General features: G+C 57.2%; 59 protein-coding genes (2 of these 59 running past the window's edge). 27 read left to right on the top strand and 32 right to left on the bottom strand.

The genetic code is table 11. The annotated features are described in order from the left end of the window. Nucleotides 1-556, top strand: partial view of an SOS response-associated peptidase gene (locus DHN10_RS16800; RefSeq protein WP_234417166.1) — the 3' portion only. It extends 8 nt beyond the left edge of the window; the window shows 556 of its 564 coding nt (coding positions 9-564); its start codon lies off the left edge, out of view; it ends in the stop codon at nucleotides 554-556. 44 nt (nucleotides 557-600) lie between these two features. Continuing rightward, entirely contained in the window at nucleotides 601-804 is a 204-nt protein-coding gene (locus DHN10_RS16795; RefSeq protein ID WP_108816499.1) for a dodecin family protein, read from the top strand. 75 nt (nucleotides 805-879) lie between these two features. Here DHN10_RS16795 and DHN10_RS16790 read toward each other — a convergent pair whose 3' ends face one another. From DHN10_RS16790 to DHN10_RS16715, 16 genes are all read right to left on the bottom strand, one after another. Next, nucleotides 880-1089, bottom strand: coding sequence for a cold-shock protein (locus DHN10_RS16790; RefSeq protein WP_108816498.1), 210 nt, complete (start codon nucleotides 1087-1089; stop codon nucleotides 880-882). A gap of 235 nt (nucleotides 1090-1324) precedes the next feature. Beyond that, nucleotides 1325-1531, bottom strand: a complete 207-nt coding sequence (locus DHN10_RS16785; protein ID WP_108816497.1) for a cold-shock protein — start codon at nucleotides 1529-1531, stop codon at nucleotides 1325-1327. Between the two features lie 212 nt (nucleotides 1532-1743). Then, the gene (locus tag DHN10_RS16780; protein WP_108816496.1) at nucleotides 1744-2112 is read right to left on the bottom strand and encodes a hypothetical protein; all 369 of its coding nucleotides are present in this window, start codon (nucleotides 2110-2112) and stop codon (nucleotides 1744-1746) included. Then, nucleotides 2109-3764 (bottom strand): energy-dependent translational throttle protein EttA, encoded by a 1656-nt coding sequence (gene ettA / locus DHN10_RS16775; RefSeq protein WP_108816495.1) that lies wholly within the window; start codon nucleotides 3762-3764, stop codon nucleotides 2109-2111. The genes DHN10_RS16780 and ettA overlap by 4 nt, the downstream gene beginning before the upstream one ends. Nucleotides 3765-3827: 63 nt before the next feature. Further along, on the bottom strand, nucleotides 3828-4199 hold the full coding sequence (locus tag DHN10_RS16770) for a VOC family protein (RefSeq protein ID WP_108816494.1): 372 nt from the start codon (nucleotides 4197-4199) through the stop codon (nucleotides 3828-3830). Nucleotides 4200-4211: 12 nt separating this feature from the next. Then, entirely contained in the window at nucleotides 4212-5060 is an 849-nt protein-coding gene (locus tag DHN10_RS16765; protein ID WP_108816493.1) for an MBL fold metallo-hydrolase, read from the bottom strand. Nucleotides 5061-5306: 246 nt separating this feature from the next. Then, nucleotides 5307-6386, bottom strand: a complete 1080-nt coding sequence (locus DHN10_RS16760; RefSeq protein ID WP_108816548.1) for a BMP family ABC transporter substrate-binding protein — start codon at nucleotides 6384-6386, stop codon at nucleotides 5307-5309. Between the two features lie 30 nt (nucleotides 6387-6416). Then, nucleotides 6417-7331 carry an ABC transporter permease gene (locus DHN10_RS16755; protein ID WP_108816492.1) on the bottom strand — a complete coding sequence of 305 codons (915 nt, stop codon included), beginning with the start codon at nucleotides 7329-7331 and terminating at the stop codon, nucleotides 6417-6419. Between the two features lie 25 nt (nucleotides 7332-7356). Next, nucleotides 7357-7551, bottom strand: coding sequence for a hypothetical protein (locus DHN10_RS16750; protein ID WP_108816491.1), 195 nt, complete (start codon nucleotides 7549-7551; stop codon nucleotides 7357-7359). Continuing rightward, the gene (locus DHN10_RS16745) at nucleotides 7548-8627 is read right to left on the bottom strand and encodes an ABC transporter permease (protein ID WP_108816490.1); all 1080 of its coding nucleotides are present in this window, start codon (nucleotides 8625-8627) and stop codon (nucleotides 7548-7550) included. The genes DHN10_RS16750 and DHN10_RS16745 overlap by 4 nt, the downstream gene beginning before the upstream one ends. Before the next feature lie 48 nt (nucleotides 8628-8675). Further along, a complete protein-coding gene (locus DHN10_RS16740; RefSeq protein ID WP_108816489.1) occupies nucleotides 8676-10199 on the bottom strand; it encodes an ABC transporter ATP-binding protein in 1524 nt (507 codons plus the stop codon). Then, on the bottom strand, nucleotides 10196-10936 hold the full coding sequence (gene xdhC / locus DHN10_RS16735; RefSeq protein WP_108816488.1) for a xanthine dehydrogenase accessory protein XdhC: 741 nt from the start codon (nucleotides 10934-10936) through the stop codon (nucleotides 10196-10198). Before xdhC ends, DHN10_RS16740 begins: the two co-directional genes overlap by 4 nt. Next, nucleotides 10933-13320, bottom strand: coding sequence for a xanthine dehydrogenase molybdopterin binding subunit (gene xdhB, locus DHN10_RS16730; RefSeq protein ID WP_108816487.1), 2388 nt, complete (start codon nucleotides 13318-13320; stop codon nucleotides 10933-10935). Before xdhB ends, xdhC begins: the two co-directional genes overlap by 4 nt. Beyond that, nucleotides 13317-14672, bottom strand: a complete 1356-nt coding sequence (gene xdhA, locus DHN10_RS16725) for a xanthine dehydrogenase small subunit (RefSeq protein ID WP_108816486.1) — start codon at nucleotides 14670-14672, stop codon at nucleotides 13317-13319. The genes xdhB and xdhA overlap by 4 nt, the downstream gene beginning before the upstream one ends. 195 nt (nucleotides 14673-14867) lie before the next feature. Continuing rightward, nucleotides 14868-15332, bottom strand: a complete 465-nt coding sequence (locus DHN10_RS16720; protein WP_108816485.1) for an SRPBCC domain-containing protein — start codon at nucleotides 15330-15332, stop codon at nucleotides 14868-14870. Between the two features lie 3 nt (nucleotides 15333-15335). Next, nucleotides 15336-15668 carry an ArsR/SmtB family transcription factor gene (locus DHN10_RS16715; RefSeq protein ID WP_108816484.1) on the bottom strand — a complete coding sequence of 111 codons (333 nt, stop codon included), beginning with the start codon at nucleotides 15666-15668 and terminating at the stop codon, nucleotides 15336-15338. A 104-nt stretch (nucleotides 15669-15772) separates the two neighbouring features. Between DHN10_RS16715 and dnaE the strand changes: the two genes are divergently transcribed. Beyond that, a complete protein-coding gene (gene dnaE / locus DHN10_RS16710) occupies nucleotides 15773-19270 on the top strand; it encodes a DNA polymerase III subunit alpha (RefSeq protein ID WP_108816547.1) in 3498 nt (1165 codons plus the stop codon). Nucleotides 19271-19465: 195 nt separating this feature from the next. On the opposite strand, the gene DHN10_RS16705 is transcribed toward dnaE, so the two are convergent. Both DHN10_RS16705 and DHN10_RS16700 read right to left on the bottom strand, forming a co-directional pair. Beyond that, nucleotides 19466-19669, bottom strand: a complete 204-nt coding sequence (locus DHN10_RS16705) for a SlyX family protein (protein WP_108816483.1) — start codon at nucleotides 19667-19669, stop codon at nucleotides 19466-19468. An 8-nt stretch (nucleotides 19670-19677) separates the two neighbouring features. Continuing rightward, on the bottom strand, nucleotides 19678-20469 hold the full coding sequence (locus DHN10_RS16700; RefSeq protein ID WP_108816482.1) for a phenylalanine 4-monooxygenase: 792 nt from the start codon (nucleotides 20467-20469) through the stop codon (nucleotides 19678-19680). Between the two features lie 109 nt (nucleotides 20470-20578). On the opposite strand from DHN10_RS16700, the gene DHN10_RS16695 reads away from it, so the two are divergent. Genes DHN10_RS16695 through hisG form a run of 4 tightly spaced genes read left to right on the top strand, consistent with a single transcriptional unit; the run spans nucleotide 20579 to nucleotide 24384 of the window. After that, complete coding sequence (locus DHN10_RS16695) at nucleotides 20579-21037, top strand: Lrp/AsnC family transcriptional regulator (protein ID WP_108816481.1); 459 nt, start codon at nucleotides 20579-20581, stop codon at nucleotides 21035-21037. Between the two features lie 52 nt (nucleotides 21038-21089). Beyond that, entirely contained in the window at nucleotides 21090-22622 is a 1533-nt protein-coding gene (gene hisS / locus DHN10_RS16690; protein WP_108816480.1) for a histidine--tRNA ligase, read from the top strand. Beyond that, nucleotides 22622-23695: an ATP phosphoribosyltransferase regulatory subunit gene (locus tag DHN10_RS16685; protein ID WP_108816479.1), complete on the top strand. Its 1074-nt coding sequence runs from the start codon at nucleotides 22622-22624 to the stop codon at nucleotides 23693-23695. Before hisS ends, DHN10_RS16685 begins: the two co-directional genes overlap by 1 nt. Then, the gene (hisG, locus tag DHN10_RS16680) at nucleotides 23695-24384 is read left to right on the top strand and encodes an ATP phosphoribosyltransferase (RefSeq protein ID WP_108816478.1); all 690 of its coding nucleotides are present in this window, start codon (nucleotides 23695-23697) and stop codon (nucleotides 24382-24384) included. The genes DHN10_RS16685 and hisG overlap by 1 nt, the downstream gene beginning before the upstream one ends. On the opposite strand, the gene DHN10_RS16675 is transcribed toward hisG, so the two are convergent. Genes DHN10_RS16675 through DHN10_RS16665 form a run of 3 tightly spaced genes read right to left on the bottom strand, consistent with a single transcriptional unit; the run spans nucleotide 24381 to nucleotide 27169 of the window. Then, nucleotides 24381-25172: a YkgJ family cysteine cluster protein gene (locus DHN10_RS16675; protein ID WP_108816477.1), complete on the bottom strand. Its 792-nt coding sequence runs from the start codon at nucleotides 25170-25172 to the stop codon at nucleotides 24381-24383. The genes hisG and DHN10_RS16675 overlap by 4 nt on opposite strands. Beyond that, entirely contained in the window at nucleotides 25169-26704 is a 1536-nt protein-coding gene (locus DHN10_RS16670; RefSeq protein ID WP_108816476.1) for an AMP-binding protein, read from the bottom strand. The genes DHN10_RS16675 and DHN10_RS16670 overlap by 4 nt, the downstream gene beginning before the upstream one ends. Before the next feature lie 33 nt (nucleotides 26705-26737). Next, on the bottom strand, nucleotides 26738-27169 hold the full coding sequence (locus tag DHN10_RS16665; RefSeq protein WP_108816475.1) for a DUF1489 family protein: 432 nt from the start codon (nucleotides 27167-27169) through the stop codon (nucleotides 26738-26740). A gap of 311 nt (nucleotides 27170-27480) precedes the next feature. Between DHN10_RS16665 and DHN10_RS16660 the strand changes: the two genes are divergently transcribed. Beyond that, nucleotides 27481-29763, top strand: a complete 2283-nt coding sequence (locus tag DHN10_RS16660) for an adenosylcobalamin-dependent ribonucleoside-diphosphate reductase (RefSeq protein ID WP_108816474.1) — start codon at nucleotides 27481-27483, stop codon at nucleotides 29761-29763. Here DHN10_RS16660 and DHN10_RS16655 read toward each other — a convergent pair. Beyond that, nucleotides 29760-31355 carry a GMC family oxidoreductase gene (locus DHN10_RS16655; protein ID WP_108816473.1) on the bottom strand — a complete coding sequence of 532 codons (1596 nt, stop codon included), beginning with the start codon at nucleotides 31353-31355 and terminating at the stop codon, nucleotides 29760-29762. The genes DHN10_RS16660 and DHN10_RS16655 overlap by 4 nt on opposite strands. 107 nt (nucleotides 31356-31462) lie before the next feature. Here DHN10_RS16655 and DHN10_RS16650 point away from each other — a divergent pair, with 107 nt between their 5' ends. From DHN10_RS16650 to DHN10_RS16635, 4 genes are all read left to right on the top strand, one after another. Beyond that, nucleotides 31463-32695, top strand: coding sequence for a TRAP transporter substrate-binding protein (locus DHN10_RS16650; RefSeq protein ID WP_108816472.1), 1233 nt, complete (start codon nucleotides 31463-31465; stop codon nucleotides 32693-32695). Between the two features lie 120 nt (nucleotides 32696-32815). After that, nucleotides 32816-33484 carry a TRAP transporter small permease gene (locus DHN10_RS16645; protein ID WP_108816471.1) on the top strand — a complete coding sequence of 223 codons (669 nt, stop codon included), beginning with the start codon at nucleotides 32816-32818 and terminating at the stop codon, nucleotides 33482-33484. After that, nucleotides 33484-34842 (top strand): TRAP transporter large permease, encoded by a 1359-nt coding sequence (locus DHN10_RS16640; RefSeq protein WP_108816470.1) that lies wholly within the window; start codon nucleotides 33484-33486, stop codon nucleotides 34840-34842. Before DHN10_RS16645 ends, DHN10_RS16640 begins: the two co-directional genes overlap by 1 nt. Before the next feature lie 7 nt (nucleotides 34843-34849). Continuing rightward, nucleotides 34850-35626: an IclR family transcriptional regulator gene (locus tag DHN10_RS16635; protein WP_108816469.1), complete on the top strand. Its 777-nt coding sequence runs from the start codon at nucleotides 34850-34852 to the stop codon at nucleotides 35624-35626. Here DHN10_RS16635 and DHN10_RS16630 read toward each other — a convergent pair. Then, the gene (locus DHN10_RS16630; RefSeq protein WP_108816546.1) at nucleotides 35623-36123 is read right to left on the bottom strand and encodes an Lrp/AsnC family transcriptional regulator; all 501 of its coding nucleotides are present in this window, start codon (nucleotides 36121-36123) and stop codon (nucleotides 35623-35625) included. The genes DHN10_RS16635 and DHN10_RS16630 overlap by 4 nt on opposite strands. 169 nt (nucleotides 36124-36292) lie before the next feature. Between DHN10_RS16630 and trxB the strand changes: the two genes are divergently transcribed. From trxB to DHN10_RS16620, 3 genes are all read left to right on the top strand, one after another. Continuing rightward, nucleotides 36293-37261 carry a thioredoxin-disulfide reductase gene (gene trxB, locus DHN10_RS16625; RefSeq protein WP_108816468.1) on the top strand — a complete coding sequence of 323 codons (969 nt, stop codon included), beginning with the start codon at nucleotides 36293-36295 and terminating at the stop codon, nucleotides 37259-37261. 10 nt (nucleotides 37262-37271) lie between these two features. Continuing rightward, nucleotides 37272-37421, top strand: a complete 150-nt coding sequence (locus tag DHN10_RS19770) for a hypothetical protein (protein WP_159087029.1) — start codon at nucleotides 37272-37274, stop codon at nucleotides 37419-37421. Between the two features lie 222 nt (nucleotides 37422-37643). Next, nucleotides 37644-39371, top strand: a complete 1728-nt coding sequence (locus tag DHN10_RS16620) for a bifunctional sulfate adenylyltransferase/adenylylsulfate kinase (RefSeq protein WP_234417165.1) — start codon at nucleotides 37644-37646, stop codon at nucleotides 39369-39371. Nucleotides 39372-39404: 33 nt separating this feature from the next. Here DHN10_RS16620 and DHN10_RS16615 read toward each other — a convergent pair whose 3' ends face one another. Both DHN10_RS16615 and DHN10_RS16610 read right to left on the bottom strand, forming a co-directional pair. Then, entirely contained in the window at nucleotides 39405-39629 is a 225-nt protein-coding gene (locus DHN10_RS16615) for a DUF1150 family protein (protein ID WP_108816467.1), read from the bottom strand. Nucleotides 39630-39632: 3 nt separating this feature from the next. Continuing rightward, the gene (locus DHN10_RS16610; RefSeq protein WP_108816466.1) at nucleotides 39633-40046 is read right to left on the bottom strand and encodes an Hsp20 family protein; all 414 of its coding nucleotides are present in this window, start codon (nucleotides 40044-40046) and stop codon (nucleotides 39633-39635) included. 165 nt (nucleotides 40047-40211) lie between these two features. On the opposite strand from DHN10_RS16610, the gene DHN10_RS16605 reads away from it, so the two are divergent. The 3 genes from DHN10_RS16605 (at nucleotide 40212) to DHN10_RS16595 (ending at nucleotide 42043) form a co-directional block, all read left to right on the top strand. Further along, complete coding sequence (locus DHN10_RS16605; protein WP_108816465.1) at nucleotides 40212-40430, top strand: YdcH family protein; 219 nt, start codon at nucleotides 40212-40214, stop codon at nucleotides 40428-40430. Nucleotides 40431-40494: 64 nt separating this feature from the next. Then, nucleotides 40495-40983 (top strand): 5-(carboxyamino)imidazole ribonucleotide mutase, encoded by a 489-nt coding sequence (gene purE / locus DHN10_RS16600; RefSeq protein ID WP_108816464.1) that lies wholly within the window; start codon nucleotides 40495-40497, stop codon nucleotides 40981-40983. After that, nucleotides 40976-42043, top strand: a complete 1068-nt coding sequence (locus tag DHN10_RS16595) for a 5-(carboxyamino)imidazole ribonucleotide synthase (RefSeq protein WP_108816544.1) — start codon at nucleotides 40976-40978, stop codon at nucleotides 42041-42043. Before purE ends, DHN10_RS16595 begins: the two co-directional genes overlap by 8 nt. Here DHN10_RS16595 and DHN10_RS16590 read toward each other — a convergent pair. From DHN10_RS16590 to DHN10_RS16580, 3 genes are read right to left on the bottom strand one after another with little or no spacing between them, the layout of a single operon-like run. Then, the gene (locus tag DHN10_RS16590; RefSeq protein WP_108816463.1) at nucleotides 42040-42765 is read right to left on the bottom strand and encodes an esterase/lipase family protein; all 726 of its coding nucleotides are present in this window, start codon (nucleotides 42763-42765) and stop codon (nucleotides 42040-42042) included. The two genes, DHN10_RS16595 and DHN10_RS16590, sit on opposite strands and share 4 nt — an antisense overlap. Nucleotides 42766-42817: 52 nt before the next feature. After that, nucleotides 42818-43654 carry a DMT family transporter gene (locus DHN10_RS16585; RefSeq protein WP_108816543.1) on the bottom strand — a complete coding sequence of 279 codons (837 nt, stop codon included), beginning with the start codon at nucleotides 43652-43654 and terminating at the stop codon, nucleotides 42818-42820. A 21-nt stretch (nucleotides 43655-43675) separates the two neighbouring features. Continuing rightward, nucleotides 43676-44521 carry an NAD(P)-dependent oxidoreductase gene (locus tag DHN10_RS16580; protein WP_159087028.1) on the bottom strand — a complete coding sequence of 282 codons (846 nt, stop codon included), beginning with the start codon at nucleotides 44519-44521 and terminating at the stop codon, nucleotides 43676-43678. A 114-nt stretch (nucleotides 44522-44635) separates the two neighbouring features. On the opposite strand from DHN10_RS16580, the gene DHN10_RS16575 reads away from it, so the two are divergent. Beyond that, complete coding sequence (locus DHN10_RS16575) at nucleotides 44636-45157, top strand: GNAT family N-acetyltransferase (protein WP_108816542.1); 522 nt, start codon at nucleotides 44636-44638, stop codon at nucleotides 45155-45157. Between the two features lie 190 nt (nucleotides 45158-45347). Here DHN10_RS16575 and groL read toward each other — a convergent pair whose 3' ends face one another. The 3 genes from groL to DHN10_RS16560 form a co-directional block, all read right to left on the bottom strand. After that, nucleotides 45348-46994, bottom strand: a complete 1647-nt coding sequence (groL, locus tag DHN10_RS16570) for a chaperonin GroEL (protein WP_108816541.1) — start codon at nucleotides 46992-46994, stop codon at nucleotides 45348-45350. 49 nt (nucleotides 46995-47043) lie between these two features. Next, the gene (locus tag DHN10_RS16565; protein ID WP_108816461.1) at nucleotides 47044-47328 is read right to left on the bottom strand and encodes a co-chaperone GroES; all 285 of its coding nucleotides are present in this window, start codon (nucleotides 47326-47328) and stop codon (nucleotides 47044-47046) included. A gap of 111 nt (nucleotides 47329-47439) precedes the next feature. Then, nucleotides 47440-47895 (bottom strand): MarR family winged helix-turn-helix transcriptional regulator, encoded by a 456-nt coding sequence (locus DHN10_RS16560; protein ID WP_108816460.1) that lies wholly within the window; start codon nucleotides 47893-47895, stop codon nucleotides 47440-47442. 65 nt (nucleotides 47896-47960) lie between these two features. Between DHN10_RS16560 and hmgA the strand changes: the two genes are divergently transcribed. The 8 genes from hmgA (at nucleotide 47961) to DHN10_RS16520 (ending at nucleotide 55025) form a co-directional block, all read left to right on the top strand. Next, nucleotides 47961-49316 (top strand): homogentisate 1,2-dioxygenase, encoded by a 1356-nt coding sequence (gene hmgA, locus DHN10_RS16555; protein WP_108816540.1) that lies wholly within the window; start codon nucleotides 47961-47963, stop codon nucleotides 49314-49316. Between the two features lie 93 nt (nucleotides 49317-49409). Next, nucleotides 49410-50381 carry a fumarylacetoacetate hydrolase family protein gene (locus DHN10_RS16550; RefSeq protein ID WP_199910704.1) on the top strand — a complete coding sequence of 324 codons (972 nt, stop codon included), beginning with the start codon at nucleotides 49410-49412 and terminating at the stop codon, nucleotides 50379-50381. Nucleotides 50382-50482: 101 nt separating this feature from the next. Then, nucleotides 50483-50938, top strand: coding sequence for a hypothetical protein (locus tag DHN10_RS16545; RefSeq protein ID WP_108816459.1), 456 nt, complete (start codon nucleotides 50483-50485; stop codon nucleotides 50936-50938). Nucleotides 50939-50987: 49 nt separating this feature from the next. Then, entirely contained in the window at nucleotides 50988-52217 is a 1230-nt protein-coding gene (locus DHN10_RS16540; RefSeq protein WP_108816458.1) for an MFS transporter, read from the top strand. Between the two features lie 53 nt (nucleotides 52218-52270). Further along, entirely contained in the window at nucleotides 52271-52921 is a 651-nt protein-coding gene (gene msrA, locus DHN10_RS16535) for a peptide-methionine (S)-S-oxide reductase MsrA (RefSeq protein WP_108816457.1), read from the top strand. Between the two features lie 41 nt (nucleotides 52922-52962). Continuing rightward, nucleotides 52963-53664 (top strand): SGNH/GDSL hydrolase family protein, encoded by a 702-nt coding sequence (locus DHN10_RS16530; protein ID WP_159087027.1) that lies wholly within the window; start codon nucleotides 52963-52965, stop codon nucleotides 53662-53664. Between the two features lie 30 nt (nucleotides 53665-53694). Continuing rightward, nucleotides 53695-54579, top strand: a complete 885-nt coding sequence (locus tag DHN10_RS16525; RefSeq protein ID WP_108816455.1) for a 50S ribosomal protein L11 methyltransferase — start codon at nucleotides 53695-53697, stop codon at nucleotides 54577-54579. Between the two features lie 101 nt (nucleotides 54580-54680). After that, complete coding sequence (locus tag DHN10_RS16520; RefSeq protein ID WP_234417164.1) at nucleotides 54681-55025, top strand: hypothetical protein; 345 nt, start codon at nucleotides 54681-54683, stop codon at nucleotides 55023-55025. A 74-nt stretch (nucleotides 55026-55099) separates the two neighbouring features. On the opposite strand, the gene DHN10_RS16515 is transcribed toward DHN10_RS16520, so the two are convergent. Continuing rightward, nucleotides 55100-55182, bottom strand: partial view of a DUF1127 domain-containing protein gene (locus DHN10_RS16515; RefSeq protein ID WP_199910703.1) — the final stretch only. It continues 127 nt past the right edge of the window; only the last 83 of its 210 coding nucleotides appear in the window; the start codon falls outside the window, past its right edge; its stop codon occupies nucleotides 55100-55102.

Below are 55182 nucleotides of genomic sequence, written 5' to 3'. Positions count from 1 at the left end.
GCAAACGGGCGGGATCGCAGATCCACCAAGGTTGAATATCGCGCCGGGCCAAGAGGTGATCACGCTCACTGCCGAAGGCGCGCGGCATATGCGCTGGGGTCTAATCCCGGTGGGGCGGGTCAATGCGCGTGGACGGCCTGTGATGGAAACCATTGTGAATGCGCGGTCCGAGACTGTCTTTGACAAATCCGCCTTTGCAGATGTGAAACGGGCGGTAGTGCCTGCCAGTGGCTGGTATGAATGGACGGGCGAAAAACGGCGCAAGCAGCCGTGGCGGATTACCAGAAAGGATGGCGCGCTGCTTAACTTTGCGGCGATCTATGACGTTTGGAATGGGCCGGGTGGGGTGCAGGTGCATCAGGTTGCAACTGTGACATGTGCCCCTTCGGCGGATGTCCGCGATATCCATCACCGTATGGGTGTGATCCTTGATCAAAGCGATGTGGATATATGGCTTGCCGGTGATGAAGAGGTCGCGAAAGCACTGATGAACCCCTTTCCCGATGGAACGCTACACGTTGAAAAGGCCGATGATGTGGACTGGACGGCAGGCTAGCAGTAGGCTGGACGCTGTAACCAACAACAATAAAGGGAGCTGACATGTCAGTCGCAAAAGTCACAGAGATCATTTCATCCTCGTCCAAGTCCTTTGATCATGCCGTTGAACAGGGGATCAAGCGGGCGTCAAAGACGCTCAAAGGGATCAGCGGCGCCTGGGTGGCAGATCAGAAAGTCACCGTGAAGGATGGCGAAGTTGATGAATACCGGGTTGTCCTGAAAGTCACATTCGTGCTGTCGGACTAATAAATTTGGGCGCCCGGCAAGGGCGCCCAATCAAAATAATCTAACGAATAGATCGCGGTGGTCAGGTGGCTTGCCTTAGTCGGCCAGCGTCAGATTGATTGCGCTCTCGCGTCCGTCACGGCCCGCTTCGATGTCGAAGTTGACCTTTTGGTCATCTTTAAGCCCGGTCAGACCGGAACGCTCAACAGCAGAGATATGGACGAAAACGTCCTTTGAACCACCATCTGGTGCGATAAAACCATACCCTTTGGTGGTGTTGAACCACTTGACAGTGCCTGAAGCCATGTCCTTGTCTTCCTTATGTTTTCCGCTCGCGGGAGTGCAGCGGCATGGCGCAGTCAAACGTGATCGAGAGACTGGGCCGTAAGAGGAGACAGTGGTCGATAGATTAACGCGCCCTCGTATTATCGCACATTTGGCAACAAATTCAAGTTAGCAGGAGGGTTAGCGCCCGGATCGTTAACAATCTGGAAAGAGTGGCGCGCGGGTTTCCGCGCGTCACTATCGTATCTCGGTTGGCTTATGCCAGTGCGAGGTTCACTGCGGATTCGCGACCATCACGGCCTGCTTCCACGTCGAAAGTTACTTTCTGGTCGTCCTGCAGACCGGTCAGGCCGGAACGCTCAACAGCGGAGATGTGAACGAAAACGTCCTTGGATCCACCATCAGGAGCGATAAAGCCGAAGCCTTTAGTTGCGTTGAACCATTTCACGGTGCCAGTAGCCATCGTGTTTTTCCTTTTAGTATCAATGCTGTCCGCGAAATTGCGACAGCTCGGCGTCGTCAGCGTCAAAATCGAGAGACTGTAGCCGAAAGGGAAAACAGTGGTCGAGTTGTGTAACGTTTGCACTCCGCACATGGGGTCTGGATCGCTGAATAGCAAGTGAATAGTTTGTGATAGCTGATCGTCGGCGGATGTCAGCACATTCCGCCGCCCCCTTACGCGGATCGCAATTGCTCGTAGAGGCTCGACATAACATGGGCGATGATCGTGATGCACAGAACATGCCACCCAAAGAACCACATCTGCCCCGCAACCACATCTTCAGCAAAGGACGCCGCAAACCGCGTTTTGCCGAAATCAGCGACAAGATAGGCTGCGATCACCGTCACGCTCAGCGCGATAGTGCGGGGGACAAAGGCGAACTGAATGGCAATCAGGGCAAGGACCGTTCCCAGCCCCGCACCGGAATAGAATAGTTGATCGGCCCAACGTGGGTGCGCCCCGGCCAGCGTGGTCACACCCGCAACATAAAGGACGAGAGCTGCAATCAGCCCGATCCCGACGGCGATGACGATCCGTTTCAACGGACGAATTTCTTGTGCTTCATCCGCTTTGGCTCCAGCGCATCAGCGCCAAGCCGCGCCTTCTTGTCCTCTTCGTAATCCGTGAACGCCCCTTGGAACCATTCCACATGTGCGTCCCCTTCGAAGGCCAGAATATGCGTACAGATCCGGTCAAGGAAGAAGCGATCGTGGCTGATCACAACTGCGCAACCGGCGAAATTGACCAGCGCGTCTTCCAACGCACGCAGTGTTTCGACATCCAGATCGTTGGTCGGTTCGTCAAGCAGCAGCACGTTGCCGCCGGATTTCAGCAGTTTCGCCATATGCACGCGGTTGCGTTCACCGCCGGACAGCAGTCCGACTTTCTTTTGCTGATCGCCGCCTTTGAAGTTGAAGGCAGAGCAGTACGCGCGCGAGTTCATCGACGCATCGCCAAGTTCGATAATCTCGGCCCCGCCGCTGATCTCTTCCCAGACGGTGGTGTCAGCGCTTAGCGCGTCGCGGGACTGGTCAACGTAGGACAGTTTCACCGTATCGCCGTACTCCACTGAGCCTTCGTCGGGTTCGGCTTGACCCGTGAGCATAGAAAACAGTGTGGATTTACCAGCACCGTTAGGGCCGATGACACCGACGATACCGCCAGGGGGCAGGCTGAACGACAGGTCTTCGATCAGCAGCTTGTCACCCATCGCTTTCTTGAGGCTCTCAACCTCGATCACCTTGGAGCCAAGCCGTGGCCCGTGAGGAATGATGATCTGGGCGCGTCCGATTTTGTCTTTCTCGGATTGGCCAGCGAGCTCATTATATGCCGCGATCCGGGCCTTGGATTTCGCCTGCCGCGCCTTGGCGCCCTGCTGCATCCATTCCAATTCACGCGCGAGCGTGCGCTGCTTGGATTTGTCGTCCTTCGCCTCGCGCTCCAGCCGCTTTGCCTTGGCCTCTAGCCAGCTAGAGTAATTACCTTCGTGCGGGATGCCAGAGCCGCGGTCGAGTTCAAGAATCCAGCCGGTGATCGCATCAAGGAAGTACCGGTCGTGGGTGACGATCAGAATTGTGCCTTTGTAGTCGATCAGGTGCTGTTGTAGCCACGCAATGGTTTCTGCGTCCAAGTGGTTGGTCGGTTCGTCGAGCAGCAGCATATCGGGCGCATCAAGCAACAACTGGCACAATGCCACGCGGCGTTTTTCGCCACCCGACAGCGTTGTTACGTCAGCATCATCCGGGGGGCAGCGCAGCGCCTCCATGCTGATGTCGATCTGCGCGTCGAGATCCCAGAGGTTCTGGCTGTCGATCTGGTCTTGCAACTGTGCCATCTCATCCGCAGTCTCCTCGGAGTAGTTCATGGCAACTTCGTTATAGCGATCAAGGATCGCCTTTTTGTCGGCCACGCCCAGCATGACGTTTTCGCGTACGCTTAGCGCGGGGTCGAGTTCGGGTTCCTGCGGCAGATATCCTACGCGCGCGCCTTCGGCGGCCCATGCTTCGCCTGCGAAATCCTTGTCTTGCCCCGCCATGATCCGCATCAGTGTGGATTTACCCGTGCCGTTCACGCCGACCACGCCGATTTTGACGCCGGGCAGGAAGTTCAGGCGGATGTTCTCGAACACCTTCTTGCCGCCGGGATAGGTTTTGGACACGCCGTCCATGAAGTAGACGAATTGATTGGCAGCCATGAGGGACGCTCCGTTAGAGACCTTGGTTTGACCCTCAATAGCGAGGCATGGGCGCAGGGGCAATCAGGGTGGCGGCATTTCCTGCCAAAGCTCGATAGGGTTGCCTTCGGGGTCTTTGAGCTGTGCAAAACGCCCATTGGGTTCGCGTTCGTCCGCGACCTCAACCGTGACCCGAGAGGCGCGGAGCGCTGTGACCGTCGCGTCCAGATCGGCCACACGGAAATTGATCATCCATTGTTGTTCAGGGCGGCCAAAATAGGTGGTGTCTTGTTTGAAAGGCGCAAAGACGGTTGTGCCCGCCTCTTGCGTCCAGGCCGGATCATCATAGCTGTCGGTGACTTTGTTGATGCCAAAGGTTTCTTCGTACCAAAGACCCAGCGCTTTTGGGTCTTTCGCCCGAAAGAAAATACCGCCGATGCCCAAAACCTTGATCATTCTCGCCTCCCGTCAGAGTGTGATTTTCATCCCATCCTTGCCCAGAAAGAACGGCCCGTCCCAATGCTGGCGCACGGCATCTTCCCAATGCTGATCGGTGAAATCAGGATCGCCGTCAGGCACCATATGGCTGAGAGCCAGTTGTCTAACCCCAGCGTCCCGTGCAATCCGTCCCACGTCTACGGCATCGGTGTGGCTGCGCAGGATATGGGTGCGCAGGCGTTCATCGCCGTTTGTCATGCGGGCGCACAGCGCCTCGACGCCGTCACGTAGCATCGCCTCATGCACCAGCAGGTCGGCCCCTTTCGCAAATGGCGCCATTTCGTCCATATAGGCGGTGTCACCAGAGAAGGCGACGGCTTTGTCGCCTGCCTCAAACCGCAGGGCGAAAGTATCGGTGATTGGGGGATGCACATTGCGCAAACTGCGCAGCGTGATGTCATCAAAGGTCATCACGTCATCGATGACTTGAATATCGGCAAGGCTGTCAAAATCGCAGCGTCCTTCGTCCCGGACGCGCAAATCGATATCAAAGCGCATGCTGTCCTGAAATCCCGCCCAATAGGCATCCAGTCCCTTTGGCCCAAACACCGGGATCGTGCGATTCAGCCCTGCCGTCCAGGCGGTATGAAAGAACGGCCCAAGTTCGAGGTAGTGATCCGAGTGCAGGTGGGTGATCACGATGAGGTCTATTTCAGTCAGGGTCACGCCTTGGTCACAAATGCCACGGGTGACGCCAAGCCCTGCATCAATCAGGATCGTCTTACCCGCCAGCCGCAACAGCATGGACGTAGGCATGTGAGAGCCGGGGCGGATAGCTGGCCCGCCTTTGACGCCAAGTAGGGCAAGACTGTCAGACATATGATTGGTCCTTTTGGTCGAATTCACGTGAACGGCGGGTTTTTAGCCACCTCGCCCCACTGCGCACGTCAGTCCAGCGCGGAGTCGTCATCCGGCCAACACTCGGTTTGACGCCAGATTAGACTGTCCTTGATGTGGTCAAACGACGTTAGTCAGTTGCGCAGTCCAAAGTCAATTTGGGCGCTGCGCAAAAACGAAAAAGGCCCCACCAAAGCGGGGCCTTCTCAATCAATCAGTCAGTCGAAGTTATTGCGGGATTTCCGCATCAATTCCTTCAACATAAAAGTTCAAGCCAGCCAATGTGCCGTCATCGGCAGTCTCGCCCGCTGCCAACCATGCAGAACCGTCCTGTTTGTTCAGCGGACCTGTGAAGGCGTGGTATTCGCCAGAGCGCAGGCTTTCGATCAGCGCCTCAGCAGAGGCCTTCACTTCTGCGGGAACCGCATCTGTGATCTCACCGATGCCAACCATACCTGGGGCAATACCGTCCCATGTGTCGGTGCTTTCCCAAGTGCCGTCGATCACGGCTTGGGTGCGTGCCACATAGTAAGGCGCCCAGTTGTCGATGATGGATGAGACGCGTGGGAACGGACCAAACTCTGCCATGTCGGAGGCCTGACCGAATGTCACAACATTGCCAGCCGCCTGTGCGGCGGCCTGCGGCGCAGTTGAATCGGTGTGCTGCAGGATCACGTCCGCACCTTGTTCAATCAAAACAGAGGCAGCCTCGGCTTCCTTTGCAGGGTCAAACCATGTGTAGGCCCAGATGATCTTGAACTCGACATCAGGGTTCACTTCTGCCGCGTGGATATATGCGGCATTGATGCCCCGGATGACCTCTGGAATGGGGAAGGATGCGATGTAGCCCACGACATTGCTGTCGGTCATGTGCCCGGCAATGTGGCCTTGAACGGCGCGGCCTTCATAGAAGCGCGCAGAGTATGTGGATACGTTGTCAGCGCGCTTGTAGCCGGTTGCGTGCTCAAAGCGGACATCAGGGAACTTTTCAGCCACGGCGATGGTCTGATCCATGTAGCCAAACGACGTGGTAAAGATCAGGTCCGCACCTTGCAGCGCCATCTGTGTCATGACGCGCTCTGCGTCGGGGCCCTCTGGCACGCTTTCCACGAACACGGTCTCGACCTTATCGCCAAAGGCTTCTTCGACGGCCAAACGGCCCTGATCATGCTCATACGTCCAGCCGCCGTCGCCCACTGGCCCGACGTAGACGAATCCTACTGTTACTGGTTCGTGCCCATCGGCGGCAGCCCCTGTTGCAAGGCCAAGCGCGAGTGTGGCGCCGGCCAGTATTGTTTTCATTGTCATTTTCATCCCCTTGGTGGTCTTGAATTGGCCTCAGCGTGAGGCATGGAAAGATTGTCCCAGTGATCCGGGCGCACGTCCGGCCCGCATAATAACCAGAACGGCGATAGTGGCCAGATAGGGGGCCATAGAAAGATACTCGACCGCGATAGCTGCCCCCGCCGCCTGCAGGTTGAGTTGCAGGACGGTCACCCCGCCAAACAAGTAAGCTCCCAGCAAAAGACGCCCCGGCCGCCAGCTGGCAAAGACAACGATGGCCAGCGCGATCCAGCCTGCACCTGCGGTCATCCCTTCGGTCCATTGTGGTACGCGCACAAGGCTCAGGTAGGCACCACCCAGCCCTGCACAGGCCCCGCCGAACATGATGGCAAGGATACGCACACGCACCACGTGATAGCCCAGCGCATGGGCCGCTTCATGGTTTTCGCCAACTGCACGCAGGATCAGCCCCGCGCGCGAATATCTCAGGAAGGCCCAGACCCCCGCGACAATGAAAAGCCCAACATAGACCATCGGGTCATGCTGAAAGACGATCGGCCCTATGACCGGAATATCACCCAGCAGGGGGATATGCCAATCGGGGAAACTCGGTGCTTTGATCCCGATGTATCCTTGCCCCATCAGTGCCGAAAGGCCGAGGCCAAAAAGCGTCAAAGCCAACCCGGTAGCCACTTGGTTGGACAGCAGAATTTGCGTCAGCACGCCAAAAATCACCGACAAAAGCGCCCCGCCAATCGCCGCCCCGAGAAAGCCTAGCCAGGGTGAACCGGTGTTCACCGCCACCACGAAACCGCAGATCGCGCCGGTGATCATCATCCCCTCGACACCAAGATTTAGAACGCCTGCGCGCTCCACGACCAATTCTCCTATGGCCGCGAGGATGATCGGAGTTGCCGCCACCATAAGGGACGCCAGCAGGAGGATGGGGTTGATTGATGACAGGTCCATCAGCGCATTTCCTCATTCGTGAATATCAAAACCATGCCAACATCTCCTCTGGCAGCACATAGACCGCCACCGCGCCAAGCAGGACAGTGGCGGCTACCGCCCAGTGCGACAGTGCCGCCAATTGTGCGCCGTAGCCCAGGAACATACCTCCGAAGAGTGTCATGATGGGGCGAAAAAACGCATCTATGAGGTCGTCAAAAATGGTGGATTGATCGCTCATGCGGCGACCCTCTGCCATGCCACGCGGTAGTTCGTCAGCACGTCTACAGCGAGCAGGAAGAACAACAGCATCCCCTGCAAAATCTGGATTGCCGCAATCGGCAGGCCAAGGTTCGATTGCGCGATTTCCCCCCCGATATAAGTCAGCGCCATCAAGCCGCCCGCCAGCAATATGCCGACCGGATGCAAGCGCCCTAGAAAGGCGACGATAATCGCGGTAAAGCCATAGCCTACATTGAAATCAATGCTGATCTGTCCCGCTGGTCCTGCAACCTCAAACAGGCCTGCAAGCCCGGCCAGCGCGCCGGAAATGCCCATGCAGATCAAAACCAGCGCAGAAGGGTTCACGCCTGCAAAGCGCGCCGCCCGCGGGCTTTGCCCGGAGAGCCGCACATTGAAGCCAAAGATATGGCGCGACAAGGCCACATAAGCGCAGATCACTGCTAGGAAGGCCGTCAGAACGCCCCAATGCATGCCACTGCCCGAGATGATCTCAAGGTTTGCAGCAGAGGGGTATTGCGACAGGTTTCGGCTGCCGGGAAAACCCATGCCGTCTGGGTTGCGCAAGGCCCCCAGCGCCATGGACGCAAGCAATTGTTCGGCCACATAGACCAGCATCAGCGACACCAGAATTTCATTGGTGCCAAAGCGGACCCGCAGCAATCCGGGGATCATCGCCCAAAGCAACCCACCCAAGGCCCCCGCAATGATCATCAGCGGGAAGATGATAAAGCTCTCCAATGGATAGAACGCGAGCCCCACGGCGGCCCCGCAGATGGCCCCGACGACGTATTGCCCCTCGGCCCCGATGTTCCAGATCCCCGCCCGAAAGCCAAATGACAGCCCGATGGCAATCAACACCAACGGCGCGCCTTTAATCAAAAGCTGCGGGCGGTAGAACCACGCAAATTCCGAAAACAACGGATCAAGAAAGATCGTGCGGATGGTGACAAACGGGTTCTGGCCAAGGGCCGCGAAAAGCAAGCCACCACAAAACATGGTCAGCAGGACCGCCAGAATAGGGGTCGCAAAGGTCCATGCCTGCGATGGCTGCGGGCGTTTCTCCAGCATGATCATGCGCGAGGCTCCATCTTTCTGTGTCCGGTAAAACTTCCGCCCGAGGCTTTATGCGCCTGCATGCGACACCTCCATGTCATGGGCGCCGCCCAGCATCAGTCCGATTTCTTCGACCGTCAGGCCTTTGGCCGGGCGCGGTGCGGACAGACGCCCTTCATTGAGGGCGGCGAACCGGTCCGAGATTTCCATCAACTCATCAAGATCCTGAGAGATCACAATCACCGCCGTCCCCTTGGCTGCCAGATCAAGCAAAGCCTGCCGGATCGCGGCCGCCGCAGAGGCATCCACGCCCCAGGTCGGTTGGTTCACAACAAGCACCTCTGGTGCCTGCATAATCTCGCGACCGATGACGAATTTCTGCAAATTTCCGCCCGAAAGCGACCGTGCCGCGTTCTGCGGGCCCGGCGTGCGCACGTCAAAGGTTTCGATCACACGTTCTGCAAACCCACGCGCCTTGCCCCAATGCACAAAGCCCCGCGTCGTCAGGTTTTCGCGGGTCATAGCGGTTAGAATGGCATTTTCCGTCAGGCTCATGTCAGGGGCTGCTGCGTGGCCCATGCGCTCTTCTGGGGCCGCCAGAAGGCCGATCTTGCGGCGCGCATTGGGCGGCATCTGGCCAATGGCCTGCCCGTGATAGCCGATCATGTCGCCCCCGGTCCTCATCTCGCCCGAGAGTGCGGCAACCAGTTCATCCTGCCCGTTGCCTGCAACGCCGCCAATTCCCAGCACTTCGCCCTTACGCACCTCAAGGCTGATCTCGCGCAGCGGAGTGCCAAACTGATGCGGTGCTTTTGCGCTTAGCCCATTAAGCGATAGAACGACGTCTCCAGCAGGTTTTTCGGCCCGTTCAGGCACATGCAGCGCCGTGCCGACCATCAATTCGGCCATTTCGCGGGCAGATGTGGCGCGCGGGTCGCAATCGCCCACAACTTCGCCCAAACGCAAGACAGTGGCGTTTTCGCAAAGCGCGCGGATTTCCTCCAGCTTATGCGAGATATAGAGGATGGCGGTGCCTTCCGCGCTTAGCTTGCGCAGCGTTTCAAAAAGGATGTTCACCTCTTGCGGGGTCAGCACCGACGTCGGTTCATCCATGATCAGCAGCTTGGGATCTTGTAGCAGACAGCGGATAATCTCAACCCGCTGGCGTTCACCTGCCGACAATTCTCCTACAATCCGGTCAGGGTCCAGCGGCAGCCCATATTGATCAGACACATGGCGCACACGTGCTGCAATCTCGGCCTGTGGTGGCGGGTCTTCCATGCCAAGCGCGATGTTCTCGGCGACATTCATCGCATCAAAAAGCGAGAAATGCTGGAACACCATCGCAATGCCTAAGGCCCGCGCGGCGCGGGGCTCTGCCGGTTGAAAGGGCCGCCCTTCCAGCGTCATCGTGCCCGCATCAGGTTTGACCAGCCCGTAGATCGTCTTGACCAATGTTGATTTGCCGGCGCCATTTTCGCCCAAAAGCGCATGCACTTCGCCGCGCCCAATATCAAAGGAAACGTCCTTGTTGGCGACAACGCCGGGATAGGCTTTGGTCAGCCCGGACAACCGCAAAAGGGGATCTGTCATGCACTTCGCTCCTTTGTTTGGCCAGAGGCCGTCGCGATCATCGCAGTTGCTACGCCCAGCGCAATCGCTGCGGGGTGTTTTCCAAGGCTTGGATCACCAATGGGACAGGCGATGCGCGAAATTTGTTCGGGGGCATGTCCCAACGCCGCCAGCCGGGTCCTGAACCGGGCCCATTTGGTCGCCGATCCGATCAGCCCGGCAGAGACAAACTTATGGCTCAGCACCGCGTGACACAGGGCCAGATCGATCTCATGGCTATAGGTCAAAATCAGATGATCGGCATCCAAAGGGGCATGTTTGACGACCCGTGCTGGATCAGCGGCGACCACTGTCGTGACCTCAGTCTGCGGAAAGCGGTCAGCGTGGGTATCAACCCATGTGATCTCAAATTCAGGCAGCGGGCCCATGACCGTGACAATAGCGCGGCCCACATGACCCGCTCCGTAAATCCACAAAGGCCGGGTAGAAGGATGTTCCATCACCTCGGTCATTTCCCATTGCAGGCTGACCGACCCGCCGCAGCATTGGCCCAGTGCCGGGCCTAGCGGGATTTGGGCGCTGTGGCTCGGACGTCCGTCCTGCAGCATGCTGCGGGCCTCTGCCATGGCATCCCACTCCAGACGCCCGCCACCGATGGTGCCTTCGGTGCGATCTGCCCAGACCAGCATCTGCGTGCCTGCATCGCGCGGCGCCGAGCCAGCGGTTTTGGTCACGGTGATACGGATTGCAGCACTCATGAACGGGCCCGCTTGATCGCTTGCAAAACCTCTTCGGCGGTCGCCGGGGCCTGTAAGTCAGGGTAGTAGGGCCCGCAGGCCGCAACCGCATCAGAAAGCGCCAGAAACGGTGAAATCCCCAGCATGAAAGGTGGCTCGCCCACCGCTTTGGAGCGATAAACGGTCTGCGCAGGATTGGGCGCATCCCAAAGGGCGACGTTAAAGATGTCTGGCCGATCCGAGCAGGCCGGGATCTTGTAGGTTGAGGGCGCGTGGGTGCGCAAACGCCCCTTGTCATCCCAGACCAGTTCCTCGGTTGTCAGCCACCCTGCACCCTGCACATAGCCACCTTCGACCTGCCCGATATCCAGCGCAGGGTTCAGCGAGGCCCCGGCGTCGTGCAGGATATCCGTGCGCAGAATGCGGTTTTCCCCGGTGAGGGTATCAATGACAACTTCGGTCACGGCAGCCCCTTGGGCAAAATAGAAGAACGGCGTGCCTTCTCCCTTGGTGCGGTCCCAGGCCAGATCAGGGGTTTTGTAGAACCCCGTGGCCGACAGGCTGACGCGGTTAAGGTAGGCAGTCTGTGCAGCTTCGGCAAAACTCATCTGGGCATCGCCGACAAAGACCTCACCGTCTTCAAAACGTACCATTTCGACGCTGCTTTGATGTAGTTCGGCCAAACAGGCCGCAATTCGATCGCGGATGGTGTCACAGGCATTGGCCACAGCCATGCCGTTCAGATCAGTACCCGATGATGCAGCGGTCGCGGATGTATTGGGTACCTTGCCTGTATCGGTTGCGGTGATCTTGACGGCACAGACATCAATGCCAAAGCGATGTGCTGCCACCTGTGCGATCTTCTGAAACAGGCCCTGACCCATTTCAGTGCCGCCATGGTTCATATGAACAGAACCATCCTGATAGACATGCACCAAGGCACCGGCCTGATTAAGATGTGTCAGAGTAAAGGAAATCCCAAACTTCACTGGACTAAACGCGATGCCCTTTTTCAACACCGGCTCAGCCCGGTTCCAATTCGCGATCACGGCGCGACGGGCATGATAATCGGAACTGGCCAGCAGCGCGTCGGTCATTTCATGCAAGATGAAGTCGGTGACGGGCATATGGTAAGGGGTCGTCTGTACGTCCTCTTTTGGCGAATAGGCACCGCCATAGCGGGTCCCAGTCCCCGGCTTCTTTTGTTCAGAAATATCTTCGGGGGGGCGCGCAGCGCGGGGGGCAGACAGCCCCCCTGCGTCCATGGCGTCATAATAGTTCCGCTGCCGAATGGTCACCGGGTCTTCACCCAACTCGGCCGCGATATGATCCATCACTCGCTCAATCCCCAGCACGCCTTGCGGTCCGCCAAAGCCACGAAATGCCGTCGCCGATTGGGTGTTCGTCTTGAGCCTGTGCGACGTGATCCGCGCCGCTGGCAGGTGATAGGCATTGTCGGCGTGCAGCATGGCCCGGTCGGCCACGGGCAGTGACAAATCCTGCGCCCAGCCGCAGCGGGTCAGTTGGGTGAAATCGACGCCAGTCAGGCGGCCTTCGCCATCAAAGCCCACATCATAGCTGATCCGGAAATCATGGCGCTTGCCGGTGATCATCATATCGTCGTCACGGTCATAGCGCATCTTGCAGGGTCGCCCCGTGGCACGCGCGGCCACGGCACAGCTGACGGCAAGCGCATTGCCCTGACTTTCTTTACCGCCAAAGCCACCGCCCATGCGGCGGATTTCGCAGCGCACGGCGTGCATCGGCACGCCCAATGCATCCGCCACCTTGTGCTGAATTTCGGTGGGGTGTTGGGTCGAGCTATGCACGACCATATCCCCGCCTTCTTGCGGCAGGGCGAGGGCTGCCTGACCTTCAAGATAGAAGTGTTCCTGCCCACCCATCGTGATCTCACCCCGCACCTGATGCGGGGCCTCTGACAGCGCCTGATCCACATCGCCCTTGGTCCAGATCTGTGGGCCATCTTCGAAATGGCTGCCAGCGGACATCGCCTCATCAATGGTCAGGATGGGGGTGTCTTCTTGAAAGGACAGATCCGCCAGTCGTGCAGCCTTGCGGGCGTTCAAATGGCTGTCGGCCACCACCAGAAACAGCGGCTGACCCAGATAGTGCACCGTACCGGTTGCCAGCAGCGGTTCATCATGGATGGATGGCGACACATCATTTTCAAAGGGCAGATCATCCGCCGTCAGAACGGCCACCACACCGGGCGCGCTTTTCACCTTTTCAAGGTTCATTGCGCTGTAGCTGCCGTTTGCGATCTCGGATGTGCCAAAGGCCAAATGCAATGTACCCGTCGGCGTCGGTAAATCATCAATATAGCGGGCCTGACCTGTCACATGCAGGGTGGCGGCATCATGGGGAAGGGGCTTGGCGACACTCATGACCGGACCCCCAAAACGGATGTAGTTTGCCCGGACAGTTCCGCAAAATAGCGGTGCAGCAGGTTCTGGGCGATCTCCAACCGGTACGCCGCACTGGCGCGCATATCGGTCATCGGGGTGTAGTCGGTGGCAAACATTGCTGCCGCTGCCGTGATCGTCTGGTCCGTCCATGGCTGATCAATCAGCGCATTTTCAACGTTAGTCGCACGATGCGGCGTCCCTGCCATGCCGCCAAACGCGATCCGAGCTGCGGTCACTTTGCCATCATTAACTGTGATATTGAAACACCCGCAGACAGCCGAGATATCCTGATCAAAGCGTTTAGAAATCTTATAGCAGCGCAGATCGGGCACGGATTTGGGCAGGGTGACACCAGTCACCAGCTCACCGGCGGCGCGGTCCTGTTTGCCATAGTCCACAAAGAAATCCTCGATCGGGATGTCCCGTGTCGTCTCGCCGTGCCTCAGGTGCAAGGTCGCGCCCATTGCAATAAGCGCAGGTGGGTTGTCGCCAATTGGCGATCCATTGGCGATGTTTCCACCAATTGTCGCAGCATTGCGCACCTGTTGCGAGCCATAGCGCCGGATCATTTCCGCATATGACGGTTGTAGACCGCGCAGGTCCTCTAACACCTCGGTCATTGTAACAGCCGCACCAAAATGAATGGTCTCATCCGTCTGGGTGATGGCGCGCAATTCGGCGCAACGGTTCAGAAAGGCAACATCGGGCAGGTTCCGCAATTGCTTGGTCACCCAGAGGCCGACATCCGTGGCACCAGCCACAAGTGTCGCGTCGGGATGCGCCCAGTACCACGCGGCCAATTCATCAAGCGTTGCTGGGGCAAACGGTGCCGCCTCAACGGTTGGAGGGGTGTCATGCATCCACTCTGGCACAGGTGCAGATTCCGCTGCCTCCGCTGCCCGAATGATCGGAGCATAGCCGGTGCAGCGACAAAGGTTGCCTGCCAATGCGTCGTCGTGATTGGTGGCTCCCGTCAGATGGGCTGTGGCCATAGAGGCAATGAAACCGGGTGTGCAAAAACCGCATTGCGATCCGTGATGATCGACCATGGCCTGCTGAACGGGGTGCAGCGCGCCATCGGGGCCAGCGACCCCTTCAACCGTGCGCACAGCCTTGCCGTGCAGTTGTGGCAGAAACAGGATGCAGGCGTTCAAAGCCTTTGCGCCATCTGCGTCGGTGACCATAACCGTGCAAGCACCGCAATCGCCCTCGTTACAGCCTTCCTTGGTGCCGCACAGCCCCGCGTCCTCGCGCAGCCAGTCAAGCAGGGTGCGGGTTGGCACCGCTTCGACCTGCACGGTTTCCCCATTGAGAAGAAACGTGACGTTCATTATGTAAAACCTGCCGCCTTACCGAAGTATGCGAGGATCGTCAGATGTCGATGCGACGTAGACACCTGCCTCTTGTGCTGCAGGTTATGAAAGCGGCAGAAATAGCGTTTGGCAAGAGATTTTTTTGGCATTGGCCGCCTGCACAGACGCAAGTTAGGGCCAATGCTGGTGCGAAATTAACCTGAAAATTGTTGGTCAGTTTTGCTGAATAACACTTTTGCTATAGGCAGTTAGGTTGTCCAAACCACCTTCCCAACCCTGGGCGACCTCGGCCAGTGTTTCGGGCCCCGAGAAAGACGACACAGCCACCGTAATTCCCAGCTCTGTCTGCGTGCCTTTGCCATCCAACGCATAGGTGACAAGGCTGGTGCAGACGGCCGCGCCACCGAAAATCAGCGTCTCGGAGAAGACGGCGCGCTCTGCTTTGGTCAGGTCGTACCACCGGGTTTCAACCTCAAATTCCGGCGCATCAGCGGGCCCAAACCGATGCCGGTCCATGCCCCCGACAATGACGTTTGCGACATCCGTGACCAGCATCGTGTCGGCATCCGGCCCATTCCATTTTTCGCGCTCCTTAGGATCAGTCAGAACCGGCCACAGGCGATCAGGAGCCAGCGGTAGAGTGCGATGCAGATCAAATGATTTAGTATCTAAAGGCATGGGTTATTCTTCCTCATTACGGGCTATGTCGTGGGTGAGAGATTCCAACCTGTCCAACCGGCTTTCCCAAATCTCGCGCTGCCAGGCCAGCCAGCCTTGCGCCTCGATCAGGGGGGCTGCCTCGATATGGCAGGTGCGTACACGGCCCTTCTTGATAGAGCGGACGATGCCCGTTTCTTCCAGCACCCTAAGGTGGCGCATGAAGGTGGGCAGGGCCATCTTGTGGGGCGCGTGCAACGCGCTGACACTGGCAGGCCCAGAGGCAAGCTGTTCGATCACTGCGCGCCGGGTCGGGTCGGCCATGGCGCCAAAAAAGGAATCAAGTTGGTTAGTCATGTCACTAAGTATTAGCGTCGCGCTGCAATCTGTCAATACACTTAGCGATATGGCTAACTAATTCGGCATCTTGCGGCCCGGTGGGCATCCGCTACCTTGGTCAAATGACCACTGATCCCCGATTCATTCACCTGCGTGTCCACACAGAATATTCGCTGCTCGAAGGCGCAATTCCGGTCAAGAAACTGCCCGGTATGGCCGTCAAGATGGACATGCCTGCTGTGGCCGTCACCGATAGCAACAACATGTTCTGCGCGCTGGAGTTCTCAGAAGGGGCGGCCAAGGCTGGCGTACAGCCGATCATCGGCTGTCAGGTTGATGTGACATATCTAGAGGTCGAACCGGGTAAACGCCCCGAAGCGCCTGCGCCCATCGTTTTGCTGGCGCAGTCCGAAGCAGGGTACATGAACCTGATGAAGCTGAATTCTTGCGCCTATCTGGACGCAGAGGGGCAGTTGCCGCAAGTATCGCTGGATGATTTGGCAAAGTATCATGACGGTCTGATTTGCCTGTCAGGCGGGCCCGACGGCCCCGTTGGTCGGCTGTTGCAGCAAGGACAGCGGCCCAAGGCCGAGGCTTTAGTGGATCGGCTGGCAGTGATCTATCCGGATCGGCTCTATGTCGAATTGCAGCGCCATCCGGGTGATGGTTTGCCTGACGCGGAGCGCCTGTCAGAGCGCGGCCATATTGAAATGGCCTATGCCAAGGGGCTGCCGTTGGTGGCGACCAACGATGTGTATTTCCCCAAGACTGAATTATACGAAGCGCACGACGCGCTGATCTGCATCGCCGAGGGTGCTTATGTGGATCAGCAAGAACCGCGACGTCGGCTAACGCCGCAACACTATCTGAAATCGCCGCAGGAGATGGCGACGCTGTTTGCCGACCTGCCGGAGGCGGTCGAGAACACCGTCGAGATCGCCAAACGCTGCGCCTTCAAGGCCTACAAACGCGATCCGATCCTGCCAAAGTTTGCCGATGATGAGGTCGCAGAATTGCGGCGTCAGGCAGAGAAGGGATTGAAAGAGCGCCTCGCTGTTATTCCCCATGCGGCCTCGCTGGACGAATACGAGAAGCGGCTCGAATTTGAGCTTGGCATCATCGAAGGCATGGGCTTTCCCGGCTACTTCCTTATCGTGGCCGACTTCATCAAATGGTCCAAGGACAATGGCATTCCTGTGGGGCCGGGGCGGGGCTCTGGTGCGGGGTCTTTGGTTGCTTACGCGCTTCTTATCACTGACTTGGACCCGCTGCGGTATTCGCTGCTGTTCGAACGCTTCCTGAACCCTGAACGTGTGTCGATGCCAGACTTCGACATCGATTTTTGCATGGACCGGCGCGAAGAAGTGATCCGCTATGTCCAAGGGAAATACGGGCGCGACAAGGTTGGGCAGATCATCACCTTTGGCGCGCTTTTGTCCAAAGCCGCGGTACGTGATGTAGGCAGAGTTTTACAGATGCCTTACGGGCAGGTGGACCGGCTGTCGAAGATGATCCCGGTGGAAGGGGTGAAGCCGGTTTCGATCGAAAAGGCCTTGGCAGATGAACCGCGCCTGCGCGAGGAAGCCAAGAACGAAGAGGTCGTGGACAGGTTGCTGACCTATGCCCAGCAGGTCGAAGGCTTGCTGCGCAATGCATCCACCCACGCAGCTGGCGTTGTGATCGGTGACCGGCCATTGGATGAACTGGTCCCACTATATCGAGACCCACGCTCAGACATGCCCGCAACCCAATTCAACATGAAGTGGGTGGAACAAGCGGGGCTTGTCAAATTCGACTTTCTGGGCCTGAAAACCCTGACCGTGATCCAGAACGCGGTGGAGCTGATCCGCAAGGCTGGTCGCCCATTGAATGTCGCGGCGGATGGCACGCAGCTATATGATGCGCCCGAAGGGTTCGAATACGACATCGGGGCCATCCCGCTGGACGATGAAAAGTCATACGCTCTTTATTCCAGTGCCAAGACCACCGCCGTGTTTCAGGTGGAATCCAGCGGCATGATGGATGCGCTCAAGCGCATGAAGCCCACCTGTATCGAAGATATCGTCGCCCTCGTCGCGCTCTACCGTCCCGGTCCGATGGAGAATATCCCGACCTATTGCGAGGTGAAGAACGGGCAAAAAGAACTGGAGTCGATCCATCCCTCTATCGACCACATACTGAAAGAAACCCAAGGCATCATCGTCTATCAGGAACAGGTGATGGAGATTGCGCAGGTCATGGCCGGGTATAGCCTTGGCGGGGCTGATCTGCTGCGCCGGGCCATGGGTAAGAAGATCGCCGAAGAGATGGCAAAAGAGCGCCCGAAGTTCGAGGAGGGCGCCAAGGCCAATGGGGTTGAACCCAAGAAAGCCCGCGAGGTTTTCGACCTGCTGGAAAAATTCGCCAACTATGGTTTCAACAAATCCCACGCCGCCGCCTATGCCGTTGTCAGCTATCAAACGGCATGGCTGAAAGCGAACCACCCGGTGGAGTTTATGGCCGGTGTGATGAACTGTGATATCCATCTGACGGACAAACTGGGCGTCTATTTTCAAGAGGTGAAGAAGGGCCTTGGGATCGACTATATCCCGCCTTGCGTGAACCGGTCTCAGGCCACATTCGACGTGCAGGATCAAAAGCTGGTCTACGGGCTGGGCGCGCTGAAGAACGTTGGCGTCGAGGCGATGAAGCTGATTGTCGAAGGGCGCGAAGATCGGGAATTTGTGAACCTCTTCGATTTTGCCCGCCGTGTGGATTTGAAACGCATCGGCAAGCGCCCCATGGAAATGCTGGCGCGGGCTGGGGCCTTTGACGTGCTAGACCCGAACCGCCGATCCGTGATGCTGAGCCTTGACGCGTTGACGGCCTATTCGGCGGCGATCCATGACCAGAAGTCATCTAATCAGGTCTCGCTGTTTGGTGACGCCGGCGAGGATTTGCCTGAACCGCGGTTGATCGGCGGGGATGACTGGCTGCCTGCAGAACGGCTGGCCGAAGAATTCCGCGCGATTGGTTTTTATCTGTCGGGCCATCCGTTGGATGACTATATGGGGCCGCTGAAACGCAAGCAGGTGATGACCCTCGATGAAGTCACGGTTCGCGCCGAAAAGGGCGCCGCAGTCGTCAAAATGGCGGGTACCGTATCGGGACGTCAGGAACGCAAGTCAGCGCGCGGCAACCGCTTTGCCTTTGTGCAACTTTCTGACCCGACGGGGCAGTATGAGGTCACGATGTTTTCGGACACGTTGGAGACCGCACGCGAGTATCTGGAAACCGGCAGTCAGATCGTGCTGACCTGCGAAGCGACACTAGAGGCCGACCAACTGAAATTGTTGGGCCGGTCGGTGTCTCCGGTTGATGCGATGGTTGCGGACGCTGGGGGTGCTGGGTTGCGTGTGTTCATTGATGGCCCTGACGCAATCGGTTCGGTGGCCTCAATCCTGTCAAATGCGGCACGTGATGGGGTGCGCGGCGGGCGCGGCCCTGTCTATTTCTGCCTGTTGGGCAACGATCTGCCAGGTGAGGTCGACTTGGATCTAGGTGATGATTTCCCGGTCAATCCGCAGATCAAGGGGGCGCTGCGGTCGTTGAACGGTGTGATTGAGGTTGAGGACGCCTGAAGTTGGAGACACCAATCTAGCAGGGTGAACCGGGTGGTTGCCAAATACGTGGGGATCAAAACGGTCGGCTGAATGTCCGCAGGCCCAAGCAAGTGCAGCAAATAAAACGAGCGGATCGGCCATGGTTCTGCGGTCGAAATTGCATGACCGCCTAGCGCCTCTGTCACAGGCAAAAGAAATGTCGGTCGGCAACCTTTACCAATGCGGCGGTTTTTGATCCGCCAACGGCACCGTGCCACCTGCCTCCATCTCTCGCCCAGCTTCGCGCTCCATCAACATGGCTAGCCTTCGTTGCGCGACCGCCAATTCGGTTTCCTGACGGGCGACGATATCTGACAGTTCCTCAACGGTGCGGGTGAGGTGGGCGAGTTGTTCTTCGAGGTGCGTGGTATCAGCCATGCCGCTTCTTAGCTGGCTTCCTTGGTTTCGAAAAGGGCAGGCAGGTCGCCTTTTGACTTGGCATCGTCAATCAGCGCTTTGAAGTCGGCACTCAGAGTGCTTGCCAGTTGTTCAAAGCTATCGATCACAAAATAGGTCGGCTGCACGATATCAATCCGGTAGGGCGTACGGAACATCGTGGGCAAATCGAAATCCTGCATCAGCGCCTCACCACCGGTCGCATGTGCCGCCTCTGCTGGGGACGACACGATGCCAGCGCCATAGGCGCGCAGCCCGTCAAAGGTGCGGATCATGCCGAATTCAACGGTGAACCAGAAAAGCCGGAACATGTGCCAGCTATAGCCTTTGCCCAGCGCCTTGGCCGCTTTGCCGAACCCTTCGATGAAATCGGCATAGGCGTGGTTGGTCAGCATCGGGCAGTGGCCGAACACCTCGTGGAACAGGTCCGGCTCTTCGATATAGTCCATATGCTCGCGCCGCCGCAAAAAGGTGGCGACAGGGAATTTGCGTTGGCTGAGCAAGTCGTAGAACTGCGACGGCGGGATAATCGCGGCGACGCCATGGGCGCCGGCGCCAGTAAGGGCGTGTAGTTTGGCATCAATGTCAGCCACTTGCGGGGTTTTGCCGGCGGTCAGGCCCAGCTGATCCACGCCAGAGAGGTATTCGGGCGCCACCTTGCCCGGCAAGAAATCCATCTGGCGGGTGTAAAGCGCGCCCCAGACCGCATCATCCTCTGCCGTATAGGGGTAGCGCCCGTCGGCATCCGGGGTGAGAGAGACATAGGTGGTATCTTTGGGCATAGGTGGGCTCCTTTGCGAATAATTATATGTCATCTGACGTAAAAATTTGTTTTGATGAGACGAAGGTTCGCAGTTTTTTGCCAAGATACTGAGCGAAATGAGGTGATTCATGAAACTATCTGATCAAGAGCGGCAATTGTTGCAGGCATTGCAGGCGAATGCGGCGGCCTCCTTGGCTGATCTTGCCGCAGCTGCAGGGGTGGCCACCTCGACCGCGTGGCGCAAGGTGCAAGATTTTGAAAAACTGGGGGTGATCAAGGGGCGCGTGGCTTTGCTGGACCCGGCACTCTCTGATGCCCGTCTTTGTGTCTTTGCGACGGTCCGTCTGGAAGATCATTCCGAGGACGCGATTTCAGGCTTTGCCTCTGTCATTCGAAGCCACCCGCAGATCATGGAAGCGCATGCGATCTCCGGCACTGCAGATTATATGCTAAAAATCCGCTGTAGTGATGTGGAGGCCTATGATGCGTTCATGACCCATCACCTGCTCCGCTCGCCTTTCGTGAAATCGGTAGTGTCGTCGTTCAGTTTGAAAGAGCTGAAATATACGACTGCATTGCCCCTGTGACATTGGCAGGTTACACGGCGCGGGAACACAAGTGACCGCAGGACCAGAACCGATGGCCAAGCAAAAGAAACAGCCCCGCCCCAAGGCGCAAGCGCCCAAAGGCTTTCCCGATTATTTCGGCGCAGAGGTGACGCAGCGCACCGAAATGCTTGCCAAGATCGCGGCTGTTTATCATCGCTATGGATTTGATGCGCTAGAGACGTCGGCTGTGGAAACGGTCGAGGCGCTGGGCAAGTTCCTGCCCGATGTGGACCGCCCGAATGAAGGCGTGTTTGCATGGGAAGAGGACAAAGATTGGCTCGCCCTGCGTTATGATCTGACGGCGCCTTTGGCCCGTGTGGCGGCGCAGTATCGCAACGATTTGCCGTCACCCTATCGCCGTTATGCGATGGGGCCTGTCTGGCGAAATGAAAAGCCCGGACCGGGCCGGTTCCGTCAGTTTTATCAGTGTGATGCGGATACGGTCGGGTCAGGGTCCGTGGCCGCCGATGCCGAGATTTGCGCGATGCTGTCGGATACGCTGGAGGCCGTGGGGATTGACCGCGGCGACTATGTGATCCGGGTGAATAACCGCAAGGTGCTGAATGGTATTATTGAGGGTTTGCCTGTGAGCAACCCGAAGAAGCCACAACCGAACACTTTTGAAGAGATGATGCGAACGAGGATAAGCGACATCGAATTCGTGTCACCTGACGCCGTTCTCAGAACCATCGACAAATACGATAAGGTTGGTTCTGATGGCGTGCTTCAGTTGCTTACGACAGGGCGCAAAGATCAATCGGGTGCTTTCATTGATGGCGTTGGAATGAAGCCTGGTGATGCACGGAATGTCCTTAAGTTCATGCAGTCGATCGGTAAGAATAATCAAGAGACCATAGCAAACCTGAGATCGCTGATCGACTACTCTGAAATCGGTATGGAGGGTGTAGATGAGTTGGAGGAAATTGCATTTCTTCTTCAAGCTCAAGGCTACGGCCCTGACCGCATTGTCATCGATCCTTCAGTCGTACGTGGCCTCGGTTACTACACCGGCCCCGTCTACGAGGCTGAACTTACCTTTGAAGTCCAAGACGAAAAGGGGCGTCCGCGCAACTTTGGTTCCGTTGCGGGTGGCGGTCGTTATGACGATCTGGTCAAGCGGTTCACTAGGCAGGAAGTGCCAGCCACTGGCGTCTCGATCGGGGTGGATCGTTTGCTGGCTGCATTGCGTGCGAAAGGCCGGATGGACAGTACCGCGCAGGGCCCGGTTGTTGTGACCGTGATGGATCGTGACCGCATGGCCGATTATCAGACGATGGTGGCGGAACTTCGCGATGCGGGCGTCCGGGCCGAAGTGTATCTGGGCAACCCCAAGAACTTTGGCAATCAGTTGAAGTATGCCGACAAGCGTCATTCTCCTGTCGCCATCATCGCGGGCGGGGATGAATTTGACCAAGGGATTGTGCAGATCAAAGACCTGATCCTTGGGGCCGAGATAGCCAAGAACGCCACCCTTGAAGAATGGAAAGACCGCCCCAGCCAATACGCCGTGCCGCGTGATCAGATGGTGACGAAGGTGCGCGAGATTCTGGACGGGCAGGGCTGATGCCAACCTCTTCTGAGACACTTACCGAAGCACGCCGCCTGCGTGATCTCTTTGCCGCCAAAGGTGCGCAGGTGATCAAGGCAGATGTGCTGCAATCAGCCGACACTCTGCTGGATTTGTATGGTGAGGATATTCGCGCTCGCGCTTATCTAACCTCTGACCCATTGCGCGGCGAGATGGTCTTGCGTCCTGACTTCACCGTTCCGGTCGTCCAGATGCATATGGAAACACAGGCCGATCCCGCCCGCTATACCTATTCCGGCAAGGTGTTTCGGAAACAGGAAAGCGATGAAACCCGCGCCAATGAATATGTGCAGGTGGGCTATGAAGTCTTTGACGGGCTAGACCCAGCGGGGGCGGATGCAGAAGTGTTCGCGGCCATCGCCGAGGCGCTGGATGGATTGCCGGTGCGCGCTGCGACCGGTGACATCGGTATCCTGATGGCCGCAGTGCGGGGCTTGCGCACGAGTGAGGCACGCAAGGCGGCGTTGCTTCGCCATATCTGGCGGCCCGGACGGTTTCGTGCATTGATGAAGCGGTTTGGCAGTGGTCAGGTGCCGCCTGCGCGGGCGGCTCTGCTGGCGGCGGATGATCCTTTTGCGGGGGCCGGGCCGGATATCGGGCGGCGCAGCAAGGCCGAGGTTGAGGCGCGGATTACAGCATTGCGTGCTGATGCTGCCACAGCTCCGATTGCACGCGAAGAAATGGCATTGATCGACGCCATTCTGGGCCTGCGCGAAACAGCCACCAACGTGCTAAGCGCTTTGCGTGATATCGCCGTGGACATGCCAGCGATTGGTGATGCGGTCGCCCGGTTGGGCGCCCGGTTAGAGGCGCTGGGCGACAAGGGCGTCGACGTTGCGGCGCTCGAATTTGAAGGCAGCTACGGGCGCACGTCGCTGGAATACTATGACGGGTTCGTTTTTGGCTTTTACGCCGCAGATCGGCCCGATCTGCCCCCGGTGGCAACCGGCGGGCGCTATGATGCGCTGACAGCAAGGCTCGGGCAAGGCCGTGCGGCGCCTGCGGTGGGTGGTGTGATACGCCCTGATCTGGTGCGGGGGCTGCGCTGATGTTGAAGCTGGGTGTGCCCTCCAAGGGCCGTTTGATGGAAAAGACCTTTGACTGGTTTGGCACGCGCGGGGTCACCTTGCGCAAATCTGGCTCGGACAGAGAGTACGCAGGCGCTGTTGAGGGGATCGAGGGCGTTGAACTGGTTCTGTTGTCAGCAGGGGAAATCCCGCGGGAACTTGCCGCTGGAAATATCCATCTTGGTGTGACCGGCTCCGATCTTGTGCGCGAAAAGCTGGCGAATTGGGATAGCCGCGTGGCAGAGTTGGCGCGGATGGGTTTTGGTGGAGCGGACCTTATTATTGCGGTACCGCAGGCTTGGGTTGATGTCGCAACATTGGACGATCTGGACGCGGTGGCGGCTGCGTTTCGCCAAACCCACGGGTTCCGGTTGCGGATTGCGACGAAGTATCACCGGCTTGTCCGCGAGTTCTTGCGTGACAATGGGGTCGCTGATTATCAACTGATCGATAGTCAGGGCGCGACCGAAGGCACGGTAAAGAATGAAACAGCAGAAGCGATTGCCGATATCACTTCAACTGGGGAAACGCTGCGCGCCAATGGGCTAAAGATCTTGGACGATGGGTTGATGCATGCGTCGCAGGCGACATTGTTCCGGGGGCGGCGGACGAACTGGTCTGACGAACAGCGCCAGAAGCTGAAGGCGTTGCAGATGGTGCTGGGGATTTAGACCCCTGCGGCTGCCGCTCCGTCGCGGCAAGCAATGTCAAGCGCGTTAGGCTTGTGCCGTGACTTGGCGAGTGTGTCGGTCGCTGTATCGCCGCCAACGGCCCCCGCCGCCGTTGCCGCCATACTGTAGCTATGCACCATCGTGATCCCCTTGAGCGCCTGCCTGCACAAAGCGTGGATCACCAGATAGTCGAGGTGGCTGCCCAGCAGTCCCGCCCCCTGTTCCTTACCGCCAGCCGCGTTTTTCTCGCAGGCCTCTGCATTCATCGAGATAAAGGACCGGCAGATCATCGGCCGCGCGTCATAGGCGCGGCATTTGCGTGTTTCAGGGTCCAGCGCGGGGCAAGCCTCTGGGTGCCAGTCGCGCCCATCGGGTTTGCTGTGGTGTGGCTCTAGGGCGTCATGCAGCTGTGTCGCTTCAAATGCGGTGATTAGACCACCTTCGCCCCCTGACAGGATGCAACAAAAGGCGCAGCCTTCTGCACAAGCGGCTTTGTGCACCACATCGGACGGCGCTTTCTTGATCTCATCGCGAACGGCGTGGCCCAACCGCCATGCCGCCTGACCGCTGGCCATTTCTGCCACGACATCTTTGACGGGCATGGCGTAACTTTGCGCGGTTTGCAGGTAGGACGACAGGATGCGCTTGGCCCGTGTTTGCACCGATGTGTCAATATCCTTGAGCCGAGCGCTTTCAACTTTGGCGGCAAGATCGGCGATGCTCAGGGGCGCGTTTTTATGCGTTTTCTTGGACAGCCGCCGGGCAGCCCGCGAGGTGGTCGGTTTCATTCGGCATTTATCCTGTCACGCAGAAGCCGCCGGAGGATCTTGCCCGAGGCGGATTTGGGGATTTCATCCACGAAATGCACCTGATGCACCTGTTTGTATGATGCCAGATGTTTGTCGAGATGCGCCATAATGGCCAACTCCGCAGGGGCGGGGTCGCCTGCAACGACAAAGGCGATGGGCAGCTCGCCTGCCTCCTCATCCGCGATACCGATGACGCCGGCGTCTGCGATGCCGTCCATTGCGACAAGCGTCGCCTCCAGTTCGGCAGGGGCCACCTGGAAGCCTTTGTATTTGATCAGCTCCTTCAGCCGATCCGTGATGAACATATAGCCATCCGCGTCAATTGTCGCGATGTCGCCGGTGCGCAGCCAGCCATCTTTTGTGATCGTTTCTGCCGTGGCCTTGGTGTTGTTCAGGTAGCCTTGCATGACCTGCGGGCCTTTGATCCACAGCTCGCCTTCTTCGCCGGCGGGCAGGTCCGCGCCGCTATCGATGTCCACGATCCGACATTGGGTGTTGGATACGGTGAGACCTGCCGCGCCAGAGCGTGGCGCTTTGGATGGCACCACGTGGGAGACAGGTGCAAGTTCGGTCATGCCGTAACCTTGTAATGCGGTACAGCCGAGCCGTCCGGCGATAGCGTCAGAGAGTTCTGCACCGGAGGGGGCGGCGGCGACGAAGACCTCCTCCAGCGCGCTGAGGTCGTAGTCATCGATTAATGGGTGTTTGGCCAAAGCAAGTGCCACTGGCGGGACAACCCACATACGTTTGGATTTGTGGTCCTGGCTGATTTGCAGGAACAGTGGCAGATCGAAACGGGGCATCGTGACCAGCGCACCACCACCGCCAAGATGAATGTTCATCAGCACAGTCATGCCGTAGATGTGGAAGAACGGCAGGAAGGCCGCCGTAACTTCACCCGGTCTGAAATCTGCGGCGACGATGCATTGATCGACGTTGATGACCAAATTTCGATGCGACAGCATCACGCCTTTGGGCAGGCCCGTCGTGCCGGATGAATAAGGCAGCACAACAGTGAAGGTATCGAGGTCAACCGGGGTTTGGGTTGGCATGGCGTCGCCGAATAGCCCTATGTATTCCGCCGTGCCGATCGCGATGACGGGAATGTCGCCTGCGCCCTCTGTTGCTGTTTCCATGAAATCGGGGATTGTGATCAGCAGTTCCGCGCTGGCGTCTTTGATCTGATGGGCGACCTCATGCGCGGTGTACGTCGGGTTGAGCGTTGTGATCGTGCCGCCCGCCCATGCCACCGCATGAAAGACCACACAGTATTCGGGGATGTTGGGGGCCATGATGGCCACCGTGTGCCCTGCGCCAAACCCTGCCGCGGTCAGCCCACCCGCCATGCGTTTGACCTGATCCATGAAATCCGCCGCAGTCAAGGATCGCCCGGAAGGGCCGTCAGTCAGCACAACTTCATCTGGGCGGTTTTCGAGGCCTGCGAACACCCGCTGCGTGATCGTTAGATCGGTGACGGGTACGTCCGGGAACGGGCTGGTGTAGATTGTCATGGCGGTCCTCCTAAGAGGACCATGGCACAGGACTTAGCGCACGCCAATCGCGGCGAGCGCTTTGGAGAGCTCGGGCGGCAGCGCCTCTTCGTCCTGTCGTCCTTCAGGCAGATCGCGGGGGGCGTCGCCAATGGGCAGATACCGCCAGCCTTGGAAAGCACGCTTTGGGGTCGCTTCCACCCGCACCAGCCCCGGTTTGCAGGTGATTGCACAGCGGCGAATCCCGTCGGCGGACAGGTGTTCGTCAAGCCGTAGGATGGGTTGTCGGCAGAGGATCACGCCTTTGATCACCCAGTAAATAGACCCACCGTTAAGGACTTCGTCGCCACGCTTGGGCCACATCCGGGTGATGTGGCGCGGCAAACCGTCGTCGGACTGCGCGCGCTTTGTCGCTTGCCATGCTGCGAGCCCCGCCACATCTTCAGTGCCGACGGATAGTTTGAGCATGTGGACAGTTTTCGACATCAATTCCCTCGGGATGCTAATAGTAAGGCGCAGTGGCCGGTAATCAATGCGCGTCGGAGTAAAGTCTTATGTGGCGTAAATCTTGAGATCAACCACTATATGTGGTACACACTACGCCTGCGGCGATGTTGACCAACCGCATTTTCAACCTGACGGGCATCACAATTCTCTGCCTCTCTCTTTGGTCGAACGCGATTCATGATGATTGAAATTTCTATGTGACGTCGAGACGCTCTGATTCACCATTCCAAAGTGAAATCCCAACACGTAAGATGTAGACCTTGCCTGCCGCCAAGAGGAGATTCCCTGCCATGACCGCGTTCTCAGCCCCCATCGCACAACAGATTTGGGACATGAAGTACCGGTTCAAAGAAGCGGGCGGGACCCCGATTGATAAGACGGTTAAAGATACTTGGACGCGCATTGCCACATCATTGGCCTCGGTCGAGGATGACCCTAAGGCGTGGGAAGGCAAGTTCTACGACGCTTTGGCTGATTTCAAATATTTGCCTGCTGGTCGCATTACGGCAGGCGCTGGAACCGCGCGGTCGGTGACCTTGTTCAACTGCTTTGTCATGGGCACGGTGCCTGACAGCATGGGCGGTATCTTTGATATGCTCAAAGAGGCAGCGCTGACCATGCAGCAGGGTGGCGGCATCGGCTATGATTTCTCGACCATCCGTCCCAAGGGCGCCGATGTGAAGGGTGTTGCTGCGGATGCATCCGGCCCTTTGTCATTTATGGATGTCTGGGACGCGATGTGCCGCACGATCATGTCTGCCGGATCCCGCCGGGGTGCGATGATGGCGACCATGCGGTGTGATCACCCGGATGTAGAAGAATTCATCACCGCGAAATCGGATCCCGCCCGCCTGCGCATGTTCAACATGTCCGTGCTGGTCACCGATCCATTCATGGAAGCGGTGAAGGCCGATGGCCCGTGGGATCTGGTGTTCAGCGGTGAAACTTATCGCACCGTGCAGGCCCGTGATCTGTGGGATGCGATTATGAAATCGACCTATGATTATGCTGAACCCGGCGTGATCTTTATCGACCGTATTAATCAGATGAATAACCTGAACTATTGCGAGACGATTGCAGCGACGAACCCCTGCGGAGAGCAGCCTTTGCCACCCTATGGTGCGTGTCTGCTGGGGTCGATCAACATGGCGCGGCTGGTGGCGGACCCATTTGGGGATGCGGCGGCGCTGGACGAAGACGCGCTGGGCGAATTGGTCGCGACGGCTGTGCGCATGATGGACAATGTTGTAGATGCCTCGCGCTTTCCGTTGGAGGCGCAAGCAGCTGAAGCGCGCGCCAAGCGCCGGATTGGGCTGGGGGTCACTGGTCTGGCGGATGCTTTGTTGATGGTTGGCTTGCGCTATGGGTCAGAGGAGGCCGCAGCGCAGACCGACACATGGATGCATCAGATTGCGCGGGCCGCTTATCTGGCGTCGGTTGACTTGGCGAAAGAAAAGGGGGCGTTTCCCCTGTTTGACGCGGACCAGTTTTTGGCCAGTGGCGCGATGCAGGCGATGGATAAGGATGTACGCGAGGCGATTGCGGAGCATGGGATTAGAAATGCACTGCTCACCTCAATTGCCCCCACCGGAACGATCAGCCTTTACGCGGGCAATGTGTCGTCGGGGATCGAGCCCGTGTTTGCCTATGCTTATACACGAAAGGTTTTGCAAAAAGATGGAAGCCGGACCGAGGAAGAAGTTGTCGACTATGCCGTGCAGATGTGGCGTGACCTGAAGGGTGACGAACCGCTGCCGGACTACTTTGTGAATGCCCAGACACTGGCCCCTCTGGATCATGTGCGCATGCAAGCCGCAGCGCAGAAGTGGATTGATTCATCAATCTCAAAGACGATCAACTGCCCCGAGGACATCAGCTTTGATGATTTCAAAGAGGTCTACATGGCCGCTTGGGATCAGGGCTGTAAGGGTTGCACAACCTACCGACCCAATGATGTGACCGGGTCTGTGTTGTCCGTGTCAGAGGAGGCGTCACCATCTGAAGTCCCCGCCCAAGTGACAACCGGGGATGAGGGCGCAGAGGTGGTTTACATGTCCGAACCGCTGGACCGCCCGCAGGAGTTGGAGGGTGCGACTTACAAGCTCAAATGGCCAGATAGTGAGCATGCGATCTATATCACCGTGAATGATTTGGTGATTGCAGGGCACCGGCGTCCGTTTGAGGTCTTCATCAACTCCAAAAATATGGAGCATTTTGCGTGGACCGTGGCGCTGACTCGTATGATCTCAGCGGTGTTCCGGCGCGGGGGTGATGTGTCGTTTGTGGTTGAGGAACTCAAAGCCGTGTTCGATCCGCGTGGTGGTGCATGGATGCAGGGCAAATACGTGCCATCAATCCTCGCCGCGATTGGCGGGGTGATCGAAAAACACATGATCGCAATCGGGTTCCTTGCGGGCGAAGGCATGGGGCTAAAGGCCGATCCGCAGGCGGATGTGGTCGCGATCAATGGCGGACCCAAGGGCAAGGCCTGTTCGTCTTGCGGGTCTTTTGACCTGCGTATGGTCGAAGGCTGCATGACCTGTGGGTCATGCGGCTATTCGAAATGTGGTTAGGCGTCAGCCAAAATCAGATCTGACGCCTTTTCCCCAATCATGATGGCAGGCGCGTTTGTGTTGCCGGACACGATCTCTGGCATAATTGAACAGTCGGCAACGCGTAGCCCTTCGATGCCACGCACGCGCAGACGTTCGTCCACAACCGCTTCTTTGCCTGTGCCCATCTTGCAGGTGCCAGTGGGGTGGTAGATCGACGCGGTGTTGTTGCGCGCCCAGTCCAGCGTTGCGTCGTAGTCATCCATCGGCAAGTCAGCATGAGGACGGAACTCTTCGCTGATTTTTGAGGTCAGTGGCGCATGCCTTGCGATGGTGCGGGCGATGTTCACACCTGCGACAACCGTGCGGCAGTCTGTTTCTGTGGACAGATAATTCGGGATGATCTTGGGATAGGTCTTGGGATCACTTCCCTGCAACCTGATCTCGCCTTTGGATTCAGGCCGCAGCTGACAGACCGACATCGTGAAGGCTGAAAACTTGTCAGCCCCTTTGCCGGGGTTTTCAGCGGATAGTGGTTGCACGTGGAACTGAATGTCGGGTGTTTCCACATCCTCGCGCGTCTTAAGGAACCCTGTGGCAAGGCTAGCGGCCATCGTCATCGGGCCGGAGCGGAACATCAGGTACTTCAAACCGATCTTGGCCTGACCAAAGAGCGAGCTGACCTCGTCGTTCAACGTGGGCTCATTGCATTTATAAACCAGTCGTGCCTGCAAATGGTCCTGCATATTCTTTCCGACGCCCGGCAGGTCGTTGACAACGTCGATCCCGTTTTCGGCCAGTTGTGCGGCCTCTCCAATGCCCGAAAGCATCAGGATCTGGGGCGAGTTGATAGCCCCGCCAGAGAGGATAATTTCCTTGCGCGCCTTGATCGTCTGTAGATTGCCGCTGCGGTCGGTGTAAGTGACACCCGTGGCGCGCTTGCCTTCGAAAACGACTTTTTCGACCTGGGCATGGGTGATGATTTGCAGGTTCTCGCGAGACTTTACCGGGTTGAGGTAAGCGACAGCCGTGCTGCACCGGCGGCCATTGCGTGACGTCAGTTGGAAAAAACCGACGCCTTCTTGATCGGCCCCATTGTAGTCGGGGTTGAACTTGTAGCCTGCCGCTTGTGCTGCGGCGACCCAGGCATCAGTGATCGGGCGCTGAATACGCATGTTGGAGACCGATAGCGGCCCCTGATCGCCGTGGAATTCGTCTGCGCCGCGCTCGTTCTTTTCGGCGCGTTTGAACAGCGGCAGCACATCGTCCCAGCCCCAGCCACTGTTTCCCATCTGACGCCAACGATCATAATCCTGCGGTTGGCCGCGGACATAAAGCAATCCGTTCAGGGACGAAGACCCGCCCAGAACCTTGCCGCGGGGCCATTCGATGGACCGCCCATTCAGGCCAGGATCTGGTTCCGTTTTGTAACACCAGTCAACCTTGGGATTGTGGATAGTTTTAAAGTAGCCCACCGGAACGTGTATCCATGGGTTCAGGTCACGACCACCCGCCTCAAGCAGAATCACCTTATGGGCTGGGTTTGCACTGAGCCTATTGGCCACGACACAGCCCGCAGACCCCGCCCCAACAATGATAAAATCGGCTTCCAATGCTCTTTCTCCCCCTTGATGTGAGAAAACTCTATGCAGAACGGTCAGACTATACTAGGCTTTTTTGAAACGAAAAGTCTCAATAATCGACAACATGGGAGGAAAACATGAAGGTTGGAGATAAACTAAGCGGCATTTCGCGCCGTGATCTGTTCAAACTGGCAGGGCAATACGGGATGAGCTCGACGCTGATGGCGGCGGGCACGTTTGGCGGGGCGATGAGCCTTGCAAACCTGGCATCAGCGGCAGAATCGACCTACGAGCGTCGTTTCGCAAAAGATGCCAAATTCACGCTGAAATTTGGTGCTGCTGGCTTTAACGCCCGCAACCTGCTGATCGAGCGTGCGGGTGCATTGGAATTTGCACGTGACCTTGAAGCGCGTACCGATGGTGAGATTCGCGTTGAATTCATCGGCGACAACCAGATCTGCGGTCAGACATCATGTGTTGAGAAAACGCAGCAGGGTATCGTTGATATCTATGCGGCATCAACACAGAACTCTGCCGGTGGTGCGCCATATCTGAACGTGCTGGATTATGCCTATATGTTCCGTAACCGCGCGGACCAGTATCACTTCCTCTATTCACCAGCCTCTATGGCGTTGCTGCGTGAACCTTATGAGAAGCGTCACGGTCTGAAGTTCCTGTTCAGCCACGCTGAATTGCGCGGCATCCAGCTGGGTCTGAACTTTGAAGACAAGCCAACAGTGACATCAATTGATGAGCTGGCCGGTACAAAGAACCGTGTCACAGGCACACAGCTTGGTCGCATCGCGATGGAAGCGTTGAACCTGAACCCGGTTCCGGTGGCATGGGAAGAAACACTTGATGGTCTCAAGCAAGGCCTGATCGATGGTGCGGAAACATGGGCGTCTGCGGTTGCATATGCGAACATGGCACCGGTTGTGTCTCAATCTGTTCACCTGAACTTCTTCTGCGGTACAGAGCACACAGCCATGTCTGCCTCTGTCTTTGATAGCCTTGATGGGTATCTGCAGGATGCGGTGATGGAGTCGTCCTATTGGGCGCAGACACATGTTCAGGCTGCCAACGAAGTGGCTCTGATCAACACAGTGGGTCAGTCTGATCCACAGCTTCCAAATACGATCTTTGCTCAGAATAACGTGCGCAACGCGTTCCTCTCTGCAGAAGAGATTCGTAAAGCCGAAGAAATGTGTTCACCTGAATTCCAGCCGCAACTGTGGGAACAGTGGCGCGAGCGTCTGAACGGCTGGTCCGGTGGTCTGGATACGTATCAGGAAATCTATGACGAGGTACGCACGATCTCTGCAGACACACTGCCAGAGAATGTTGAACCACGTCGCTGGTGGAAGAGCTAACCCGACCACTCGCTAACACATCGAATGGGGCCGGCCGAATGAGGAGTTCGGCCGGCCCGTTTCACATCAATAAGACCGCCCCATAGCGGCGGCACTCTGACACAATAGGGGGGAACCTAGATGTCGATATTGGCTGAAGCGGTGGCGGTGATACCGGCCATCTTCTCTGGCAGTACGTGGGACATGCGCCAGGCGTTCGATGCGGACGGCATGTGGTTGTTCTGTTTCGTCCTGACTTTCCTGGGCGGCCTCGTGGCGCATATCATGTATGCCAAAGTACCATTCTTGGAGAGGCACCTGGAACGAACCACATCAGTGGTCATGTATTTGATCATTGCAGGCATCATCTGTTGGGGTGTGATTGACCGTTTTGTCTTTTCAAGCCAGTGGTCTGGGTCAACAACAGTGCCGCCCTTCTTGTTCATGGTTATGGCCTGGTTCGCCTGTTCCTATAACGTCAAGCTGCGCACGCACCTGAGCTTTAGCGAATTCCGTTCCAAGATGGCTCCAACAGGCCAAATGGCGACGCTGACCCTAGATGCCGTCCTTTGGTTCGGTTTTTGCTGGATCGCGATTACAACATCGCTGCGGTTTACTGCGCTGTCAGCTGACAACTTTCAATTGGTCGACGGCGTCGACGACGTCATGAAGTGGTGGTTCTACATCACCGTGCCGATCGCCTTTACCTTGATGTCAGGCCGCGTGATCGGCAACTGGCTTGAGGACTACAACAATTACAAGGCTGGTACGCCGATTATCAAACAAGCTGTTATCGGGGGGGACGTGTGATGTCTGACGGTACATGGATTACGCTTATCTCTCTGGCCGTGACGCTGTTTTTTATGCTGGGCACGCCTGTTTTGCTGATCATCTTTTACTGGGTCATCGGTATCAGCTTTGTGATTGAGCTGCCTTTGGCCAATACCGGCAATGAGTTGATCAACGTGTTCAGCAAAGGCTTTGCCCTGCTGGCGATGCCGCTGTTTATTCTGACCGGCGATCTGATCAACCAATCAGGGATTGCCCGACGATTGTCGGATTTTGCTTATTCTTGTTTGGGGTGGCTACGTGGCGGTCTTGCAATGGCATCTATTGCGGCTTGTGGCCTTTTCGCTGCGATCTCTGGTTCCAATTCGGCGACGACAGCGACCATTGGTTCGATGCTGCACCCCGAAATGGTGAAAGGTAACTATGATGAACGCTTCTCTGCTGCCACGGCTGCAGCGGGCGGCACGGTGGGTATCATCATCCCGCCATCGATCATTTTCATTGTTTACGGTTTCTTGATGAACCTGCCGATTTCGGATCTGTTTGTCGCGGGTATCATTCCAGGATCGCTGATGGTTCTGGGCATGATGACGGCGGCTTTCATCATCTGCACGATTAACGGCTGGGGCGTTTTGATCGGTCTGTCGATTTCGCGCATGGTCAAGACGGGCATCGGCGCATGGTTGGGCTTCTTTGCCATCGGTCTGGTGCTTTGGGGTATCTACACTGGTCGTTTCTCACCGACCGAGGCGGCGGGTGTCACCGTGGGCTTTTGTGTGTTCATTGGTCTGGTATCTTATCCGCTGAACAAGATCATGGGCAGCTCTGCTGAACTTCCTGTCGAACAAAAGAGCTATGGATCGATGTTCGTTGTCGAAGGCTTCACCCTTCCACAGATCCCGTCGATCGTATCACGGTCTGCACAGATCTCGGGCATCCTTGTGCCTTTGATTGCGGTTTCAGTTGCCATGCAGCAGGTAATGTCATCGCTGGGCGCCAAAGACTTTATCGGTGACTTTGTCACCGGTATGGGCGGCTATTATGCGGTGTTGTTCACATCGATGGCGATTGTGTTTGTGACCGGGATGATTCTTGAATCCCTGCCGGTGACAATCATTCTTGCACCTATCCTGGCCCCCATCGCGGCGTCGGTTGGTATTGATCCGATCCACTTTGCGGTTGTGTTCCTTGTTGGTGCCTCCATCGGGTTTGTTACGCCACCATACGGTTTGAACCTATATGTGGCGTCAGGTGTGACGGGCGTGCCGTATTTCCGACTGTTGCGCTATATTGTGCCTTATCTGATTGCATTGATCAGCGTTTGGTTCTTTGTAGCACTTGTTCCGCAAACAGCATTGGCAATCCTGCCGGGACAGTAAGGTGACAATGACTGACGAAAATGAAGGCAACTCCGGCCAAATTCCAACCAACCTCCGGCTGCTTTTTTTGCTAGAGGAGGTGGCGAAGGTCGGTGTGCCTGTGACCCCGGCAACGGTGAATGAGGTGATGGGCCTGCCCAAACCCACCATTCACCGTCTCTTTGCCACAGCCGAGGCAGAAGGGTTCCTGCAACGCGATATTGACGGGCGGTCCTACAGTCCGGGCCGGCGGATGCGATTGCTGGCCACCAATACGCTTTCGTCGGAACATCTGCGCACGGTGCGCCTTGCGGTGCTCAAGGCGCTAGCCATCAAGGTGGGCGAGACCTGCAATCTGGCGATCCCAGAGCGCGACGGCATGTTCTACCTTGACCGGGTTGAAACCCATTGGCCGTTGCGCATCCAACTGCCTGTGGGCACGCAGGTGCCGTTTCATTGTACGGCCAGTGGCAAGATGTATCTGTCCACGCTCAGACATGACTACCTTGACCGCTTCTTGCGCAACTACACTCTCAACAAGCAGACCGAGAAGACGATTACTAACCCTGACGAACTGCGTCAGGAGTTGGAACTGACACGCAACCGCGGTTATGCTGCTGACGATCAGGAATTCATGGAAGGCATGACCGCGATTGCCGTGCCGATCACGGATGACCGGGGCAGGCTGCTTTCAACCCTGTCCATCCACGCGCCCGAACTGCGCCACGACCTTCCCGAATTAACCGAATTCCTAGACCCATTGCAGGATGCAGCGGCCGAGCTGGCCGCGATCGTCAGCCGCTAGGCCTCTTGTGCCAATCGCGCTTCGAGCACGTCAAAGGGTACGCCCGGTTCATCCTTGGCACCGCGAATGACCAATGAAGTTTTGACCGAAGCCACGTTTTCAGCGCTGGTCAGTTCCTCGGTCAGGAACCGTTGGAAGGTCCGCAGATCAGGGGCCACGCATTTGAGGATGAAATCCACCTCGCCGTTCAGCATGTGACACTCGCGCACCAAGGGCCAGCCTTGGCAACGGGTTTCAAAGGCGCTCAGGTCGGCTTCGGCCTGACTGACCAGACCTACCATGGCAAAGACTTGCACTTCAAAGCCCAACTCGCGGGGATTGACGTCGGCGTGATAGCCTTGAATGAACCCCTGTTCCTCCAGCGTGCGCACCCGGCGCAGGCAGGGCGGGGCGGAAATGCCAACACGTTTGGCCAACTCGACATTTGTCATACGACCGTCCGCCTGAAGCTCTGCCAGAATCATCCGGTCGATTTCGTCGAGTTTTGTGCCTGGCATCGTTTGTTCCCTGATATTTTTGCAAATGATACGCAACATTGTGTCGCTGCGCAACAATATTTCAAAGGGCCGCAACAAAAGAACGCACCATTTTTGGTGTTCTGTGCCCTCTTTCATCACCGGTAAAGCGCAGCTATATCGGGATCACCCCAACCCGCAAGAGGCTACCATGACCGATACTCGCCACGTCAAAGTTCTGATCATCGGCTCTGGCCCTGCGGGCTATACTGCGGGCGTCTATGCATCCCGCGCGATGCTGGAGCCAGTGCTGATCCAAGGCATCGAGCCGGGTGGTCAGTTGACCACAACAACCGAGGTTGAAAACTGGCCCGGCGATACCGAGGTGCAAGGTCCCGACCTGATGGTGCGCATGGAGGCTCACGCGCGCGCCATGGGGTGCGAGATTGTGGGGGATATCGTCACGTCGCTGGACCTGCAAAATCGGCCCTTTACGGCGACCTGCGATAGCGGTGCTGTTTTCACAGCAGATGCTGTCATCCTTTGCACCGGTGCGCGCGCCAAATGGTTGGGCCTGCCTACTGAAGAAAAATTCAAGGGCTTCGGCGTCAGCGCCTGCGCGACCTGCGACGGGTTCTTTTATCGCGGTCAAGAGATTGTCGTGGTGGGTGGTGGCAACACTGCTGTGGAAGAAGCGCTGTTTTTGACCAACTTCGCGTCCAAGGTCACGTTGGTGCATCGCCGTGATGAGTTGCGCGCCGAGAAGATCTTGCAGAACCGCCTGTTCAACAACCCCAAGATTGAGACGCTCTGGTTCCACGAAGTCCAAGAAGTCTTTGGCACTGATAACCCGTTGGGCGTGGAAGGCGTTCGCGTCAAACATACCACGACCGGCGAGATCACCGAAATTCCGGCCAAGGGTGTGTTTGTTGCTATCGGCCATGCCCCGGCGGCTGAGTTGGTCAAGGATCAGCTGGAAACCCACAACGGCGGCTATGTCAAAGTGGCGCCGGGCACGACCAAGACCGAAATTCCCGGTGTCTTTGCCGCTGGCGATCTGACAGATCACGTCTATCGGCAAGCTGTGACCTCGGCTGGCATGGGCTGCATGGCCGCTCTGGACGCTGAGAAGTTCATTGCGGAAATGGAAGACAGCCAGACAATGGAAGCGGCGGAGTAGGCGCCACCTGTTGTTCACAGCGCTGAACACGAACCTCTATTGTATCGTCTTTGCACAAAATACTGACAGTGTTCTGGATGGCGTGATCCGTCAGGAATTTCAGTTTCATCGTGATGGTCAATCGGTGCGCTATGCCGCATGCACCGCGCCTGAGTGCTGACATGTCGCGCTATTCTCATGAAACAGGGGGCAGGGTGCGGCGCTATCTGTAGATGGTACGTCTGTGTCTTGGGTGTTTATGCAGTAGCGCCGTTACGCTATCCACCCAACCAACGCGCCGATGTTTTGCATTCATCCCCGAATGTGGGACGTTCGTCTTTTTAGCTTTGCCTGCTAGACTTTCTTGGGTGGCAAGGTCTATGCCTCGCTCAACCGCAACCGCATGGTATTTGAGAATTTTATGGCCCAGGATTTGACCCCGATCCCTGAACTTTATGTGTCCTACGACAGCGCCCAGAAGATGAAACTGGACGCCGCAGAGCTGACCAGCCACGATCTGACCCCGCGTCAGATTTGTGATCTGGAGCTGTTGATGAACGGCGGCTTCAACCCGCTCAAGGGTTTCCTGTCAGAGGCTGACTATACCAGCGTCGTGGACACAATGCGTCTGGAAGATGGGGCGTTGTGGCCGATGCCGGTCACCTTGGACGTCTCTGAAGATTTTGCCGCAACGGTAGAGTTGGGTCAGGACATTGCCCTGCGCGACCAAGAAGGCGTGATCCTTGCCACAATGACTGTGACCGACAAATGGGTGCCGAATAAGGCGCATGAGGCCGAGATGGTTTTCGGTGCCAATGATCCGGCACACCCGGCGGTCAACTATCTGCACAATAGCGCCGGCGCCGTCTATCTGGGTGGCCCGGTGATAGGCATCCAGCAGCCCGTGCATTACGATTTCCGCGGCCGTCGCGACACGCCCAATGAGCTGCGCGCGTATTTCCGCAAGTTGGGTTGGCGCAAGGTTGTGGCCTTCCAGACCCGCAATCCGCTGCACCGCGCGCATCAGGAACTGACCTTCCGCGCCGCGAAAGAGGCGCAAGCCAACCTACTGATCCACCCTGTTGTGGGTATGACCAAACCCGGCGACATTGATCACTTCACCCGCGTGCGCTGTTACGAGGCGGTGCTCGACCAATACCCGTCATCCACAACGACGATGAGCCTGCTAAACCTCGCCATGCGTATGGCGGGCCCCCGCGAGGCGGTCTGGCACGGGCTGATCCGCAAGAACCACGGTTGCACCCATTTCATCGTGGGGCGTGATCACGCAGGCCCCGGCAAGAATTCCGCCGGCGAGGATTTCTACGGCGCCTATGATGCGCAGGACCTGTTCCGCGCGCATCAGGACGAGATGGGCATCGAAATGGTCGACTTTAAGCACATGGTCTATGTGCAGGACCGCGCCCAATACGAACCAGCAGATGAGATTTTGGATAAGGACAATGTCACGATCCTCAATATCTCGGGGACAGAGCTGCGCCGCCGTCTGTCCGAAGGTTTGGAGATTCCTGAATGGTTCTCTTTCCCTGCGGTGGTCGAAGAGCTGCGCAAGACGCGGCCGCCACGGGCGGAACAGGGTTTTACCGTGTTCTTCACCGGCTTTTCAGGGTCTGGCAAATCGACCGTTGCCAATGCGCTGATGGTCAAGTTGATGGAAATGGGCGGGCGGCCTGTGACCTTGCTAGATGGTGACATCGTGCGCAAGAACCTGTCGTCTGAATTGGGGTTCAGCAAGGAACATCGTGATCTGAACATTCGCCGCATTGGCTATGTCGCGTCAGAAATCACCAAGAACGGCGGCATCGCCATTTGTGCGCCGATTGCGCCCTATGACACAACACGCCGTGCCGTGCGCGAGGACGTGGAGGCCTTTGGTGCCTTTGTCGAGGTGCATGTGGCGACATCCATCGAAGAATGCGAACGGCGCGACCGCAAGGGGCTATACAAGCTTGCACGCGCGGGGAAGATCAAGGAATTCACGGGGATTTCCGACCCCTATGATGTGCCCGAAAACCCCGAGATCAGGCTGGAAACCGAAAGTGTGCCGGTGGACAACTGCGCACATCAAGTGATCTTGAAGCTGGAAAGCATGGGGCTGATCAAAGCATAAGGGTAAGGTGGATGAAGATCCACCTTACTTAATTCAGTGAACACGCACCGGGTTCATGTCATTTTCGCGGGCCAAATGAAACGCCAGCTTACGGTCGGCTACGACGGCCAACTGTTCGCCTGATGCATTGTGGACGGCGAATAATTCTTCCAGATCACCGACTTGTTCCTGCATGTCGGCAGGCAGATCGGCTGCCAGAATAGGTTTCACATAGACGACATCTTGGCCGATCTTTTCGAGGTCAAACTTCGTATCCATGTCTTACCCTTTCTTGATGTTGATGGTTTGCACGATCCGTTCCGGCTCTGCCCGTGTCAGATCGACGTGGAGCAGGCCGTTTTCCATCACCGCCTCGCCCACATCGACACCGTCAGCGAGCACGAATGAACGCTGGAACTGTCGGGCCGCAATGCCCCGGTGCAGAAAAACCCTGCCGTCGCTGTCATCTGATTGCCGTCCACGGATAACAAGCGCGCTGTCTTCCACGGTGATTGCAAGATCACCTTCGGCGAAACCGGCGACGGCCAGTGTGATCCGATAGGAGTTTTCGGAGGTTTGTTCGATATTGTAAGGTGGGTAGCCTTCGTTGCCGTTCTTTGCGGTCCGTTCAACCAGCCGTTCCAGCTGTTCAAACCCCAAAAGGAATGGGTGCGTTCCCAAAGCCAATTTTGTCATAAGACATGCCCTTTTTAAGCGACTGTCAGGTTTCAGGCCCCGTCTACGGCGACCTTTGTCAAAAATATGGGGTGGAGACCCCATATGATCAAGAGGAAGTCGTAGCAAATGCGCCTCAACCCGCGCTAGACTACATCCAAAGAACAGGAATTGAGCAACCCCGCGATGAACACAACCGCCAAGATGGAACAGACCGAGGTGCTCCGGGTGAAACTGGAGGTGCTGCGTCACGAGCATCGTGATCTTGATGAGGCGATTGCCGCCCTGCACGAGCGGGGTGCGGCTGATATGCTGACGCTCAAACGGCTGAAAAAGCAGAAACTCTTTCTCAAGGATCAGATCACCCAGCTCGAAGATCGCATTCTGCCTGATATTATCGCCTGACAGGCGTTGCAGTGCGGTCTGCCATGGCTATAGTGCCGCTTCCTTTTCAAGGTGGGACAGGCACATGACCAAACCTCAAGTCGGCATTATCATGGGGAGTCAATCAGATTGGCCCACCATGCGCGAAGCGGCGGACGTTCTTGATGAATTGGGGATCGCCTATGAGGCAAAGATCGTCTCGGCGCACCGCACGCCTGATCGGTTGTGGAACTATGGCAAGACGGCAGTGGATCGTGGATTGCAGGTCATTGTTGCCGGGGCCGGAGGTGCAGCGCATCTGCCTGGCATGATGGCGTCAAAGACCCGCGTGCCGGTGATCGGTATTCCGGTGCAGACCAATGCGCTTTCGGGTGTGGACAGTCTGTATTCGATTTTGCAGATGCCGCGCGGTTTTCCAGTGGCAACGATGGCGATTGGTGCGGCAGGGGCCAAGAATGGTGGCCTGATGGCCGCAGGTATTCTAGCGCTCCAGGACGCTGATTTGGCTGCCCGTCTGGACCAATGGCGTAGCGACCTGAGCGCCTCTATTCCCGATGAGCCAACCGATGAATAGGCCGCTGCCTGTTGGGGCGACCATTGGCATTCTGGGTGGTGGCCAGTTGGGCCGCATGCTGTCTGTGGCCGCAGCACGGCTGGGCCTGAAAACCCATATTTTTGAACCCGGCGCAGGTGCGCCTGCTGGCGATGTTGCCCATCAGGTGACAACGGCAAGTTACTATGATGAGGTTGCGTTGACTGCCTTTGGGAATGCCGTCGATGTCATCACCTATGAATTTGAAAACATCCCGACCTCGGCCCTTGATCTGCTTGAAGCGCTTGCTCCGATCCATCCGGGCCGACAGGCCTTGGCCACCAGTCAGGACCGTTTGACGGAAAAGACCTTTCTGCAAGAGCTTGGCCTGCAAACCGCCCCCTTTGCAGATGTAGCGAATGCGGCTGACCTTGATGCGGCGATTGCCAGCATTGGAACGCCAGCCATCCTCAAGACCCGCCGCCTTGGGTATGATGGGAAAGGGCAGGCGCGGATCATGACGCCGGATGATGCGGTGGGTGCGCTCGCTGATATGGCTGGTGCGCCTGCGATTCTTGAAGGGTTTGTCAATTTCAGCCATGAGGTTTCAGTCATTGGCGCGCGCGGCCCTGACGGGGCAGTGGCCTGCTATGACCCGGGTGAAAACGTGCATGAGGTTGGCATTTTGCGCACCACCACGGTGCCCGCAAAGCTGAGCCCGTCGCAGCGCACCGATGCGGTGTTGATTGCTGCGCGCATCCTGAATGCGCTGGATTATGTTGGTGTCATGGGGGTGGAGCTGTTTGTGACACCGCAGGGTCTGATCGTGAATGAAATCGCACCGCGTGTGCATAATTCTGGTCACTGGACGCAAAACGGCTGCACGATTTGCCAGTTTGAGCAGCACATGCGGGCGGTTGCTGGTTGGCCATTGGGCGATGGGTCACGCCACGCAGCTGTCGTGATGGAGAACCTGATCGGTGACGATATGGACCGGGTGCCGGACCTGGCCAAGACCGACGCGGCGATCCACCTATACGGCAAGGCAGAGGTCAAACCGGGCCGCAAGATGGGCCATGTGAACCGGATTATCCAGCCCTAGTCGTCATCGAACATGACATCCATCAAGCTGAGGTTGTGATTGAAACGGCCTTCTCGCAAGAACAGCATCACCTCTTCCATCACAAGTGGATTGTTCATCATGAAGGTATGCGTCACCGGCAAAACAATGTGATCCTGCATGCCTTCGAGCCGGGTTGAGGCGACAGAGACTTTGCCATCGTCCGGCCCGTCGATCAGGGCAGAGTAAACCGGGTTGAGCGAGCGATCCCCGGCGATAATTCCAATCTCGTAGGGCAGTAGGTCAAGCTGATTGGGCAGGCTGCTTTCATCGGTCCCAAGCTGCAGTCCCGCCGGGCCGTTTACCCATTGAAACGGTTCAAAATCACCAAAGATATCCACCAACTCAGAGCCACCATTGGGTGGGCCCAGCATCACAACGCGGCCCATCTTTTCGGGGCGGTTGTTGGTCAGCCATGCGCGTACAAGGATACCGCCCATCGAGTGGGTCACGAAGTTGACCCGGTTATGACCGCAAGCGGCGACATCTTCGGTCAGATGTTCCTCAACCAGTGTCTGGATCGGTGCAGTTGTTGATGGGTAGCCGCGATTGATGACCTGATAACCTGCGTCCTCAAGCACCAGTTGCATGGGGGTAAAGGAAATCTCGGTCCGTGCAAGACCATGGAGCATGACCACGCATTCCTGCGCGGCAGCAGAGGTGGCCATGAAAGCCCCGATGATTGATGCAAAAAGACGGCTCATTAGATATATCTAGCACGGGCACGCGGTGACAAAAGGGCCGCATGCAAGAAACCTAACGTCGCACAGAGAGCGAAACCGCGATCCCACCAAGTACCAAAGCCCCCGCAATGATCAGGCGCGCACTGAGGTCTTCACCCAGAAGGGCCACGCCTGCCGCAACTGCAATCACCGGCACGCTCAGCTGTGCAATGCCAGCAACGGTTGTGGGCAAGCTGGGCAGCACCCGATACCACAGCGCATACCCCAGCCCTGAGGTGACAGCCCCAGCGATGATTGCGGTGATCACGCCTGGAATGGGCATTGGTCCGATCTGCGTCGCCAGCATTACGGCGGCCACCAGCGGCAGGCACAACAGAAAGTTGCTTGCCGTTGCGCCTAATGGGTCTGCCTCACCACGTCCCAGAAGTGTATACGCCGCCCAGGCCGCCCCAGCGACGGTCATGGCAAGCGCTCCGCCCAAAGGCAAAGCGGCCTCACCCGACGGCCAAAGCAACACGCAAAGCCCTGCCAGCGCAATCGCTGCGCCGACCCAGCGCAGCAATGGAATATGCCCGCCTTCGACCACGGCCCAGCCGAAGACAACGATCTGTAGCACGCCAAAAAGGATCAATGCGCCAAGGCCAGCATCCAGCGTGATATATGCCCAAGAGAACCCTACCATGTAAACGGCAAGCGCCGCCGCGCCCGCAAACCGGCGAGCCTTGAAAAGGGCGGGTTTTGGGCCATTCCGTCCTATCACCAGCACCCAAAGCATCACAGCCCCCGCAGCCGTGCGCACTGTGGCAAAATCCATCGGGTCCATGTGTTGAATTGCAACACCCAGCCGGTTCAGCAGGGAATTGGCGGCAAAGGCGCACATGATCACGCATGTCAGTGCAAAGGTTTTCAGCGGTGTCATGTGTTGGGTGTCTTATCCACGGTCATAGAAGGCTGCAATCAATTGCGCGGGGTCGGCATCGCCCCGCCCGTCAGCAATAGCGCGGTCCAGATGATCGCCTGCCATATCCAAAACGGGGGATTGCAGATCATAGGCCGCAAGCACATTTTTGAAGATCCTATTGTCCTTGAGGATCGCCGAGATCGGGAATCCAACGGTCTTGTCTGCGCCAAGAACCTTGGGGATGCGGTCGCGCACCATGGGCACGCCCGCCGGGCCACCACTAAGGATGGTGATGGCTGTTTCCAGCGGTAGCCCCGCCCGTTTGGCCAATGGCAACAGTTCTTCCAGCCCTTGCATATAGACCTGCAACATCGCGTTGTTCACGGTTTTCATGACCAGGCCAGCGCCTAATGGGCCGACGTGGAAAATACGATCCGACAGCGCTGTTAGCGCCTTTTGCGCGGATCCTGCCGCATGATCGTCACCACCAATAAAAATGCCGCAACGTCCTGCTGCCACCAGTTCCGGTCCGCCAGAGATGGGCGCGTCAACAGCCTTTGCACCCGCAGTAGTGATGCGATCATGACGGTCGGTAAGGACGGTCGGCAGAACGGTGCTGGTGTCGATGATCAACTTGCCGGTCACATCAAGCGTCAACATCTGTTCCAGCACATCGGCGACGGCTGCATCGTCATATAGGCTGAGGATCAGGATGTCGCTTTGCGCCACTGCGCTGGCAAGGTCAAGTGTAATTCTGACACCCTCGGCAGCGCGGCCGCTGCGTGTCCAACTGGTGACGGGTTTGCCTTGCGATTGCAGGCGCTGGGCGATGGCAGTCCCCATGCGCCCTAGGCCGATGACGCCGATGTCTGGCATGTCTGATCCCCTTGGTATTTTGGCAGAGTTGATACTGGATCGCAGCGAATGGAAAGGGGGCTTTGCCGACAACACCGCGTGTCCTATCGTGGTCGAAATACGAGGGGGCAAATGATGACAGCAGCAGACACTACTATCATCACTGAACGCCTGCAGCTTGTTCCATACGCCCCTGCGCATCTTGATGGTCTGTATGCCATGAATTCTGACCCAGAGGTGATGCGCCACCTCGGGCCACCTCAGACGCGAGAAGAGGTTGCGACAAGTATCGCGCGGCAGCAGCACGTCTGGGCGCGAAACGGGTTTGGCTGGTGGTCGGTGATTGAGCGGGAAGCAGAGGCGCTGGTTGGCGCGGCTTGCTTGCAGCATTTGGCCCATGTCGAGACCAACCCGCTTGAGATTGGCTGGCGATTGCGTCCTGCGGGGCAGGGCAAGGGCTATGCGACCGAGGCGGGTCGGGCCGTGATGCGCTATGGGTTTGATGTGATTGGTGAAAGCCGTCTGGTGGCCGTGACAGACCCCGAGAACAAGGCGTCGGCACGTGTGATGGAGCGGTTGGGCATGACCTACATCGGTATCCAGACGCATTATGACGTGCCTTGTGTGACCTATGAGATCAAACGAACGGATCGGTAGGGTGGGTGAAACCCACGCGCCGAAACAGCGACGATGCAGGCACGTGGGTTTCACCCACCCTACGGGATGAGAAAAGGGCGGCTCTGGAGAGAGCCGCCCTTTCCTATTCTTCAAGGCTGCATGTTCTGGGTGTTTGCAAGCAAAACCCTATCGCATGCGAAACGCGTTTGGGCAGAGCCCAAGCCGCATTTTACATCATGCCGCCCATGCCGCCCATGTCGGGCATGCCGCCGCCGGCAGCTGCACCGCCGTCTTTGGCTGGCTTGTCTGCGACCATCGCTTCGGTTGTGATCAAAAGACCAGCAACAGAGGCAGCGTCTTGCAGCGCTGTGCGCACAACTTTGGCAGGGTCGATGACACCGAACTTGAACAGGTCGCCATACTCTTCCGTTTGCGCGTTGAAGCCGAATGCGGCGTCATTGCTTTCACGGATTTTGCCCGCAACAACAGAACCGTCGACGCCGGAGTTTTCAGCGATCTGACGCAATGGTGCTTCGATGGCTTTGCGCACGATGGAGATACCAACGCTCTGGTCAGAGTTTGCACCCTCCAGACCCTCAAGCGCCTTGCCACCCTGGATCAGGGCAACACCGCCACCGACAACAACACCTTCTTGAACAGCGGCACGTGTCGCGTTCAGGGCATCGTCAACGCGGTCTTTACGCTCTTTGACTTCCACTTCGGACATGCCGCCGACGCGGATCACAGCAACACCGCCAGCCAGTTTGGCCACACGCTCTTGCAGTTTTTCACGGTCGTAGTCGGAGGTTGTTTCTTCGATCTGGCCACGGATCTGAGCAACACGTGCTTCGATCTCGCCTTTGTCGCCGGCACCGTCGACGATGGTTGTCTCGTCTTTGGTGATGGCCACGCGCTTGGCGGAACCCAGCATGTCGATTGTGACGTTTTCCAGCTTCATGCCGAGGTCTTCGGAAATCACCTGACCACCTGTCAGGATCGCGATGTCCTGCAGCATGGCTTTGCGACGGTCACCAAAGCCTGGCGCCTTCACAGCAGCGATTTTCAGACCGCCGCGCAGCTTGTTCACAACGAGTGTGGCCAGTGCTTCGCCTTCAACATCTTCTGCGATGATCAGGAGGGGCTTGCCGGACTGGATGACAGACTCGAGCAGCGGAACCATTGGCTGCAGGGAAGAGAGTTTCTTCTCGTGCAACAGGATGATCGCGTCTTCCAGCTCTGTCGTCATTTTGTCAGGGTTGGTGACAAAATAAGGGGACAGGTAACCGCGGTCGAACTGCATGCCTTCTACAACATCAGTCTCTGTCTCAAGACCTTTGTTCTCTTCAACAGTGATGACGCCTTCGTTGCCAACCTTCTGCATCGCGTCCGCGATCTGACGGCCGATTTCTTCTTCGCCGTTTGCAGAGATTGTACCAACCTGCGCAACTTCGTCGCTGTCAGATACAGGGCGGGCTGCGCCTTTGATGGCTTCAACAACTTTCAGCGTTGCAAGGTCGATGCCGCGCTTGAGGTCCATTGGGTTCATGCCAGCAGCGACAGATTTCATGCCTTCGCGAACGATCGCCTGAGCAAGAACTGTGGCTGTTGTTGTACCGTCACCGGCTTCGTCGTTGGTGCGGCTGGCCACTTCTTTGACCATCTGCGCGCCCATGTTTTCGAACTTGTCTTCAAGCTCGATCTCTTTGGCGACGGATACACCATCTTTGGTGATGCGCGGTGCGCCGAACGATTTGTCCAGAACAACGTTGCGGCCCTTGGGGCCCAGAGTAACCTTCACCGCGTTGGCAAGGGTGTTGACACCTGTCAGCATGCGATTGCGTGCATCTGTGTCGAATTTGACGTCCTTAGCAGCCATTTTCATGTGCTCCTTGAATTAGATAAGTAGTAGGGGCGATTTCGTCGGCTTAAAGTGTGCCGAGGATGTCGCTTTCCTTCATGATCAACAGGTCTTCGCCGTCGATCTTGACCTCTGTGCCGGACCATTTGCCGAACAGCACTTTGTCGCCTGCCTTGACGGACATTGCGATCAATTCGCCGCTGTCCTTACGGGCACCTTCGCCAACGCTGACGACTTCGCCTTCGGCTGGTTTTTCTTTGGCGTTGTCAGGAATGATCAGGCCGCCTGCTGTCTTTTCGTCACCTTCAAGGCGACGGACCAGTACACGGTCGTGAAGTGGTGTAAATGCCATTTCAGAACTTCTCCAGTTCGAGTTTCTCCCATGTTAGCACTCACCGGGTGCGAGTGATAACGCAGCGTAGGTAAGGAGCGCATTTGCGTGAGTCAACAGTCTATCGCGGAATTAGATGCTGGAATCCTCGCGTGCAGACCCGCGCCCCGCAATCTGCGCCAGACACTTACGCAGCACCGCCACCTCATGCGCTGTGAACCGCGTCGCAATCCGGTCGTCAAAGCGCTGGGCAGCGCTGCAAATTTCCTCAAAGGCGCTATGCCCTGCGGGTGTGAGCGACAGGGTTTCGTGGCGGCGGTCGTTTGGCTGCTCTGTGCGGGTCAGGAACCGCTTTGCCTCAAGCGCTGCCACCGCCCGGCTGATTTTCGTTTTATGCACGCGTGCCCGGCTGCCGATTTCTTTTGCGGTCAACCCGCCATAACGCCCCAGATGAAACAATACCCGCCATTCGGTGCGTAGCATGCCGTAGCGATCTTTGTAGTGTTTTTGAAACGCCAATCCCGAAGCCTCTGCCGCCTGATTGAGCATGTAAGGCAGGAAATTCTGTAGTTCAAAATCCTGTTTCATCTTGGCTGAGCCTCTTGTTAGTTACAAAAGTAACTAATATGCGATCCGCAACGGAGGATAAAGCGATGAATACTCACACTGTCCCAGACCGCATGGTGCAAGCGCCGTCCTTGCCTGGCCCAAACGCGGGGTACATGCCCGGATTTGGCAATGACTTTGAAACAGAAGCACTGCCAGACGCATTGCCGCAAGGCATGAACAGCCCACAAAAGTGCAACTATGGTCTTTATGGCGAGCAGTTATCCGGCACCGCATTTACCCATGAGCGCCCAGAGCGCACATGGTGTTATCGCATCCGGCCATCCGTGAAACACTCACATCGTTATCAGCGCATTGATCTGCCTTATTGGAAATCCGCGCCCCATGTTGTTGAGGACGTCACCAGCCTTGGCCAATACCGCTGGGATCCGTTGCCGCAAAGCGATGAGCTGACCACTTGGCTGACAGGTATGCGCACAATGACGACCGCGGGGGATGTGAATACCCAGGTTGGTATGGCCAGTCATATCTATCTAGTGACCGAGAGTATGGTGGACGACTACTTCTTCTCTGCCGATAGCGAATTGCTGGTTGTCCCGCAGGAAGGACGGCTGCGTTTTGCCACAGAGTTGGGGATCATCGACCTTGCCCCGCAAGAGATTGCGATCATTCCACGTGGGCTGGTTTATCGCGTGGAAGTGCTGGATGGCCCGGCGCGTGGATTTGTTTGCGAGAACTATGGCCAGAAATTCGAACTGCCGGGCAGGGGGCCGATTGGGGCGAACTGCATGGCGAACCCGCGTGATTTCAAAGCGCCTGTGGCCGCCTATGAAGACCGCGAGACCCCCTCGACCGTCACGGTCAAATGGTGCGGGCAGTTTCACCGCACCAATATCGGGCACAGCCCGCTCGATGTGGTCGCCTGGCACGGCAACTATGCCCCGATGAAATACGATCTGAGTACCTATTGCCCGGTGGGTGCGATCCTGTTCGATCATCCCGACCCGTCAATTTTCACCGTGTTGACCGCCCCCTCTGGTCAGCCGGGCACCGCTAATATCGATTTTGTCCTGTTTCGGGAACGCTGGATGGTGGCAGAGGATACATTTCGCCCGCCATGGTACCACAAGAACATCATGTCGGAACTGATGGGCAATATTTACGGCCAATACGATGCCAAGCCGAAGGGATTTGTGCCGGGTGGGATGTCGCTGCACAATATGATGCTGCCGCATGGGCCTGATAAGAATGCCTTTGAGGGGGCAAGCAATGCCGACCTGAAGGCAGAGAAGCTGGACAACACGATGTCGTTCATGTTCGAGACCCGGTTTCCGCAGCATCTGACGGCCTTCGCAGGCAAGCAAGCGCCTTTGCAGGATGACTACATTGATTGCTGGACGTCACTGGAAAAGAAGTTTGATGGTACGCCCGGCAAAAAATGATTACGCCGTGCTTTGGACGTCGCGCGATGCGAGGGGTTTTACCCCTGGCGCTCCTCAGAATATTCTACGGCTGATAATAACAGGAGTGGTACTTTGAAAGTTGCGAGTGTCCAAATCGCTGGTGAGGTGGGTGCTGACGGTGCATTGGCTATTGTCAGCGATGACCTGAAGTCCTGCCGCATTGATGCAAGCTGCCGCTCTTTGCAAAGAGCGATTGATGTGATGAATTTTGAGGTGGGTGGTGATGCAAGCGCGCTTGATTTGGCGCATTGCGTGTCACCGCTCCCGCGCGCTTATCAGTTCCTTGATGGCTCGGCCTACGTCAACCATGTCGAACTGGTCCGGCAGGCCCGTGGCGCGCAGATGCCACAAAGTTTCTGGACCGATCCGTTGATGTATCAGGGTGGGTCGGACGGTTTTCTGGCACCCACCGATCCGATTGTCGGTGACCCTGCGTGGGGCATTGATTTCGAGGGCGAGATCGCAGTGATTACAGGGCCTGTGCGCATGGGTGCCGACCGGGACGAAGCATTGGCGGCGATCCAGTTTGTGATGCTGTGCAATGATGTGTCGCTGCGCAATCTGATCCCGGCTGAACTGGGCAAGGGATTTGGCTTTGTGCAATCCAAACCAGCCTGCGCATTCTCGCCTGTTGCGGTCACACCGGATGCTTTGCCAGGTTGGAAGGACGGAAAACTGCACGGCATTTTGCGTGTTGACCTGAACGGTGCTCCGTTTGGCCGTTTGCAAAGCGGGCAGGACATGACCTTTGATTTTGGCACATTGATCGCCCATGCCGCCAAGACCCGCAATCTTGCGGCGGGCACGATTGTGGGGTCTGGCACGGTGTCCAATAAACTGGATGGTGGGCCGGGCAAAACCGTGGCCGCAGGCGGGGCAGGGTATGCTTGCATTGCAGAGCAGCGGATGATCGAGACGATCCAGCAGGGTGCGCCGCAAACGCCCTTTATGCAGCCGGGCGACAGAGTGCAGATCTGGATGGAGGATGAGGCAGGCCAAAGTACCTTTGGCATGATTGACCAAACCGTGCAGGACATGGCCTAGGTGCACCACTGCGGCGCAATCGCGCCACCTGGGGTAGCCATGTCACCTGCCGTCGGTATTGTGACCGTAGATTTGCAGCACTGCAGCGGGATGACATTGACATGAGCACCACAGCACAGACCCCTCGCCCGACTTTTGGACTGATCGGGTTTATCTTCGGGCTGATTGCACTGACCCTTGTGGCGATACAGGTCTCGGCCATCATGGACCCGCCAACGCAAAGCGCGGCCACCTCGATTGGAGAGATCGCCGCAGAAATCCGCGATTCTGCCAAACGCGCCATCAGCGGCGAAGAAGCGCCAGCGCCTGAACCGCAGAGTGCCTTTAGCATCACACAGATCATGACGGTTGTCGGGTCTGTCCTTGGCGGGCTTGCCGCCATTCTTGGTGCGGTCAGTCTATTTCGTCAGGAACAACGCACATTGGGCCTGTTTGCCATCGGCTTTGGCACCGGTGCCATCATCATGCAGTATGTCTTCTGGCTGGCCGTGATCATCTGTGGCGCACTTTTGTTGATCAGTATCATCTCAAATCTTGATGGGATTCTAGGCGGCTAATGTGACGCCTCCCCTCGCTATTGGGCCGAATTCGCAGTAAGCCGGACCCATGAAGATTGTCCGCCTTGAAGACGCACATACGCTGCCGCTGTGGCGTCGTCCGACGTCACTGTTGTTTGTGATGGCGATGGCAATGCCGATTGCCTTTGCGACGTGGTCGGCGCTACTCAATAACTTTGTGATCGAAGTGGCGGACTTTGACGGGTCCGACATTGGCTGGTTGCACACGGTGCGCGAAATCCCTGGTTTCTTTGCTATTGGGGTGATCGCCCTGATCATGTTTATCCGCGAACAAATCTTGGGGTTGGTGGCGTTGATCATGTTGGGGGCTGCTACGGCGGTGACCGCACAGTTTCCGCAGATGGGTGGCATTCTGGTGGTCACCATGCTGTCGTCGATTGGCTTTCACTACTACGAAACCGTCAACCAATCACTGCAATTGCAGTGGATCGACAAAAAGAAAGCACCGCAGACGCTGGGCTGGATTTTGTCGGCAGGCTCTGCCGCGACGCTGGTTGTTTACCTGCTGATCGTGGCAAGCTGGGACCGCTTTAACCTGACCTTCAACATTGTTTATTGGCTTTCGGGCGGCTTCACGGCGGTGGTCGCGGCTGTTTGCCTTCTTGCCTATCCGCAGTTCGAGACACCGCATCCGCAGGTCAAGAAGATGATCCTGCGCAAGCGCTATTGGCTGTACTACGCCTTGCAATTCATGTCTGGCGCGCGCCGTCAGATCTTTGTTGTCTTCGCGGGTTTCATGATGGTCGAGCTGTTTGGCTTTGACGTGGATGATATCACTAAGCTTTTCATGATCACCTTGTTGATCAACATGTTTGTCGCCCCGCTGTTGGGTGGTCTGGTGCAGTTCTTTGGAGAGCGCAAAGCGCTGATCTTTGAATATGTTGGCCTGTGTTTGGTGTTTTTTGCCTATGGCGGTCTGTATTACTTTGGTTGGGGCGTCTTGCTGGCGACGATACTCTATATCGTAAACCACCTGTTCTTTAGCCTTGCTCTGGCGATCAAGACCTACTTTCAGAAAATCGCTGATCCGCAGGATATTGCACCAACAGCCGCTGTTGCCTTCACCATCAACCATATCGCTGCTGTCTTTCTGCCAGCGCTGCTTGGCTATGTCTGGCTGCAGTCGCCGGGGCTGGTGTTCTTGATGGCAGCCTGCATGGCTATTGTATCGCTCTTGCTGTCGCTTCTGATCCCACGCCATCCCGCCCCTGGACACGAGACCGTGTTCCAGCACCGCCTTTTGGCTGCGGCAGAGTAGTAAATGCGTCGGTCAATGCTATATCTTGGGTAACTCTGATAGGAGGCACACAGATGTTTTTCATGAACCGCTCAAAATCTGAAATGGTAGCGCAAGATGCTGCATTGCCGGGTCGCGCCCAAGCTATCCCGACCGCTGACACTCACCACGTGTTTGGTAACGCTCTGACGGGTGAGGTGCCTGCGGGCATGGAAGAAGCCATGTTTGGTATGGGCTGTTTCTGGGGTGTCGAGCGCATGTTCTGGAAGCTGGACGGCGTGCAGTCGACGATGGTCGGCTATGCCGGTGGCCATACCCCGAATGCCACCTATGAAGAGGTCTGCTCTGGTAAAACCGGCCATAACGAGGTTGTTCGTGTGATCTATGACCCGGCAGTAATCTCCTATGACCAACTGTTGCAGGTATTCTGGGAAGGGCATGACCCGACCCAAGGCATGCGGCAAGGCAATGATGCGGGCACGCAGTATCGCTCGGGTATCTATACCTATTCTGCCGCGCAAATGGCCGCGGCAGAGGCCTCCAAATCAGCCTTTGCCCCACGCCTGTCTGAGGCCGGGTACGCAGTGATTACGACCGAAATCATTGATGCGCCGACGTTCTATTTTGCCGAAGACTACCATCAGCAATATCTGTCCAAAAACCCGGCGGGCTATTGTGGGATCGGTGGCACCGGGGTCACTTGCCCGATTGGTGTGGGCGTCTGACACGCAAACATGCATTGGAGCTGTTGATCAGGGCATTGCTGATGCCTGTCCTGCTGGCACAGGCGGCTTACCTGCGCAGAAATGTCATCACGCTTCCCGACCCCGAAGGTGACCGCAAAGGAACCATCGGGGCAGGACCGCCATTGCGGTTGTTGGTGATCGGGGATTCCTCGGCACTTGGGATCGGAACAGAAACCTTGGACGACGCTTTGATCGGCCAGATCGCCCAGCGTCTTGCGCCGCATTGCACCGTGTCGTTTGAGCTGGTTGCCAAATCGGGTGCCCGCACCTGGGACGTAGTGGGCTGGCTTGATGAGATGCCAGAGGGCGGTTTTGACGTGGTGGTCACCGCGTTGGGCGTCAATGACGTGACCAAGTTGGTGTCATTGCATAAATTCCTGCGCGGGCAATCTGCATTAATTGCAGGGCTGCGTACGCGGTTTGACGATCCCTTTGTCATTGTCTCGGGCCTGCCTCCGGTCGAACAGTTCCCGCTGTTGCCCCATCCGGTACGTTGGGTGCTGGGGCGGCAGGCGGCGCGCTTTGACCGCCGGTTGCGGGCGCTGGTCGATACACTGCCGAACAGTGCGAACGTGCGTATCGATCTTGGGCTTGGTCCGCACAACATGGCCGAGGACGGGTTTCATCCCGGCCCCGAGGTTTATGCCGAATGGGCCAAAGAGGTGGTCGCGCTGATCAGGGCGCGGACCGATCTGCTTGACGGTCTGCGTGCCAAAGCCTAACCGAAGCCAAACCGGCGAAAGGGCCTTGTTATGATCACCTATAGCGCGCTGACAACAATGACAGGCGAGGATGCGGCTTATCAGCTTGCTGAGGCCCTGGAAGACCTGACGCCGGAGCCAACGGGTGTTGGTGTCTTTGAAATCGAAGACGGCTCTGGCCTTTGGGAAGTGGGGGCCTATTTCACAGATAGACCGGATGCTGGCGCATTGGCGGTATTGTCGGCGCTGTTTCAAGCCAAACCCTTCACTATCTCAGATATCCCCGAACAAGATTGGGTGTCCAAGGTGCAGCGCGAGTTGTCACCAGTGAGCGCCGGGCGGTTCTTTGTCTATGGCAGCCATGACGCCGATAAGGTTCCGGCAGATTGCGTGCCGCTCCTGATTGATGCGGCGATGGCGTTTGGGACTGGGCATCACGGCACGACCAAAGGATGCCTAGAGGCGTTTGATGCCGTGCTGGCGGATGGATTTGCGGGCGGCAAGATCCTTGACATCGGATGTGGCACGGCTGTGTTGGCGATGGCTGCCGCCAAAGTTCTGCCAGATTTTGTTTTGGCCAGTGACATCGATCCGGTCGCGGTTGAGGTCGCTGCGGCCAACGTCATCAGCAATGGTCTGGACAGCCGGGTTAGCTGTGTGGTCGCCCCCGGCTTTGACGCGCCAGAGCTGAGCAATGGCGGACCTTATGACCTTGTGTTTGCAAACATCCTTAAGGCGCCGCTGGTGGCTCTGGCGCCCGATATGGGGCGTCATTTGAAGGCCGGGGGTTATGCGATTCTCTCAGGAATTTTGAATGAGCAGGCCGATGATGTGATCGGTATTTATGAACGAAATGGGTTCAATCTTATTAAAAAGCGGGTTATTGTTGACTGGACAACGCTAACCCTAGGCAAAAAGACACCTATTTCAGGCTGATCTTTTGGCGTAAAACAAAAATACCTTGTTTGGTTACGAAACATTAGTGATCTTGTAGCCATTGTTAGTGAAGTGTGATTTTTTTTATTGGAGGATCCAAGGTGCAGGCCAACGTTCCATTCGACAAACGACTAAAGCGCATCGTGCGCCGTCATGAAAAAATGGCCAATGGTGCCGTGAAGACTGTCAATGCTGACGGCCTGATCGTTGCGCGCCCACGGATGTATCGCCCGCGGTTCCCGCTCAAGGGGCTGATTGTCGTGCTCTTCTTGGGCTTCCTCTTCAAAGGTTTTCTTTTCGCCTACCTCGGCGAAGCAGCTTATGCTGATCGTGTGGCAGCCCTGCAAGGTGGCACCGTGATGGAACAGGCTGGCGCATGGATCATGCAACCCGATGTTGCGACAACTTTTGTGGCCCAGGGTATTCAGACAATCCTGCCGCAGTAAGTTTTTGGCATTGCAAAAGAAAAGGCCGCGCTTGAATTAGCGCGGCCTTTCTTTGTTGGTGGGGGTCGTTTGATTTAGCGAACGTTCCGTGTTGCAACTGAATCGATGTCACCAAATGACAGACCGATATCGTCCAGCTCGCGTGCGCTGAGCTTGG

It is taken from the genome of Loktanella sp. Alg231-35, assembly GCF_900143545.1.
Classification (GTDB): domain Bacteria; phylum Pseudomonadota; class Alphaproteobacteria; order Rhodobacterales; family Rhodobacteraceae; genus Yoonia.
The sequence above is the reverse complement of the archived record's forward strand: the minus strand, read 5'-3'. Positions and strand labels throughout refer to the sequence as shown.

What these genes read in the sequence shown, in the direction of transcription:
- xdhC (WP_108816488.1), bottom strand. Translation starts at nt 10,936, where the DNA reads ATGAGTGCTGCAATCCGTATCACCGTGACCAAAACCGCTGGCTCGGCG.
- DHN10_RS16590 (WP_108816463.1), bottom strand. Translation starts at nt 42,765, where the DNA reads ATGAGCCGTCTTTTTGCATCAATCATCGGGGCTTTCATGGCCACCTCT.
- xdhB (WP_108816487.1), bottom strand. Translation starts at nt 13,320, where the DNA reads ATGAGTGTCGCCAAGCCCCTTCCCCATGATGCCGCCACCCTGCATGTG.
- trxB (WP_108816468.1), top strand. Translation starts at nt 36,293, where the DNA reads ATGACCGATACTCGCCACGTCAAAGTTCTGATCATCGGCTCTGGCCCT.
- msrA (WP_108816457.1), top strand. Translation starts at nt 52,271, where the DNA reads ATGTTTTTCATGAACCGCTCAAAATCTGAAATGGTAGCGCAAGATGCT.
- DHN10_RS16645 (WP_108816471.1), top strand. Translation starts at nt 32,816, where the DNA reads ATGTCGATATTGGCTGAAGCGGTGGCGGTGATACCGGCCATCTTCTCT.
- DHN10_RS16565 (WP_108816461.1), bottom strand. Translation starts at nt 47,328, where the DNA reads ATGGCATTTACACCACTTCACGACCGTGTACTGGTCCGTCGCCTTGAA.
- DHN10_RS16695 (WP_108816481.1), top strand. Translation starts at nt 20,579, where the DNA reads ATGAAACTATCTGATCAAGAGCGGCAATTGTTGCAGGCATTGCAGGCG.
- ettA (WP_108816495.1), bottom strand. Translation starts at nt 3,764, where the DNA reads ATGGCTGCCAATCAATTCGTCTACTTCATGGACGGCGTGTCCAAAACC.
- DHN10_RS16765 (WP_108816493.1), bottom strand. Translation starts at nt 5,060, where the DNA reads ATGTCTGACAGTCTTGCCCTACTTGGCGTCAAAGGCGGGCCAGCTATC.
- DHN10_RS16700 (WP_108816482.1), bottom strand. Translation starts at nt 20,469, where the DNA reads ATGCCCAAAGATACCACCTATGTCTCTCTCACCCCGGATGCCGACGGG.
- DHN10_RS16685 (WP_108816479.1), top strand. Translation starts at nt 22,622, where the DNA reads ATGCCAACCTCTTCTGAGACACTTACCGAAGCACGCCGCCTGCGTGAT.
- DHN10_RS16790 (WP_108816498.1), bottom strand. Translation starts at nt 1,089, where the DNA reads ATGGCTTCAGGCACTGTCAAGTGGTTCAACACCACCAAAGGGTATGGT.
- DHN10_RS16715 (WP_108816484.1), bottom strand. Translation starts at nt 15,668, where the DNA reads ATGACTAACCAACTTGATTCCTTTTTTGGCGCCATGGCCGACCCGACC.
- DHN10_RS16760 (WP_108816548.1), bottom strand. Translation starts at nt 6,386, where the DNA reads ATGACAATGAAAACAATACTGGCCGGCGCCACACTCGCGCTTGGCCTT.
- hisG (WP_108816478.1), top strand. Translation starts at nt 23,695, where the DNA reads ATGTTGAAGCTGGGTGTGCCCTCCAAGGGCCGTTTGATGGAAAAGACC.
- DHN10_RS16745 (WP_108816490.1), bottom strand. Translation starts at nt 8,627, where the DNA reads ATGATCATGCTGGAGAAACGCCCGCAGCCATCGCAGGCATGGACCTTT.
- DHN10_RS16670 (WP_108816476.1), bottom strand. Translation starts at nt 26,704, where the DNA reads ATGACAATCTACACCAGCCCGTTCCCGGACGTACCCGTCACCGATCTA.
- DHN10_RS16605 (WP_108816465.1), top strand. Translation starts at nt 40,212, where the DNA reads ATGAACACAACCGCCAAGATGGAACAGACCGAGGTGCTCCGGGTGAAA.
- DHN10_RS16785 (WP_108816497.1), bottom strand. Translation starts at nt 1,531, where the DNA reads ATGGCTACTGGCACCGTGAAATGGTTCAACGCAACTAAAGGCTTCGGC.
- DHN10_RS16755 (WP_108816492.1), bottom strand. Translation starts at nt 7,331, where the DNA reads ATGGACCTGTCATCAATCAACCCCATCCTCCTGCTGGCGTCCCTTATG.
- DHN10_RS16740 (WP_108816489.1), bottom strand. Translation starts at nt 10,199, where the DNA reads ATGACAGATCCCCTTTTGCGGTTGTCCGGGCTGACCAAAGCCTATCCC.
- DHN10_RS16660 (WP_108816474.1), top strand. Translation starts at nt 27,481, where the DNA reads ATGACCGCGTTCTCAGCCCCCATCGCACAACAGATTTGGGACATGAAG.
- xdhA (WP_108816486.1), bottom strand. Translation starts at nt 14,672, where the DNA reads ATGAACGTCACGTTTCTTCTCAATGGGGAAACCGTGCAGGTCGAAGCG.
- hmgA (WP_108816540.1), top strand. Translation starts at nt 47,961, where the DNA reads ATGAATACTCACACTGTCCCAGACCGCATGGTGCAAGCGCCGTCCTTG.
- groL (WP_108816541.1), bottom strand. Translation starts at nt 46,994, where the DNA reads ATGGCTGCTAAGGACGTCAAATTCGACACAGATGCACGCAATCGCATG.
- DHN10_RS16675 (WP_108816477.1), bottom strand. Translation starts at nt 25,172, where the DNA reads ATGAAACCGACCACCTCGCGGGCTGCCCGGCGGCTGTCCAAGAAAACG.
- DHN10_RS16770 (WP_108816494.1), bottom strand. Translation starts at nt 4,199, where the DNA reads ATGATCAAGGTTTTGGGCATCGGCGGTATTTTCTTTCGGGCGAAAGAC.
- DHN10_RS16665 (WP_108816475.1), bottom strand. Translation starts at nt 27,169, where the DNA reads ATGTCGAAAACTGTCCACATGCTCAAACTATCCGTCGGCACTGAAGAT.
- DHN10_RS16650 (WP_108816472.1), top strand. Translation starts at nt 31,463, where the DNA reads ATGAAGGTTGGAGATAAACTAAGCGGCATTTCGCGCCGTGATCTGTTC.
- DHN10_RS16640 (WP_108816470.1), top strand. Translation starts at nt 33,484, where the DNA reads ATGTCTGACGGTACATGGATTACGCTTATCTCTCTGGCCGTGACGCTG.
- DHN10_RS16530 (WP_159087027.1), top strand. Translation starts at nt 52,963, where the DNA reads ATGCCTGTCCTGCTGGCACAGGCGGCTTACCTGCGCAGAAATGTCATC.
- DHN10_RS16560 (WP_108816460.1), bottom strand. Translation starts at nt 47,895, where the DNA reads ATGAAACAGGATTTTGAACTACAGAATTTCCTGCCTTACATGCTCAAT.
- DHN10_RS16610 (WP_108816466.1), bottom strand. Translation starts at nt 40,046, where the DNA reads ATGACAAAATTGGCTTTGGGAACGCACCCATTCCTTTTGGGGTTTGAA.
- dnaE (WP_108816547.1), top strand. Translation starts at nt 15,773, where the DNA reads ATGACCACTGATCCCCGATTCATTCACCTGCGTGTCCACACAGAATAT.
- DHN10_RS16795 (WP_108816499.1), top strand. Translation starts at nt 601, where the DNA reads ATGTCAGTCGCAAAAGTCACAGAGATCATTTCATCCTCGTCCAAGTCC.
- DHN10_RS16540 (WP_108816458.1), top strand. Translation starts at nt 50,988, where the DNA reads ATGAAGATTGTCCGCCTTGAAGACGCACATACGCTGCCGCTGTGGCGT.
- DHN10_RS16575 (WP_108816542.1), top strand. Translation starts at nt 44,636, where the DNA reads ATGACAGCAGCAGACACTACTATCATCACTGAACGCCTGCAGCTTGTT.
- DHN10_RS16705 (WP_108816483.1), bottom strand. Translation starts at nt 19,669, where the DNA reads ATGGCTGATACCACGCACCTCGAAGAACAACTCGCCCACCTCACCCGC.
- purE (WP_108816464.1), top strand. Translation starts at nt 40,495, where the DNA reads ATGACCAAACCTCAAGTCGGCATTATCATGGGGAGTCAATCAGATTGG.
- DHN10_RS16620 (WP_234417165.1), top strand. Translation starts at nt 37,644, where the DNA reads ATGGTATTTGAGAATTTTATGGCCCAGGATTTGACCCCGATCCCTGAA.
- DHN10_RS16635 (WP_108816469.1), top strand. Translation starts at nt 34,850, where the DNA reads ATGACTGACGAAAATGAAGGCAACTCCGGCCAAATTCCAACCAACCTC.
- DHN10_RS16595 (WP_108816544.1), top strand. Translation starts at nt 40,976, where the DNA reads ATGAATAGGCCGCTGCCTGTTGGGGCGACCATTGGCATTCTGGGTGGT.
- DHN10_RS16580 (WP_159087028.1), bottom strand. Translation starts at nt 44,521, where the DNA reads ATGCCAGACATCGGCGTCATCGGCCTAGGGCGCATGGGGACTGCCATC.
- hisS (WP_108816480.1), top strand. Translation starts at nt 21,090, where the DNA reads ATGGCCAAGCAAAAGAAACAGCCCCGCCCCAAGGCGCAAGCGCCCAAA.
- DHN10_RS16525 (WP_108816455.1), top strand. Translation starts at nt 53,695, where the DNA reads ATGATCACCTATAGCGCGCTGACAACAATGACAGGCGAGGATGCGGCT.
- DHN10_RS16545 (WP_108816459.1), top strand. Translation starts at nt 50,483, where the DNA reads ATGAGCACCACAGCACAGACCCCTCGCCCGACTTTTGGACTGATCGGG.
- DHN10_RS16720 (WP_108816485.1), bottom strand. Translation starts at nt 15,332, where the DNA reads ATGCCTTTAGATACTAAATCATTTGATCTGCATCGCACTCTACCGCTG.
- DHN10_RS16615 (WP_108816467.1), bottom strand. Translation starts at nt 39,629, where the DNA reads ATGGATACGAAGTTTGACCTCGAAAAGATCGGCCAAGATGTCGTCTAT.
- DHN10_RS16750 (WP_108816491.1), bottom strand. Translation starts at nt 7,551, where the DNA reads ATGAGCGATCAATCCACCATTTTTGACGACCTCATAGATGCGTTTTTT.
- DHN10_RS16630 (WP_108816546.1), bottom strand. Translation starts at nt 36,123, where the DNA reads ATGCCAGGCACAAAACTCGACGAAATCGACCGGATGATTCTGGCAGAG.